Genomic DNA, 57,671 nt, shown 5'->3' with positions numbered 1-57,671 from the left:
GTACGTGTTGCCCTCGACCTCCGCCGGTGCCGCGCCTGCGGGCACGGCCGCCGGTGTGCCGGGTGCGGCCGACGCGGCGGCCGAAGGGGCGGATGCGGCGGATGCGGCGGCGGGTGTGGTCGAGGGCGGAGGTTGCTGCTCGGTCATCGAATGGTCTCCTGCGGGTTGTTACGTGGGAACGGTGTGACGTGGTGTCACTCGCGCTGTGTGGCGCGAGGCCGGCGACGCCGGGTGTCCCCGGGTCACCCGTGGTCAGGCGTCGTGCACTTCCGGAGTGCCGGGCGGAGGCGGGTCAGGAGCGGGCGGTACGGATGAAGGGGAAGGATCCGGACCTGCGCCTGTCCCCGCGCCTGTCCCTGCGCCTCGTGAGGACTGGTGTTCGAGGTCGTCGGCAAGCCGGTTGAGCAGGCGTTCGAGCGTATGGAGATCGCCTTCCGGCCAGTCGGCGAGGGCGGCGTCGAGGTTCGCCCGGCGGCGCGCGAACGCATCGTCGAGCACCTGGCGTCCGGCGTTCGTGACGGACAGATGGGCCGCACGGCGATCGTCGGGATCGACGGTGCGCTGGAGATAGCCCGAGGTCTCGAGCGCGCGGGCGTGCCGGCTCACCGTGGAGACGTCGAGCTGGACCTGTTCGGCGAGGTCGGAGAGCCGCAGCGGTCCGGCACAGTTGACGGTGTAGAGGACGTACTGGAGTGCGGGCTCGATCGCGGTGGGTTGCGTCCGCTTGATCAGGCGGATCATCCGCATCAGGGCGACGAGGAGCGCCTCCGGCGTGTCACGCGGAAGTTCGCGGGAGAGCCCGGGCCGGTCGGCGGCCGACGAGTGAACTGCTTGCACCGTGCAAGTGTAGGTCGGTAGTTGCGCCATGCAAGTATTACTTTCCGAAGTGACCCTCGTGCGCCTCGTATCCAGCCGCGCCGGCCCTCGGCGTTCCCCGTGATCATGATCATGATCACGGGACAGAGGGTCAACGCTGGTGGAGGCTCATCCGGATGCCGTTCCTTGGTCGCAGGGTGACCGCCGGGCGTACGGCGACGACCTGATCGGGCAGGGTCTGCGCGGCCCACCGGCGGGCCAGCGTGGCGAGGACGAGGACGCCCTCCATCCACGCGAACGCCAAGCCGACGCAGATTCGCGACCCGATCCCGAACGGAAGGTACGCAGCGCGCGGCTGACCCGGCGCGGCTTCGTCCCACCGACCTTCGCGGGTGATCCATCGCTGGGGCCGGAACTCGAGAGGCGCGTTCCAGAACCGCGGATCCCGGTGCAGGACCCACTGGCTGGCCACGCACAGCGACCCCGCCGGTAGCGTCCAGCCGTCGAGCTCCAGATCGACGAGCGTACGCCGGCCGAGAATCCACGATGGTGGATAGAGCCGCAGCGCTTCGGCGAACACCGCCCTGGTCCGGGGCAACCGCTCCAGGTCGGCGGACGACAGGTCGTCCCGGTCGTACCCGTCCACCTCCTCATGAAGCCACGTGGCGACCTCGGGGTGTTCCGAGAGCAGCCACCACGTCCAGGTCAGCGCGGTCGCCGTGGTCTCGTGTCCGGCGAGCAGCAGCGTCATCACCTCGTCGCGGACGAGAGAGTTGTCGTCGATGCTCGTGAGGAGCGCCGACAGGAGGTCCGGTCCCGGAGGGGCCGCCCGGCGCTGGTCGATCAGCTGCCGGACCAGGAGGTCGAGCCGGTCGACGGCGGCGAAGAGGCCAGCCCGTCGGCGGGTGGGGAGCCGGAGCAGCAGGTCGCTTCCCGGCAGGACGTGCCGTTGGAACCCGCGCAGAAGTACGCCGAGCGACTCGGCGACAGGCTTCGCGAGTTCGCGCAGGTCGGAGCCGAACAGGGCCCGCCCGACAATGGTGAGCGTAAGCCCCGACATCTCCTCCGCCATGTCAACGGTTGCGGGAGCGGGTGCGTTGGCGGTCGCTCCGACCGGCCCGCCGACCGGCGTGTCCACCGCCCCGCCGACCGGCGTGTCGGCGGTCCCCTCGGCTGCCGGCCCGGCCCCGGAGAGGATCCGCCAACGGGCATCGTGCTCCAGCGCGGCTGCGACCATCGTCTCCGCATACGCTGCCACCCGTCCGCCGTGCATGGCCGGCTGGATGCGCCCTCGCTGCGTACGATGCAGTTCGCCCTCACTGGTCAAGAGGCCGTCGCCGAGGAGTATCCGGATCCGTTCGAGTGCGCGACCCTTCCGCGTGGAGCGGCCGTGGACGACGAACAGTTCGTGGACCAGGTCGGGGTGGCCGAGGACGTAGACGTGCTCGCGCCCCAGCCGGAGGTGGGCGACCCGCGGATGCCGCGCGGCGACGCGGGTGAGGTAGTCGGTCGGGGAGCCGCTGGCGAGCAGGCCTGCATAGAGCAAAACGCCGTGTGGTCCTGGTGGCCGGGCGATCCGCATGACTCGTTTGTACGCCCGTACCGCGCGCCTCTTCCACACCGCCACTCCGGTCCGACGCGGTTCGGGTCATACGCCCCCAGGTACGGCGAGGGAGGGCGGCTCGCCCGACTGCCGCAGAACCAACGCCGCGGAGTGCGAGACTGCCGGACATGACTCCGGGACCGCCCGAGCTGGCGGCAATCTATGACGAGATCACCCGTGCGGCGCACACGCTGGACGGAGTCGCCCGGACAACGCCGATGGAAGGATCGCGTTGGCTGTCGGACCGGGTGGGTGGGCCGGTCCAGCTGAAGTGCGAGAACCTCCAGCGGGCGGGTTCGTTCAAGATCCGTGGTGCGTACGTCCGCATCGCCCGGCTGGCGCCTGCCGAACGCGCACGGGGTGTGGTTGCTGCGAGTGCCGGCAACCACGGCCAGGGTGTCGCGCTGGCGGCGAGCCTGCTCGACACGGCGGCAACGGTGTTCATGCCGTTGGGCGCGCCGATCCCGAAGGAGGAGGCGACCCGCTCCTACGGTGCCGAGGTCCGGTTCGTCGGGCACACGGTGGACGAGGCGTTGCGGGCGGCGCGGGCGTTCGCGGATGAGACGGGTGCTGTGCTCATTCATCCGTTCGACCATCCGGATGTCGTTGCCGGTCAGGGAACGCTCGGCCTGGAGATCGTCGAGCAGTGCCCGGATGTCGCGACGGTCCTCGTCCCGGTCGGTGGCGGTGGGCTCGTGGCCGGGGTCGCGGCAGCGCTGGCGGGAAGCGGGTCGGCGGCGCGGGTGGTGGGGGTGCAGGCGGCGGGCGCGGCGGCGTACCCGATCTCGCTCGCGGCAGGCCATCCGGTCGCGGTTCCGCACATGGCGACGATGGCGGACGGAATCGCGGTGGGGTGTCCGGGTGTGATGCCGTTCGACCTGGTACGCCGCTACGTCTCCGACATCGTGACCGTCTCGGAGGAGTCGCTGTCGCGCTCCCTGCTCCTGCTGCTCGAACGCGCCAAGCTGCTGGTCGAGCCGGCGGGAGCCGCCGGAGTCGCGGCCCTACTGGATTCGCCGGCTGCGTACGAGCCGCCCGTCGTGGCGGTCCTGTCCGGCGGAAACGTCGATCCGCTGCTGCTCATGCGGGTCGTACGCCATGGCATGGCGGCGGCGGGGCGCTATCTGTCGATCCGGGTCCGCGTGCCCGACCAACCGGGTGGCCTCGCGGCGCTGCTGAACGAACTCGCGGCCGCGGAGGCGAACGTGCTCGACGTCATCCACGAGCGGACGTCGGCGAGCCTGCATCTCGGCGAGGTGGAGGTGGCGCTTCAGGTGGAGACGCGTGGGAATCACCATCGTGAGGAGATCCTCGACCGTCTGCGCAAAGCAGGGTACCCGGTCACGTTTTAGTAAGTGATCTTGATGATCTATAAAATCGCCCTTGACAGTTGCTGTAGTGGCGGGTGAGATCAAGGTATGTCTGAGCACACACCCCACGAACCAGAGGGCACATCCGCCGACCCGTGGGCGGAGGCGACCGATGAGGTACGCCCCGGCCAGGGCGCGGCCACTCCGGCCGAGGCGGACGCGGACCAGCGCAGTGAGAAGGCCGCGCGGTCCGGTGAGAAGGCGGCGCGGTCCGGTGAGAAGGCGGCGCGGTCTGGCGAGAAGGCCGCCCGGGTAGCCGACGAGGCAGCGCGTACGGCCGACCAGATGGGCCGCAAGGCTGACGAGGCGGCACGCTCAGCAGGTGAAGCGCGTTCGGGTGGCGACGCGGCCCGAGCAGCCGCGGGCGGCGGGACGAGTGTGACACCCGAAGGTTCGGTGCGCGCCATCCTCGCCGAGGTGGCCGCCGGAAAGCTGACCCCCGAGCAGGCCGCCCCGTTGATCGATGCCGCCCGGGAGCCCGGCGACGCCGCTACACCCGCGGGCGACGCGGGCGCGACAGAGGCAACCGACGCCGGCCGTGAGGACGCAGGTGAGACGGCGGTTCCGGTCGCCGCGACGATCACCCGGCTCCGGGTGCGCGCAGTCGGGCGGCGGGTGCGCATCATCGGCGAACCGTTCGTCTCGACCGTGGCCGTCGACGGCCCCCATGTCGTACGTCAGGAAGGCGACACGCTGGTCGTCACGAGCGAGGGAGAGTTCGGCGCGTCCATCGACGGATTCACCCTGATGCGGAGCCGTAACCTGCGCGACGTGCAGGAGCGGGTCTTCGACATCGGTCGCGAGCTGTCCGTCCGTGTCAACCCGAGCATGACAGTGGAGGTCGAGGTCACCGCCGGAAGCGTCAACGCCGAACGCCTCCCCGGTCTCGAACAGGTGCGCGTCACCGCCGGGTCCGCACGGGTCCGCGACGTCGACGGCCCGATCGACCTGTTGGTCCAGGCAGGATCGGCGCAGGTCGAGGGCAAGATCACCAAGGGCCGGTCGCGGCTGCGGGCCGAGTCGGGTTCGTTGCAGCTGCGGTTGCTGCCTGGGTCGAGTGTGCGGGTGCGTCCGGACGTCCAGCTCGGGCGGGTGCAGTGGGAGCCGCCGGGCAAGGACCGCGAGGAGCACATCGTCGGTCTCGGTGACGCGGTACTCAACCTCGAGGTCGTAATGGGCACGGCGACCGTGAAAGAGGCGCCGTGACGGGATCCCATGCGTACGGGCATGGCGGGTCTGGGGTCCCGGAGTACCGGCCACCACGTGACTGTCCGGTCTGTGGCGCGGGCCTGCAGGTCACCCGGCTGGGTTGCGGGTCGTGTGGAAGCGAGCTCTCCGGCGTCTTCGAATCGTGCGGTTTCTGCGGTCTCACCGACGCCGAGCGTTTCGTGTTGCAGGTGTTCCTGGTCTCCCGCGGCAACATGCGAGAGGTCGAACGGCACCTTGGGGTGAGCTATCCGACGGCCCGCCAGCGGTACGCCGACCTGCTCACGAAGCTGGGTCTGGAGCCGGCACCGGCCGCTGCCAGTGGTGCCGCCGAGGCTGCTCAGGCCGGGCACAGCCGCGAAGAGGTCCTCGCCAGTCTGGCGAGAGGCGACATCGACGTCGACACCGCAGCGCTGCAGCTCCGCGACGCTGGCTGATCAACCACGGCCGGCCGGTCGGCGCCGGCGTCGTCCCGGTCAGCGCGGCGGCACCCGGTGAATGACCACGTTGGGCATGTCATTTGTCGTTGAATGACCACGTTGAGCGTGTCATTTGTCGTTGGACAGGTGCCGACGCCTGTTCCGGGGTCGACAGGCATGCTCAACGTGGTCATTTGCCGAAGCTCGGGCGCAGTGGACCGGAGCGCGGCGAGAGTCGGGCGCAGTGGACCGGAGCGCGAGGCTCCGGCGTGGCCGGCTCAGGCGCAGCGGGCCAGGGCGGCGTGGCGAGGCGTGTCTTACGACGTCAAAGGACGCGATCAGGCGCCGAACGGTACGGCGTCGACGATCTCGACCGCGAGCTTGCGGCCGCTGGGGGCTTTGTACGTCGCCTTGTCGCCCTTGCGCTTGCCGCTGATCGCGGAGCCGAGCGGTGACTGTGGCGAGTAGACCTCGAGGTCGACGGAGTCGTCGAGGGCGAGGAGCTCACGCGAGCCGAGGATGAACGTCTCGGTGTCGTCGTCCCCTTCGAACCGGATCGTCACCTTCATCCCGGGCTCGACGATCCCGTCGTCGGGCGGGGTGTTGCCGACCCGCGCACGGCGCAGCATGTCCTGGAGCTTGCGGATCTGGGCCTCGGTCTTGCCCTGTTCCTCCTTGGCGGCGTGGTATCCACCGTTTTCGCGCAGGTCGCCCTCGTCGCGGGCCTCGCCGATCTTGCGGGAGAGTTCCGCTCGCACAGTGCCCGTGAGATGGTCGAGCTCCGCCCTGAGACGGTCGTAGGCCTCTTGGGTGAGCCAGATGACGTTCTCGTCGGTCGACTGCGTCACGGTCTGTCGCTCCTCGATCGTGGGGACATATCGGCATCCCGGAATGCCGGGATATCCCGCGGATGTTGTCAGTGCGTGTCCGGAAGAGTGCGGACTGACCTATGAGGCTAACAACGCCGAACCCATCCGGCCATTCTGGGCGCGCCGTTGACCAAGGGCGGTGTCCGTGTCGTCGGTGGCGTCGGCGACCATGGTGCCGGCGCGTCCGCTGCCAGACCCAGTGTGACTCGCGGGTCCACCAGGTGATCCGCGGCCCCACCCGTGGGCCCCAACCCGCGGCCCACCCGTGGGCCTCGCCCACCGGTTCGCCACCGCTGGCCCGCACGTGGCCACCAGACGGAGGAGAAGACCACGGTGCCATCGACAGCACCCGACGAGTTGCGGCTCATGCATGTCCACGCCCATCCCGACGACGAGTCGAGCAAGGGTGCCGCCAGCACCGCACGGTACGTCGCGGAAGGCGTCGAGGTCCTCGTGGTGACCTGCACTGGCGGCGAACGCGGCTCGATCCTCAATCCTGCGATGGACCGCCCGGAGGTCCTCGCCAACCTCGCCGACATCCGCCGCCAGGAGATGGACCGGGCGCGCGAGATCCTCGGGATCGACCAGGCGTGGCTGGGTTTCGTCGACTCGGGTTTTCCCGACCGCGACAATCCGGAGCCGTTGCCGGACGATTGCTTCGCGGCGACGCCTCTGGAGGACGCGGCCGCCCCGCTGGTGAAGGCGATGCGCGAGTTCAAGCCGCACGTCGTGACGACGTACGACGAGAACGGCGGATACCCGCACCCGGACCACATCATGTGTCACAAGGTCACCATCGCGGCCTGGGAGGCGGCCGGGGACCCGGACGCCTATCCCGAGGCAGGCGACCCCTGGCAGCCGCTGAAGCTGTACTACCACCACTCGTTCCACCGCGAGCGTACGAAGGCGCTGCACGACGAGATGGTGCGGCGCGGCCTGGAATCCCCTTATGCCGACCGGCTCAAGGACTGGAAGCCCGACCCCGCACACGCCGCCCGGGTCACGACGCGAGTGCCGTGCGGTGACTACTTCGCCGTACGCGACAAGGCGTTGCTCGCCCATGCCACGCAGATCGACCCGAACGGGGCATGGTTCGCCTGCCCGCACGAGGCGCACGTCGCCGCCTGGCCCACCGAGGACTTCGAGCTGGCCCGCAGCCTCGTCGAGTCGCCGGTGCCAGAGGACGACCTCTTCGCGGGAATACGGACGCCGGTGGCCTCGACCGGCGGCGCCGACGGTCGGGGTGCGGCCGAGCCGTGCGGTGCATCTGACTAGGGCCTAGGGGGTGTCTGATCGATCGTGATCCATCAGACACCCCCTAGGGCGGAGACACGCCCTGGGCGCAGGAGACCGGGACCTGCGTCGGCGGCTGCTGGTGAGGGCTCCGGCAGCGAGGTACACGATGGTGTCAGGGATGTTCCTGTTCCACGACCGGGAAGGATCAACACAACCCATGCTGTCCGTTCAGCCGCTCGGAGTCCTGGCCGCTGCGCCACGTGATCCGAGCCAGTGGGTCGGGCCGGGCCTGCTCGGCTTCGTCGTGATCGTGTCGATTGGTGTGGCGACCTTCCTGCTCTGGCGCAACATGAACAAGCAGCTTCGCAGGGTCAAGTTCGAGGAACGCCCAGGTCGGAGCGGTCGAGGTGCGCCGACGTCTTCGGCGCTCCCGGACGGGTCTCCCGCGTCCGGCGCCGACACGTCCGACCAGGGAGGCGGCGGCCACGGCGCAGAGCCCACGGCCGCAGAGGGCACGGCCGAGGATTCGCAGGAGTCCACGGGTACCGCCGATCGCTGACGCCGTCCGAGGGACCTCGCGACGCCACATGACCTTGACGTGACCCCGCTATGACGTCACTATGACGTCATGACGACGCAACGGCGACAGCAATGGTGGGCAGCATCGTTTCGGCCCCTACGGAGGAAGAGCTTCCTGCTGGTCTGGTGCGCCGGACTCATCTCGATGTCTGGTGACTGGGCACTCAAGATCGCGTTGCCGATGCTGGTGCTCGAGAGCACCGGATCGGTGGCGGCGACCAGTGGCGTCGCCATCGCGGGCGTCCTTCCGACACTCTTCTTCGGCGGGGTGGCAGGGGTCTTCGTCGACCGATGGGACCGCCGCAGGGTGATGCTCGTGGCATCGCTCGGGCAGGCCCTCGCGGTGCTTCCGCTGGCGGTGATCGACGGTCCAGGCACGGTCTGGGTCTGCTACGCCGTCACGTTCGCCGTCGGGACTTTGGCCCAGTTCGTCCAGCCCGCGGAGTCGGCACTTCTCCCGTTGCTCGTCGACGCCAAGGACCTGATCGCGGCCAACTCGCTCAACGCCGTCAACAACAACCTCGCCCGGCTGGTGGGGCCCGCCCTCGGTGGGCTGGTCGCCGCATGGGCTGGACTCACCGCCGTGGCGTACGTCGATGCCGCGACATTCGTGGTGGCGGCCCTCCTGCTGGCCTGCGTCCGCGGCACGTACGCGGCCGCCGGGATGGACCGGCTCGCGGGGGACGTCGCGACGGAGACGCCGAGCGATCGGCGGTTCCTTCGGTCGTACGCCAGGATCGGAACGGAGCTGGTCGATGGCGTGGCGTTCATCGCGCGTTCGCGGGTGCTGGTCGTGCTCATCGCGACGTTCACGGTGACGTCGGTCGGCGAAGGTCTCATGGGTGCCCTCTTCGCTGTGTACGTCAAGGAAGGGTTGCACGGCGGCGTCACCGAGGTGGGCTGGCTGATGTCGGCACAGGCGGTCGGCGGCATCGTCGGGGGAGTGGTGGCCGGCTGGTTCACGCGCTTCTCGCCGATCCGGTTGCTCACCGTCGGCGCGGCCGTGTTCGGTGTCATCGACGTGGTGCTCTTCGCCTATCCACTCGCCTGGTCGGCGTTCTGGCCGGCGATGGTGCTGCTGATCCTGGTCGGCGTTCCAGCGGTCCTGGTCAGCTCGACCGTCACCGCGCAGATCCAGGGAGCGGCACCGGACGAGTTCCGCGGACGCGTGTTCGCGGTCATGGGTACCTCGATGGGTCTCGCGATGATGCTCGGTGCCGCGCTCGGTGGCGCGTTCGGTGACGACCTCGGGGCCATGGCGATGCTGATCTGGCAGGGCGCGGGATACCTCGTCGCCGGTCCGGTGGTCGGCCTGTTGCTCGGCGGTCGCGCGTTGGCGAAGGCACGCCGCACAGCTGCGGCGGTGCCTGCCGCGGTAGGCGCTAGCATGGCGGGCCCGATCACCGAGCGTTCGATCACTGAGACCTCGATCGGCGAGCCATCGAACGCCGGTCCATCGATCAACGGGGACTCGATCCGGAGGTAGGCGTGACCAACCGGGCACCATCAGCGACGGCGACGACTTCCACGGACACCGCCTCGGCAACGCCGGCAGCTTCCGCGACGTCGGCGGGCACTGGGTCACCGGCGGGCGTGGCGCGTCCCTCGTTGGAGGAGGTGGTCGAAGCCGGCTGGGCCGCTGCCCTCCAGCCGGTCGCGAAGCGGATCAGCGCGATGGGTGACTTCCTACGGGAGGAGATCGCTGCCGGTCGGGCGTACCTTCCCGCGGGCGCCAATGTTCTGCGCGCCTTCCATCAGCCGTTCGCCGACGTTCGCGTCCTCATCGTCGGCCAGGACCCCTATCCGACGCCCGGCCATCCTGTCGGGCTGAGCTTCTCGGTGGCGCCCGACGTCCGGCCGATCCCGCGCAGCCTGCAGAACATCTACCGGGAGTACGCCGCTGACCTCGGCCACGCGTTGCCCGCCAACGGCGACCTCACGCCCTGGTCCGAACGCGGCATCCTGCTGCTCAACCGCTCCCTGACCGTGGAGCCCGGCCGGCCGGCGTCCCATCGTGGCAAGGGCTGGGAAGAGGTCACCGACCAGGCCATCCGCGCGTTGGTCGCGCGCGGTACCCCGCTGGTGGCGATCCTGTGGGGGCGTGACGCCCAGGGCCTTCGGCCGCTGCTCGGGTCGGTGCCACGCATCGAGACCGCCCATCCCAGCCCGATGTCGGCGGACCGGGGGTTCTTCGGGTCGCGCCCGTTCAGCCGGGCCAACACCCTGCTGGCCGACCAGGGCGGGGAGCCGGTCGACTGGTCCCTGTAGGCCCTGGGTTCGGAACGGTTGACCGGCTCCGGCCGGCATTTTGCCCTTTCGTGTGCTGTACTCCTTTGCGGGATCTCGAGTGAGCTCGATCCAGGCAAGTGGGGGGAACCATGCACGTCAAGCGCGTCCCGTACCGGAGCCGTGGCCGCTGGCCGGCAGTCGCTGCCGCCGGCGTCGTGCTCGTTCCCGTCGTCCTGCTCGGTTGCGGCGGTCCCGACATACCGCCGCGCGAGGCACGCGACGCGGTCAGCGGGTTCGCCACCGAGTGGTCGCGCGGGAAGGCGGCGCAGGCGGTCGACCCGCACACCGCGCGCACCGCCGCCACCACGGTCCGCGACCTGAACGAGTCGCTCACCATCACGACGACGGCCGTGACACCCAAGGGGAAGTTGGCCTGCCTCGACGACGACCAGGCGGAGTCGATCAACGCCGGCCGTGGCGTCTGCCGGCAGAACCTCGCCGTGACCCACGAACTCGCCGGCCTGGGCCGGTGGCGCTACACGACCACGGCGGAGGTACGCGAGAACACCGAGGGCGGCTGGGCCGTGTGGTGGACACCAGAGACGTTCCACCCGAAGCTCACCGGTACGACGAGGCTGGAGCGGCATCGGGCTCTGCCACCCCGCGCGTCGATCCTCGACCGCAACGGTGAACCACTGACCGAGGAACGACCGGTCGTCCGGGTCGGCGTGCTTCCCGGCAAGGCGAAGCCGGACATGACCTACTACGAACTCGGCCGGAACCTCGGCATCGACGCGGCCGACCTGCGCAAGCGCGCCGATGCCGCGTCACCGAAGCAGTTCGTCGACGTCCTCGCCCTCCGTGAGCAGGCCTACGACGAACTCTCCTACGTGCTCGACGAGATCCCCGGCGTCACGACGAGGAAGGCCACGATGTCGCTGGCGCCCACGTCGTCCTACGCGCGCGGCGTCCTTGGCGTGATGTCACCCGCGACCGACAAGATGCTGAAGGACGCGGGACCACTGGCGGTGATCGGTGACCCGGTGGGGGTCAGCGGGCTGCAGCGCGCGTTCGAGGAGCAGCTCGCCGGACGGCCCGGTGGTTCGATCGACGTGGTGGACGTACGCAACGGCAAGAAGTTGCACGAGGTCTACACGCTGGAGCCGCGGCCCGGCAAGGCGCTGCTTACCACTCTCGACCCGTTCGCGCAGGAGGCCGCCGAGCACGTCGTCGAGGCGCAGGAGAAGCCGACCTCCATCGTGGCCGTCCGGGCGAGTACCGGTGAGATCCTCGCCGCCGCCAACGGTCCTGGCGTGACGTCGTACAACCGCGCGTTCGTCGGGGAGTATCCGCCGGGCTCGACGTTCAAGGTCGTCTCGGTCGCGGCTCTCCTCGAGAACGGCCTCAGCATGGTCGAGTCGGTGGAGTGCCCGGCGGAGACCAACGTGGGCGGGAAGCGGTTCAAGAACGCGCACAACATGAGCTTGCCGAACGGACCGACGTGGAACGCGTTCGCGTTCTCATGCAACACCACGGTCGTCAACCGGGCGGAGAACCTCGCCGACGGCGACCTCGTAGCGATGGCGCAGCGGTTCGGGATCGGCGCGGAATGGGATCTCGGCCTGCCGGCGTACTCCGGTTCGGTGCCGGCGCCGAAGGACCTGGTTGACCGGGCGGCCACCATGATCGGGCAGGGGCGGGTCCTGATGAGCCCGTTGGGCATGGCGCTCGTGGCGGCGGCGGTCGACTCCGGCCAGCCGCGTGCGCCAGTGCTGGTGCCGAAAGTGAAGCCCGGTGGGCCGGTGGGTGAGAAGCTGCCGACTGGGTTGCGGACGAACCTCCGCGAACTGATGCGGAGAGTGGTCGAGTCCGGGTCGGCTCGGAGTCTGGACCTGATCGGCGAGCCCGTGCATGCGAAGACCGGGACGGCCGAGTACGGCAACGAGAGCCCGCCGCGTACGCACGCGTGGATGATCGGCTTCCGCGGCGACATCGCGTTCGCGGTCGTCGTCGAGGACGGCGGCGGGGGCGGTCGCGATGCGGGGCCGGTGGCGCAGTCGTTCCTTCAGGAGTCCCGCTTCGTCCAGTGAGGCGGGCCTCATGTCCCTGATCATGAAGACTCCTGGGGGAGGACTCCGGGAGGCTTCATGATCAACGCCTCGCCTGTGGTCGTTCATGCGGGAGGCACCGCGCGGTACGCCGCTCAGCTGATCGGTCCGGCGTCGCCAGACAGGCCATAGACTCGAAGGTACTGGCCGGTCGGGGCGTGTGCGCGGACGTTACGCGGTACCTGTGCCGTCACGCCGGACGACGTGATCAACGCGTGGCCGCCGCGACTGTTGTCTGCGTTCCTCCGCCGGATGGGCAGGAGGGACCTACGAACATGGCGATCACGGTGGCTCTCGCCGGTGACACGATGCTCGGTCGAGGCGTGGCCGAACGCCTGCGGGAGTTCGGTCCGGCCTCGGTGTTCGCTCCGGAGATCCGTGAGGTTGTCCGGACCGCCGACGTGTGCGTCGCGAACCTCGAGTGCTGCGTCTCGGACCGTGGTGAGCCGTGGCCCGCCCCAGGCAAGCCGTTCTTCTTCCGGGCGCCACCGGTGGCGGCGGAAACGCTTGCCTGGTTGGGTGTCGACTGCGCGACCCTGGCCAACAACCATGCACTGGACTTCGGGAAGCAAGCCCTTCTTGACACCCGGTCGTTGCTGGCTGCGGCTGGCATCGCAAGCGTCGGTGCGGGCGCGACGGAGGACGAGGCGCGTGAACCTGTGGTCCTCGATGCTGCTGGAGCACGCCTCGCGGTGGTCGGCGTCACCGATCATCCCGCTGACTACGCCGCGGGTTCTGGCCGCGCCGGGGTGGCGTTCGCCGACCTGCGCGAGGGTGTTCCCGCGTGGCTGGCGAGGAACGTCGGCGCGCAGCATCGTGCTGCCGGTGTCGACGCGGTACTGGTCTCTCCGCACTGGGGACCGAACATGGCGTCGGAGCCGTTGAGCTATGTGCGCGAGGCGGCCGGGGCGTTGCTGGCGGCCGGTGCCACGTTCGTGGCCGGCCATTCGGCGCATGTCTTCCACGGTGTCGCGGGGCCGGTCGCCTACGACCTGGGCGACTTCGTCGACGACTACCGGGTCGATCCGTACCTCCGAAACGACCTTGGGATCCTGGTACTGCTGACGCTCGACGGGGACGGTCCGCAGCGGATGCGGATCGTGCCGCTCGGGCTGGACTTCTGCTTCACGCGGCTGGCGTCTGAGGAGGAGTACGCCTGGATCACGCGGCGTTTCGTGGCGGCCTGTGCGGCCCTCGGGAGTGAGTGGGAGATCCGCGACGAGAAGGACCAACTCGTGCTCGACCGCCCTCGGCCTTGAGGCCGGGCCGCTCGGGACCCTGGTCGTGTGCCAGTCAGGCTGGCCGGCCAACAACGGCGCCCGTTGCAGGTCTTCCGCACTCGTGGGCGCGCGGCGGGTCTGGGAGGACGCCTCGATGCCCCTCGTCCACGACGTCGACCTCCACCCCGGTGTCGCGCCGCCGGTGCGGATGAGGGAGGTCCCGCTCGCTGAGATACCGCAGCTGCAGCCTGGAAAGCGATTGACGTGGGCGAGAGGATCGGACGCGTGACCGACGAAGTCCTGGAAGCGTTCCGTGACGAGGCGGAGGCGCTCGACAGCGTGGTCGAGAAGCTGAGCGCCGACGACTTCCGCCGTCCGACCAACTGCCCGCCGTGGGACGTCAAGGAGCTGATCGTCCACATCGCAGTGGTCCTCCCGCCGTATCCGCTCCGGGTGGCGGACTCGTCCACGCCGGACATCACCGAACCCGCCGACTACTACCGGCGTCCCGACCGCACGCGCCCGGACTACCACGGCGGGATCGCCGCCCGGGCCGTCGAGACCGCCGCCGAGATCGCCGACGGTGCCGCCGCCGGCAGGCTGCTGGCCGAGCGCTGGCGTACGGCCTGGCGCGACTGGTCGGAGCGGGACCTGTCCGGCCTGGTTACCTTGTCGGTCGGCACCTCACGGCTGGACGACTACATCGTCACGCGGGTGATCTCGCACGCCGCCCACGGTCTCGATCTCGCGCTCAGCCTCGGAGTCGAGCCGTGGACGACCGGTCGCGCGCTCGCGGTCATGCGGCCGGTATTCGTGTCTCTGCTGGGTGCCGAACCGCCGACCCACTGGAGCGACCAGGCCCTGTTCGAACGCGCGACCGGCCGCCGGGGGCTCGACCGCGAGGACCGCGCCGCCCTCGGCGCGTGCGCTGATCGGTGGCCGCTGCTCTCATGACGCTCATGACCCAGACGATCCAGGTCCCAGGCCTCGTCCAGCCGGCGGAGATCCTCATCGACGAATGGGGGATCCCGCACCTGTATGCCGAATCCGCCGACGACGCGTTCTTCGTCCAGGGGTTCAACGCCGCCCGCGACCGGCTGTTCCAGATCGACCTGTGGCGGCGGCGCGGCCTCGGCCTGCTGGCGGAGGCGTTCGGGCCGGACTATGTCGAACGCGACCGGGCGGCGCGGCTCTTCCTCTACCGCGGCGACATGGCCCGCGAGTGGGCGGCGTACGGTCCCGACGCCGAACGCATTGCGAGACGGTTCACCGCGGGCATCAACGCCTACATCGGCTACGTGGAAGAAAATCCTGACGCGATGCCGCCGGAGTTCGCGATGCTGGGACATCGGCCCGATCGCTGGCGGCCCGAGGACGTCGTCCGTATCCGCAGCCATGGGATCGCGCACAACCTGCTGCAGGAGGTGGCACGCTCCGACACCGGCAGCAGCCTGGGAATCGCCGCCGATGTCGTGCGCCAGCACCTGAAACCGAGGTGTCAACCGCACCTTGCTGAGGGCCTCGACCTGCACCTCCCCGATGACCTGCTGCGGGTCTTCGAGCTCGCGACCCAGCCCCTGGTGTTCGCCGACGACCCGCGCGACCCGCTGGGCGAGGGCACGCTCGGGGAGTACGCGCCGGACAGTCGTTCCGCAGGGCGCGGGCACCACGCCTCCGGCGAGGGGAGCAACAACTGGGTCGTGGCGGGCACGCGCACGACGACAGGTCGGCCGATCCTGGCGAGTGACCCGCACCGGTCCTACGCGACGCCGTCGCTGCGCTACATCGCCCACGTGTCGGCACCAGGACTGGACGTCATCGGTGCCGGTGAGCCAGCGCTTCCGGGCGTGACGCTCGGCCACAACGGCAAGGTGGCGTTCGGGTTCACGATCTTTCCCATCGACACGCAGGACCTCTACGTCTATGAGCTGGACCCGGCCGACCCGACGCGCTACCGGTATGCCGGCGACTGGGAACGGCTGCGGATCGTGCGGGAAACCCTCGCTGTCAAGGGAGAATCGCCCCGTCAAGCCGACCTTGCGTTCACCCGGCACGGCCCGGTGATCTACGTCGATGCCGAGCAGCACAAGGCCTATGCCGTTCGTTCGACCTGGTTCGAACCGGGAACGGCGGCCTACGTCGGCAGTCTCGCCTGTCTCCGCGCCGCCGACGCCGAGGAGTTCCGCGCGGCGCTGGCGGGGTGGGGGAGTCCGGGCGAGAACCACGTGTACGCCGACGTCGCGGGCAGCATCGGGTGGACGGCCGCAGGGCTGGTGCCGCGAAGGCGGGGATGGGACGGGCTGTTGCCGGTGCCAGGCGACGGACGGTACGAATGGGACGGTTTCCTTCCCGCCGAAGATCTTCCGCAGATCGTCGATCCGCCAGAAGGGTTCGTGGCGACGGCGAACCAGTTCAACCTGTCTGACGACCAGCCGGCCGATCGCGTACCCAGCTACGAGTGGCCCGACCCGGCCCGGCACCAGCGGATTGTCGAAGTTCTCGCGTCCCAGCCCGCGCACGCGCTCAGCGACTCCATGCAGCTGCAGGTCGACCAGCTTTCGATTGCCGCGCGTGAGGTGACGGATCTGCTCGACAAGATCCGGGTCGACGACGACCCACAGGTCACGGCCGCGGTCCGACTCCTCCGCGACTGGGACGCCGTCGAGTCGGCCGACTCGGCAGCCGCCGCGTTGTACGAGGTGTGGGTCTCCCGGCACCTCATGCCGGGCTTCGTCCGCGCCGTCCTCCCTCCTGGTGCGCAGGACGTGGTGGACGACGTCGATCCGCACGGGCTGCGCGAGGCCCTCCGCGATCCGGCGCGATGGTGGGGAGCTTGGGGAGCCGAGGCGACGGAACGACGCGACCTCCTGTTGACGTCGACGTTGCGCGACGCCTACGCCGAACTCGTGCAGCTGCTGGGACCTGACCCGTCGCGCTGGGCCTGGGGTGATCTGCACGTCAACCGGCAGCGCCACCCGCTCGGTCACCTCGATCCCAGCCTGGACGTCGGTCCGATGCCCGTCGGTGGGTCGGGCACCACCGTCAACGCGGGCCCGTACTACTCGCCCGACCTCGTACAAACGATCGGTGCGTCGTTCCGGATGGTGCTCGACGTCGGCGCCTGGGACAACTCGATGGCCATCAACACACCCGGACAGTCCGGCGATCCACGCAGTCCGCACTACCGCGACCTCGCGGAGACCTGGCGACGCGGCGACTACGTACCCCTCCTCTACAGCCGTGCCGCCATCGAAGCCCGCACGTCCGTACGCCTCCACCTGCAGCCTGCGGCCGACCCCCCGTGATCATGAGAGGGCGGCGCGCCCTTGCCGCATCGGCGGCGCCCCCTTGCTGCATCACGAGAGAGCGGCGGGCCTCCTACTGCAGGTTCACCAGCATCCCGCCGTCGACGAGGATCTCCGCGCCGTTCATGTACGCCGACTCCGGCTGGGACAGCAGCCAGATCATTCCCGCGATATCGGCCGGCTCGCCGATCCGGCCGACCGGAATGCGGGACCCCAGGTAGTCGACCTTCGCGGTGTTCGTCCAGTCGGCACGGTTGATGTCGGTCGCGATCGCGCCCGGCAATATCGCGTTGCAGGTGATCCCATGCGGCCCGAGCACGATCGCGAGACTCTTCATCAACGAACTGATCCCCGCCTTCGTCGCGCAGTAGTGCACCTGCCGTGAACCGCCCACCCAGGCAGAGATCGAGGACACCGAGATCACCCGACCGCCGCGTCCGGCCTCGACCATCGCCTTGGTGAAGGCCTGGGTCACCAGGAAAACGCCGCGCAGGTTGACGTGCTGGACCCGGTCCCACAACTCCAGGTCGATGTCGAAGAAGTCCGCGAACGGGCAGATTCCCGCGTTGTTGACCAGGACGTCGAGTGGTCCCCATTCCGCGTGCACCGTCTCGGCCATCGCCCGCACCGCGTCCGGGTCGGCGACGTCAGCTTCCACGAGCAGCGCAGCGCCACCGGCGTTCTCGACGAGTTGGCCCGTTTCCTGCGCGTAGGAAAGCTCTCCGGGGGGATAGTTGACCGCCACCCTGGCACCCTCGGCGCCGAACCGGGCGGCCGTCGCGCGCCCGATCCCGCGCGCGGATCCGGTGACGAGAACCTGGCGCGGACGGGTCGCTTCGCCTGCCGCCACCGTCGCCGCGTCCGGAGTGCTCATGCCACCCTCCCGCCCGGGAAGCGTTCGAGATTTCCGAGATCGTAAAGCGGTACGACGAGATCGGCGTTCTCGCGGACCCTGGAATAGGTCGAGATCGCCTCGTACATGTTCTCGTTGATTCCGATTGGAATGTTCTTCTCGACATTCTCGCGGACGAAATAGCTGTCGGAGATCGCGGCGACCCCGGCCGGTGTGTCGACCTCGACGACCACAGATGCGCGGTGGTGGACGCCTGACCACCAGGTACGCAGGCCGGGAGCGAGTTCGTCCTCGTCGGCGAGCAGGCGTACCCGCGGCCACGCCTCGGTCACCAGGTGCACAAGGATGTCTTCCGGCAGGGACGTGGCCCGATTGTCGTGTGGATGCGCGTGTGTGGTGTGGAAATGCACCCAGCCACGTTCGGCGATGCAGATCTGCGCCCTGCTGAACAATGCCACGTTGCTGACCGTGTAGAGCTGCAGCGGCGTCAGTACGACGTGCGTGACGTCCTCGGGAGTGACGCCATGCTTGGCGAGCTGGTCGACGATGAACTCGTCGGGCTCCCGGCGCATCATCGCCCGCTCGCCCAGCACCGTGGCCCAGTGCGCGTTCATCGGACCGAGGTCCCGGGCGGGGCCGGTGTTGACGAGAGCGGTCACACCGTCACCGCGGATGAGGACCGCCTGGAACAGCAGGGTGTGCCACTGGTCCCAGTCGCTCATCCAGAACAGCTCTGGGCCCGGGATGTCGCCTCGACCCACGGGGAGCACCTGGACGCTGTACGTACTCATCGGACGCTCACCACTCCTCGTTGCGTTCGCCTGCGACCACCGGCTGCTTCTGCGTTCATGATCACGTTCGTGATCACCGTCAGGATCACGATTCCCGTCACGACCATGGTCCCGGCCACCGTCATGATCACGAACCCGATCGCCGTCATGATCACGATCAGGGCGGTCCTCATGATCAGCGACATGATCAGCGACATGATCACGTTCATGATCATGATCGCGGTCACTGCGCGCCGCGAACGTCCACGGCGCGAGCCGGCTGGTAGCCGAGCGCCTCGGACATCCGTTGGGCCGCACCGCTCAGCAGCATGTGGGCGCGCTCGCGATGCGCGGGGGTGAACCGGATCGCCGGCACCGACACGCTCATTGCGGCCACGACCCGCCTGCTGTAGTCGAAGATCGGCACGGCGACGCACCGGATGCCCATCGTGTACTCCTCGTTGTCGATGCAGAACCCCCGCCGCCGCACGTGCTGCAGGTGCTCACGCAGCAGCGCCTTGTCGGTGATGGTGTGGGAGGTGATGGGTTGGAGCGGCGTGCCGGCCAGCCTCGCGTCGAGCTCCTCCTGGCCGAGTCCGGCCAGCAACACCTTGCCGACGCCCGTGGCGTAGGCGGGCAGCCGCCGGCCGACCTCCGACGCGAGCGTCAGGGTTTGCCGCCCGTCGACCTTGGCGACGTAGACGTTGTGAAGCCCGTCGAGCACCGCCAACTGCACCGTCTCGTCGATGCCGTCACGGATCTTCTCCATCAGCGGCACGGCCCGCTCGACCAGGCCGAGCGCGCGGGTGTAGGCGTTGCCGGCCTCGAGCGTACGGATGCCGAGCGTGTACGCCCGCTGGTCCGCATCGAAGTCCGCCCACCCGCGTTCGACGAGGGTCCGGAGCAGGCCGTGGAGGCTCGACCGCGGATACCGCAGCGCCTGGGCGATCTCGGTGAAGGTCAGCGGCTGTTCGTGCCGGGTCATCAGTTCGAGGATCGCAAGCGTTCGTTCGGCCGACTTCACCGCGCCCTTGGTCATGTCGTTCACGGCGGTGCTCCCTGGTCGAGCTCCGGGGCTCCGTCGTGGCCGCCCTGGCAGCTCCTGCGATGGCGATTCGGGTATGTGAACACCTGTTCAGCAAGCTGAAACTGCGCATAACCTACGCCGACAAAGGGCGTGAGGGCCAGTGTGTTTCGTCGAGGAGACAGATTGATCGAGGTGAAGTCGTGCCGCATCGATCAGGTCACCGCGAACTCTTCGAAGGCTTCGCTGCTCCCCAGGCCGCGTTCTCGCCGGCACCGATCTGGTGGTGGAGTGGCGAACGCGTCGAGCTCGACCGGCTCCGCTGGCAGCTCGACCAGTTGGTCGAGGCGGGCGTCCACAACATGGTGGTCCTCAACCTCGCACCCACCGGCCCGACGTACGGCTCGCTCGCCGACGACCCACCCCTGCTGAGCGAGGAGTGGTGGGCGCTGTGGGAGGGCCTGTGTGAGTACGCGGGGAAGCGCGGCGTCCTGCTGTGGTTCTACGACCAGATCGGCTTCTCCGGCGCCAACCTGCAGGGTCGGCTCGTCACCGCGCACCCGGAGTACGCCGGTGCGTCGCTCGAACGGGTGGTGCAGGACGTCGACGGCCCGGTCGAGCTGGTCTGCCCGGCTGCCGGTTCGCCGATCTCGGCCTGCGCACTTCCCCTCTCCGCTGACGGCCCCGAGGCCGCGGGCACCGTTTCGGGACCGCCGATCCCGCTGGAAGTGGTCGACGGCCGCGTCCGCTGGGACGGCGCCGAACCCGGTCGGCACCGCGTCATGCTGGCGTACGCCCTGCGCCAGGGGTTCGACTACACCTCCGCCGACGCCTGCGCGGCGCTGCTCGACATCGTGCACGGGGCGTTCGAACGCCGGCTCGGCCCTTACCTCGGGACCGTCATCGTGGGGTCCTTCCAGGACGAGCTCCCGACCCTGCCGAGTTGGGGTCCGGCGTACGCCGACGAGTTCGGCAGGCGTCGCGGCTACCGCATCGAGGACACGATCGCCGCCCTTTGGGAGGCCGTTCCTTCCCTTCCTGGGGGCCTCGACCCGGCCCGGGTGAGGGCCGACTACCAGCGGGTCCGGGCGACCCTCGCCGAGGAGGCGTTCTTCCAACCTCTGCACGCCTGGCACGAACGCCACGGCCTGACCGTCGGCGTCGACCAGCAGAGCCCGGCGCGGGCGGGGGAGCCGCTCGGCAGCACCCGGCAGTACGCCGACTACATGCGTACGCACCGGTGGTTCAGTGCGCCCGGCAGTGACCACCACGGCGAGGCGAAGATCCACAGCTCGCTGGCCCAGCACTACGGCCGGCCGCGCACGTGGATCGAGTCGTTCCACTCCAGCGGCTGGGGCGGGACGCTGGAGGAGACGTTCGACTGGCTGGTGCCGTGGCTGCTCGCCGGCGCGAACCTCTACAACCCGCACGCCGTCTACTACTCCACGCGCGGCGGGTGGTGGGAGTGGGCGCCGCCGAGCACCTGCTGGCGTCAGCCGTACTGGCGGCACTACAAGCACTTCGCCGACACGGTGAGCCGGCTGTGCTGGCTGCTGACCCGGGGTGAGCACGTCTGTGACGTCGGGGTGCTGTACCCGTCCGCGACCGTGCAGTCCGCGACGCTGGTGGCTGGTGTGCTGCCGGACGCCACGAGGGCGCAGGAGACCTACAACGCGATCGTGGGACGGATGGTGTGGCACGACCCGGCGCGTGGGGTTCTGCACCGCGACGACCGGGACTTCGTCGTGCTCGACGACGACACCGTTGCGGGGGCGCGGGTCGCGGACCGTGCACTCCACACGCGGGCTGCGTCGTACCGCGCCGTCGTCCTGCCGTCGTGCCGGTTCCTGGAGAGCGCGACCGCGAAGGTGCTCGCCGACTTCTGCGCGGACGGTGGACTGCTGGTGGTCGTCGGCGATCCGCCTGAGCACGCCGACACCGACGACGGTGAAGAGGCGGTACGCCGGCTGCGGATCATGTTGGCCACGGGTCTGGCCACGGGCGCCGTGGTCCAGGTGGCATCGCCGGAGGCTCTGCCGGCGGCCCTCAACCGGCTCGAGCGACCAGTCGCGCTCGACGGGCCGACGCTGCGCCGCCGGGTGGGCGAGCTCGAGATCCTGCTCGTCCCGGCGGAGCCGACCGGGTGGGCGACCCGGTTCTCGGGCGGCCGCGACTGGATCCGCGGACTGTGGAGGAAGGGCTACGACTTCGACTCTGACCGGCGACGCGACGCGGTGGTCCTACGCCTGGACCCGGCGGCGGACGACATCGAGCAGTGGGATCCGGTGTCGGGCACGAGCCGGCCCGCCGACGCGCGGCGCCTCGGCGACGGCGCGGTCGAGGTCACGGTGCGGTTCGACGAGGCGCCGGCCGCGGTCCTGGTGTGGCGGCGCGTACCAGAGGACACAGTGGTGGCCGGCGACGCGTGCGCGGGCGGAAGGTCGGCGGCAGGCGGCGCCGCTTCCGAGCTGGCGGAGGTACCGCTGGGTGGTGCGTGGTCGGCGTCGCTCGTCCGCACGCTCGACAACCGCTACGGCGACCTGGCGCTGCCGGCGAGCAGCGATCCGTTCCCCCTTCAGCAGTGGCGTCTGCGCCACCAGCCGGAACCACCGGCCGCGGGCACGCCTCCGCTCGCGGCCGCCGCTGCATCCCCCTCCACGCTCGCATCCGCCTCCACCCTTGCCGCTGATGACTGGGCGCGGCCCGACCTCGATGACAGCGGATGGTCCGACGTGCTCGTCGGGCAGGGTACGTTCGCCTGGCGGACCGCGCCGCTCGCCACCGACGCCGTGCCGCCGCCACTGCCGGCGGGTCATGACGGCCCGCTCGACGCGCCGTTCGACGGTTCGGGTTGGACACCTGTCCGCTACTCCCTCTCCCGCGGCATCGAGAAGGATCCCTTCCAGGCCATGATGCTGGGCCCGAAGGCACGGGTGCCTGACGACTTCTGGCATGTCGCCGGGGTGAAGGCGGGTCAGGTGGTGGCCTTCCGGACCAGCCTGCCGGTGGAGCGGTCCGGCACGGTGACGCTCGCGGTGGAAGCCAATGGCGCCAAGGACGTCTGGTGGAACGGCGAACCGCTCGGGCCTGACCCCGGTGGCTTCCTCCGCCTCGACCAGGTACGCGCACGGGCCGGCAACAACCTGCTGGAGGTCCGTGTCACGGCCGACGTCAAGTGCGACCTGCGCGGCTACTGGGCACTCACGACGGATCCGGATGCCTTCGCCCGCCCGGCCTGGCTGGTGCCGGAGGACGGAACCGTCCGCGGGACCGAGCTCGTGGCGCGCGGAGTCCTCACCCTCCCGGCGACTCGCCTTCAGCGGGCCGTGTTGCAGCTGGGCACCGAGGGTCCGGCACGACTTGTCCTTGCGGGTAAGGAGATCGCGACGCAGGGGGCGTTCGAGCCGTACGGCGGGCAGGACCGCGTGCTGCCGTACGACGTGACGGAGCATCTGGTGCCCGGCGACAACCCGATCGAGGTCCACTTCACCGACATCGGCCGGCCGCTGGCGGTCTTCGCCGACGCGGTGATCGAGTTCGCCGACGCTACGACATCGACGTTCGTCACCGATGCCTCGTCGTGGACCTTCACGCGGGACGGCCTGCCGGTCGGAACGGCCTTGCGACGCTTGCAGCCCTACGATCCGCGGTTCGCGTGGCTGCGCCCCAGGCCACATCCGCTGCCGCGCGCGAGCTGGCTCGAACCCGCGGTCGCGGACGGCAGCGTGCTCGACCTCGTGCCCGAGGCGCGTCCGGGGGCACCCAAGCCGGCCGAGTGGTTCCGGCTCGTCGTACCGCCCGGTGCGACGTCGGCGACCATGCCGGTCGCGTCTGCGCGGGTGCAAGCCTGGCTTGACGGGGTGGAGATCCCTGTGACACAAGGCCGGGTGGCGTTGCCGGGGCCTGACGTGGAGGGCCGGGCTCTCGCCGTACGCATCGAGCCGATCGACGGACGCTCCGGCGGGGCGCTGTGGGACGGTCCGGTGGAGTTCGAGTGCGGGGATGGGCCACTGTCGGCCGGGCCATGGGCCGACGCCGGGCTGGGTTCGTACTCCGGCGGCGTCCGCTACCGACGTCAAGTCCACCTTGACGGTGTTCCGGGATCGGCGGTGCTCGACCTCGGAGCCGTGCGTGGCACCGCCGAGGTGGTCGTCAACGGCCAACCCGCCGGTGTGCGTATCTGGTCGCCGTACCGGTTCGACCTCTCCGGACTCCTGCGCAACGGCGCTAACGAGGTCGAGGTGACGGTCTACAACACCCTCGCGCCGTACCTCGACGACTGCTCGCCGACGATGGGAGTCTTTCCCGGGCAGCGGTTGTCGGGCCTGCTCGGTCCGGTAACACTGCGCGCCGCACAGCCTACGGCGATGCAGCCGGCCGCCAGACCGAGGACGGCCACACCAGGGACAGCCGCACAGCCAGAGGGGAGCTGAGACGTCCATGGCACTGCCGAGGATCCGGGAAGTCCGGGCGTACGTCGTGCGGGGCGGCGGCGCCGACTACCACGACCAGACCACCAAGCACTGGATCGACGACCACGTGGCGACGCCGATGTCCCGATATCCGGAGTACCGCGAGAGCCGGCAGGCGTTCGGTCTCAACGTCCTCGGCACGCTGGTCGTCGAGGTCGAGGCGGATGACGGCACCGTGGGGTTCGCCACCACGACGGCGGGGGAGCCGGGTGCGTACATCGTCGAGAAACACCTCGCGCGCTTCGTCGAGGGCGGGCCCGCGACGTCGATCGAGAAGATCTGGGACCAGATGTATGCCTCGACGCTCTTCTATGGCCGCAAGGGAATCGTGGTCAACTGCATCAGCGCGGTCGACCTCGCGCTCTACGACCTGCTCGGCAAGCTCCGTGGCGAACCGGTGTATGCACTGCTGGGCGGGCCGGTGCGCGACGAGTTGGTGTTCTACGCGACTGGCGCGCGGCCCGACCTCGCGGAGAAGCTGGGCTTCATCGGCGGCAAGCTGCCCCTTCAGCACGGACCGGCCGAAGGTCCGGCCGGCATGCAAGCCAACCTTGACAGGCTGCGGTCGATGCGTGAACGGGTGAGCGATGATTTCTTCCTCGCCTGGGACTGCTGGATGTCGCTCGACCTCGACTACGCCACCCGGCTGGCCCACGGGTGCGCCGACCTCGGGCTGAAATGGATCGAAGAGGCGCTGCCGCCCGACGACTACTGGGGCTACGCCGAGCTGCGCCGCCGCATGCCGACCGGCATGTGGGTGACGACCGGTGAGCACGAGTGGACGAGGTACGGATTCCGGCTGCTGCTGGAGATGGGTTGTGCCGACGTCATCCAGCCGGACGTCAACTGGTGCGGGGGAATCACCGAGCTGATCAAGATCGCGGCACTTGCCGACGCCCGCGCCGTACCTGTGATCCCGCATGGCTCGAGCGTGTATTCGTACCACTTCGTGATCACGCGGCAGAACAGTCCGTTCTCGGAGTTCCTGATGATGCATCCCGAGGCGGCGGAGGTTGTGCCGATGTTCCACCCGCTGCTGCTCGACGAGCCGGTGCCGGCGGGTGGCCGGTTGCGGCTGCCGGAGACCCCTGGCTTCGGGGTACGCCTGAACCCCGATGCCCACCTCCACCGCCCCTACACGCACGAGCCGAGCGCCCTTTGACAGCAGGGAAATTCTAAGGTCACCTCACCGGGACCTGAAGCCGCCCACCCCGGGCGGATGGGACGTACAGGGAAGCCGATCAGCGCTTGCGTGCACTGGAACCTGGGTGATCTTGACGTGCTGTCGTCCCCTCTTCACGGTGAAGGCGTCAGTGGATCTTCTGAGCTGTGTCCCGACGACTCCGGACCAGAAGTCGAAGGGACGTGAGGAGGAGCACCGAGAATGCGACTGCGTAAGGCATGTGTCGCACTGTTGTGTGTGATTGCGTCTCTGTTCGTCGCCCAGGTTGCGAGCGCGCCGGCAAGTCTCGCCGACAGCGGTCGCCACTGCTGCTGATCCAGCCAACCGCACCGATGAAGGTGGATTCCCACGCCTGGACGGGTGGGAATCCACCTGTGTGACAGGCCACGGACGAAGGCCGTCGCCGACAGCTCGGTTGATCGAAACTCCTCGCCACGCAACCTTGCCATCGTCAACGGGGGCGGAGAAGGCGGAGCATCACGAAGGCCGGGCGCAGGGCGAGCTTCGCATGAACCTCGGGAAAGCGGCGGCGAAGCTCCTCCGATGGCTGGGGTTCCACGAGGCGTTCGATGAGGAAGCCGGCGTCCGTCGCTTCAGCACAGGTGGCAGTGAGCGGTTGCCGCCAGTACCGCATGTCCCAGTCGTCCTTCCAGACCTCTTCCACCAGTTCGACGTCGAAGTAGCTGCCGCCGTGATTCAGCCAGTCCTCCATCGGGTGGGCAGTGGAGAGCACCAGTCGCCCGCCCGGGCGCAGGACTCGGAACAGCTCCCGCAGCACCGCCCGCCGGTCGTCCAGGTGGTGGATGACGAGTGCGAGGACCACGGCGTCGAACGTCTGGTCCGCCAGCCAGTCGAGCGGCTGGGAGAGGTCATGGACACGAAGCAGTTCCGCCCGGTCACCGAGCCGGCTCTGGGCGAGTTCGACCATGCCCGCACTCTGGTCGAAGCCGACGACGGACGCGCCGCGGGCGAGAAGCTCGTCTGCGTAGAGGCCGGGACCACAGCCGGCGTCGAGAACCCGCTGGCCGGCGACGTCGCCCAGCAGCGCCAACACCGCCGGCCGGTCGAGCAGGGCGTTGTAGGCGCCGTTCGCGGCATGACGTTCGAAGTCGTCAGGACGCCGTTCGTAGATCGTGCTCACGGCAAGTTCCTCTCTCCCGCGTGTCGGGTCCGGCCAGCGGTCCAGGGCACCCCCTGGCGGGTTGTCCGCGCAACTGCATTGTCCGAACGTAGGAATGAATCCGCGCCGCCAGGTCAGGCGCCGGGGCGCACCGGGTCGAGTCCCTCCGCCTTCGCTGCATCGAACAGTCTCCGGTCATAGGTGACGAACCCGGTCAGCTCCTCGCGGATTGCCAGCGCACTGGCCAGGTGGATGGCGTCGAGGCTTCGCAGCCAAGGGTCTCCCATCTCGGCGGCGTCCTCGATGATGTCGGCGGTGAGTGCCACCACATCCAGACTTCCAAGGTGCGCGCGCGTATGGGGGAGGGCATCTGCGAAGTGGCGTCGGCATGCTCGGATCACTTCGAGGCGGGCCAGCTCCGAGGTGACGTGGCGAGGTCCGTGGTGCGCGACGATCCACTCCTCAAGGGCTGGACTCTCCGCCTCACCATGCACGAGTTTGATGAGTGCCGAGGAGTCGAGGTAGATCACGGCAGCCGTTCCTCGCGCATGTCGTCGAGCATCTCCTCGGCTGTGGGCTCCCCCGCACGTGCCGGGCGTCGGCTGGGCAGGTGGAATGGCCGGGAGGCGGGGATCAACCGCCCCTCGGCGATCAGGCGTTCGCGCGCGGTGATCTCGGCGGGCGGGGGCACGAGAAGCGCGACTAGTTGGCCGCGCTCGGTGACCTCCACGGTCTCTCCGGCCTTCACCTTGTCGAGGTAGCGACTGGCGTGCTGGCGCAGCTCCCGGACTCCGATGCGTTCCATGCGAACCACTGTAGCACCTCTGGTGCTACAGTGGTCGTCCGTTCGGGGGATCGGGGAAGGTAGGGGTGTCGTCGTGCAGGACGACGGTGAGGACTGCGGCGTGACGGCGGCCGAGGTGGCGGTGATGGCACCGGCGCTCGGGCGTACGACCGACGGGTGCGGCGAAGTCCAGGTCGAGCTCCTTGCTCGGCCGACGATCGCCGATCTCGCGACGGTCGGCATCTGGTGCGTCCACGGTCCAGAGCGTGACTGGTCCCTCGTGTGCAAGGTCATCCGGCATGCCGGCGGCGCCGGCACGACGTGGCGCTCGCACTCAGATCCGGACCACCCGTTCTACTGGCGGCGGGAGGCGGAGGCGTTCGGGAGCGACCTGCTCGCGGGCCTCCGTGACGGGCTCCGGGCGCCCGCCTGTCACGGCATCGTGGACCGGGCCGATGGCACCACGGCGATCTGGATGGAGGACGTCGCCGGCCTGCCCGCCTCCCACTGGTCACTCGACCGCTATCGCCGTGCGGCAAGGGATCTCGGCCGGATGCAGGGCCGCCTTGCCGACGCCCCGGCACTCGTCGAGCGGTGGCTCAGCCGCGACTGGCTACGGGTCTACGTCGAACGCCGGTCCGCCCACTGCGAGATCCTGGATGACCCGCGCGCCTGGTCCCACCCAGGCGTCGAGGCGGTCGTGCCCGCCGGTCGGGCCGGGGCCTTCCGGCAGCTCTGGGCCGACCGGCACCGCTTCCGGTCGGTCCTCGACAACTACCCCAGAACCCTGTGTCAGTTGGACTTTCACCCAGGCAACCTCTTCGACGTCGACGGCGACACCGTCGTCATCGACTGGGCGTTCGCCGGCGTCGGCGCCCTCGGTGAGGATGCCGGAACCCTGCTCGTCGACACGGTCGCCGACTTCCGGCTGGAGCCAACACTGCTACCGGAGCTGTTCGAGAACCTGGTCGACGGCTACGCGGCCGGGCTCGCCGACGGTGGCTGCGTACGTCCGGTTGATGACGTACGCAGGGCGATAGCGGCCGGGGCGACGGCGAAGTACGGCTGGCTCGTTCCGGCCGTTCTGTCGGCGTTCCAGCAGGGGCGTACGACACTGAACGGGCGGCCGATCGAGGAGGGCGCGCGGGCCTGGGTGGCCGTGGCGGAGTTCCTGGTCACGGAGGCGCCTGACGGGCTTGACCGCAATGTCCAGCCGTCCCTCCAGCCGTCCGGCCCGCTACCCCTGCAGCCGTTGCCGGTAGGTGTGTGGAGCTGCCAAGCTGCCCGACAGGCGCCTCGACGCGGCCTGCGCGAATGCGAGGACCGCCGGCAGCATCCGCTGCGGCACGCCCAGTAGGGAGCACACGGATGTCAACCGATCACCGGGACACAGACCCGATGCGCAACGCCCTGGCCGGGCTGGTGCGCGAGGGCACGTTGTCGGAGGATCAGGCGCGGCGGGTCGGTGACGTTCTGCGCCGTTCGGGCGTCGCCCCCGCGCAGCCTCGCGACGTCGCGCCGGAACGCCGGGAGCGCGTGGTCGAGGTGCTGTCCTACCTCGGCGGCGCGCTGGTCATCGGTGCCCTGATTCTCATCGTCGGGTTGGCCTGGAGCGACCTGAACCGCGGCGGCAAGCTGGCGATCTGCGGCGGCGCCACCGTCCTCCTCCTCGTGGCGGCCATGGCGGTCGGCGGGCTGGTGCGTACGACGATGTGGCCTACCGGGCGAGGCGAACCCGGATCGGCCGACTCCGGCAACCGACAGCGCGACACGCTCGCCGCCACGCTCGGTGCGCTGGGCTCCGGCGGTGCGGCGTTCACCGTCGGTGTCGCCATCGACGTGGACGGGTTCAGAGCGTTGGTCCTTCCCGGTGTCGCCATGGTCATCGTGGCGGCCGCCAGCTACGTCATGTGGGGCAGGGCGCCGCTCGTCTGCGCGGCGTTCGGTGGTGGCCTGCTGATCGCCATCGCGCTGATCGACATGCGTCCGCAGTCGTGGTCGGCGCTCGTGCTGACCGGCATCGTGTTGATGGTGTACGGCGCCTTGTGGATCGGCCTCGGCCGGATCCTCGCCGAACGCGACGTCGCCGGAGTCCTCGGCGGCGCCATCGGCCTGATCGGTGCCGAGCTCGCCAGCATCGAGAACGACTACGCCTGGGTGGGCCTGCTGCTGGGTCTGGTGGGCATCGCGGCGATGTTCGCGATGTTCTGGACCAGCCGCCGCTGGTGGTACGCGGTGTTCGGGGCGGCCGGTGCACTCGTCATCCCGCCGACCGCGCTGGGCGTGATGTTCGACAACGCCCTGCTCGTGGGTGTCGTCCTGCTGCTCATCGGCGTGGCGTTGATCGTGGGCGCCGTCGCGACGCTACGCAGGCGGGGACGGCTGTCGTCGCGGCCGCCGGCCGATCCTGGCGAGTCCTCGTGACCGCCGCCTCAGCTCGGGCCGAGGAGGTTGCCGAGCTGGCGGGCCGCGGCGAGGGCGCGAGCGGCGTCGTCGGCGGACCGGCTGCTGACGTTTCGCCGTAGCTCCCGCTCCAGTTGCACCGACACGGCGTCCGGATCGGCCTGGTCGCTGTGCAGGCGCAGGAATCGGTACCAGTCGAGGATCCGGATGCCCAGCACCTCCAGCTCGTGCGAGGCCTGGATGAACTCGTCCATCAGACCGCGCACCCGCGCGACCCGGCCGAAGTTCTTTCCTCCGTCGTACGCCGGCTGGTCGGCGATCTGCTCATCCTTGCCGGGGTAGGGGCGGGCGTCGGCCGGTGCGCGGATGCTGCGGTCAGCGCCCTTGGCGGCATCTCGGGCGTACTGCCAGTAGTGGTTGCGGTACTCGGCCGCCCACCGGGCCGACACGACATAGGGTTCGGCGGCCACCGGCGACCCCGACAGGACGTTGTCGAGGTACCACGGCACGACCACCAGTAGGTCGTGGTCGGCGCAGGCGGCCGGCGTCGTGGTGAACCGGAAACTCGGCTCGCCCTCCTTGGCCAGCAGGAACCAGCCCTTGAGCTCGATGCCGAGCGCGATGTCCGGGCCGCCCGCCGATCCTTTGCGCAGCAGGCGTACGTCGGGAAACCGTTGTGACTGGCGTTCGAACGTGTAACCCAGCCACGCGTCGTCGGGATCCCACAGTGCTCGCTGCTGGTTGAGTGCGGCGACCACCTGGCCCTCGATCGACGTACCCAGCAAGGTGTTGAGACTGTGCAGGTCGGTCGCGTTGACGCCGGCGATGTGATTGTGGAACTCGAAGTACGCCGCAAGGCCGGCCAGCACGACGCGCAGCCGCTGCTGGAGTGTGGTGCGCGGGTCGTCGGGGTCGAGGGCGGGCTCCGCTGGTGTGGGCGGTCCGAAGGGCGCGGCCGGCGACGCGTCGAAGAGTCCGTCAGTGCTGGCGGTCACGTCGCCTCCGCCTCGCCACCCGTGCCGCGTGGTCCCGCGTCCGTGCTACGGGCCGGGTTTCCGCCCTGCCCCCCGGCATTCCCGCCGGCATTCTCGCCCGCCGCCCCGCGGCCGCCTGCTGCCACGTTCACGAGGTCCGATGTCGCCGGCGCGCCCGTCGCGCTTTCTCCCGCCACGGCAAGGTCGGGACGGTCGGAGGGGACGGCAGCCTCCTCCGCCGCCGGATTGGCCGCCGCTCGCGCCGACCGCAGGCGTTCGCGGGCGAGCTTGGTGAACTCCTTGTCGAGTTCGGCGACGTAGGCACGCCGGCCCAACGCGACCGCCGCGACCGAGCCCGACGCCAACCCGCCGAACGGTTCCCACACCACGTCACCGGGCACCGTCACGGCTTTGACCAAACGTTCCATGAACTCCAGCGGCTTCTGGTTCAGGTGCGCCGAACTGCCGGCGGTCGGCCGGTAGACCCGCGGTGCAGCGCGGCGAAGGGTGCCCTTGAGTCGTTCGTCGTCGTGCAACGGTCCCCGGTGCCAGACATTGGTGATCCCGTGCTGGTGGTTCCACCGGTGGCGCAGGCCGTCCCACTCCTTGGCTGTGACGACGCCCCGACCGTCGAGGCTGAAGTAGGGCCAACCAGTCTGTTGGCCCCGCTCGTTCGCGTACGTCGCGAGTTTCTCCAGCATCTCCCCGGGCGGCCAATACCACAGCCAGTCCTGCGTGAGGTACTTCCTGGTCGCCGCATTGCGGACGCCGCACGCCTCGTTGGCGCGATAGAGCGGCAGGCCGCTGCGCACCCACTCGTGACGCAGCCACTGCTGCACCGGGAGCGGGCCGTCGGGCGTGTCGATCGTGAATCGGCGTTGGTAGAGGACGCAGACCTCCGACACCACCGGAAACCGGCGGATCGTCTTGCCGTTGACGTTGCCCGCGACGTGCGCGATGCCCTTGTCCCAGGTGATGGTCTGCACGTAGTCCCACCCGTGCTCCACCAGCAGTGGATGCACGGTCGCCCAGCCCACCTCGGTGTTCCAGAACCACAGTGTCGTGGCCGGGTGCGCGGCTGCGGACCAGGCCTCGACGTGCGGGCGGTACCACTCCACCAGGTCGGCGGTGCCGGTCGTGTCGCCGTGAAATCCGCGGACGCCATAGGCGCCGTCGCTGATGATCGTCACCGGCGTCGGCCAGCGGCGGTAAGCCTTGCTGACGTCGCCGTGACACAGCTCGTACGCCGGAGCGCCCGGCCGTCGCCCGCGCGCCTTCCCCTCACCACCCACGCACCGCAGGCTAGCCCCGCCCGCCGACAGAGCCGCACCGGCTCGCCGCCCCGTCGCCTGCCTCCCCGTCGCCTGCCGCCTCGCCGCCTGCCGCCTCGCCGCCGAGACAACCTGCCGAGACAACCTGCCGAGACAACCCGGGCGAGACAACCTGGGCGAGACCGGACCCGGGGAGACCAGACCGGCGGTTCAGGGCGCAAATGACCACGCTGAGCATGCATGTGGTCCCCCACCAGGTGCCGACACCCGTTACGGATGCTGCAGCCATGCTCAGCGTGGTCATTTCCGCCCTGAACCGCCCCGCAAGGTCAGCCGTGCGCGGGAGGCGAGGCGTCGCGCGGTCGCTGTTGGACTGGCCGCGGTGCAGTCACGCTGGACTACGGTGGAAGTGATGAACCGACTTACTGCAGCGACCAGCCCCTACCTCCGGCAGCACGCCGACAACCCGGTCGACTGGTGGCCGTGGTCCGACGAGGCGTTCGCCGAGGCCCGCCGCCGCGAGGTCCCGGTCCTGCTGTCCGTCGGCTACGCGGCCTGCCACTGGTGCCACGTCATGGCCCACGAGTCGTTCGAGGACGAAGGCACCGCCGCCTACATGAACGACAACTTCGTCAACATCAAGGTCGACCGCGAGGAACGCCCTGACGTCGACTCCGTCTACATGGAGGCGACGCAGGCGATGACCGGCCAGGGCGGCTGGCCGATGACCTGCTTCCTCACGCCGGCGGCCGAACCTTTCTACTGCGGTACGTACTTTCCCCCGCAGCCACGGCACGGCATGCCGGCGTTCGCCCAGGTGCTGGAGGCCGTGGCCCGGACCTGGGACCAACGCCGCGACGAGGTGACCCAGGCTGCCGGCGAGATCGTCGCCCATCTCGACAGTCCACAGATCCCCGCCGGTGACGCACCCGACCACGCTGCCCTGGACGCCGCGGTCGAGTCGCTCGCGAAGGATTTCGACCCGGTGCACGCCGGTTTCGGTGGTGCGCCGAAGTTCCCGCCGTCGATGGTGCTGGAGTTCCTGCTCCGCCACGCGGCCCGCACGGGATCCGCGCAGGCACTCGCCATGGTCGAGCAGACCGGCGACCACATGGCCCGGGGCGGCATGTACGACCAACTCGGCGGCGGCTTCGCCCGCTACAGCGTCGACCAGGCGTGGGTGGTCCCGCACTTCGAGAAGATGTTGTACGACAACGCCCTGTTGCTCCGCGTCTACCTGCACTGGTGGCGGCAGACGGGCGCTCCGCTCGCCGAGCGGGTGGTACGGGAGACCGCCGACTTCCTGCTCCGCGACCTGCGTACTCCCGAAGGCGGGTTCGCCTCCGCCCTCGACGCCGACAGCGAGGGCGTGGAGGGCAAGTTCTACGCATGGACGCCGGCAGAGCTGCGAGCCGTCCTCGGCGACGCCGACGGTGCCGCCGCGGCGGAGCTGTTCGGCGTGACGGAAGAGGGGACGTTCGAACACGGCGCCTCGACCCTGCAGCTACCCGTCGATCCGCCCGATCCGGCGGCCTTCGCCGACAGCAGGGCGCGCCTCTTCGCGGCGCGCGCGCATCGGGTCCCGCCCGGCCGTGACGACAAGGTGGTCGCCGCCTGGAACGGTCTCGCCATCGCCGCGCTGGCCGAGGCGGGTGCGCTGCTCGAGGAGTCGTCCTATGTCGAGGCCGCACTGGCCGCAGCGGACCTTCTCGTACACCTGCACACCGACGCTGCCGCCCGCCTGGTGCGTACCTCCCGCGACGGCGTGGCGGGCACGAGTCCCGGCGTGCTCGAGGACTATGCCGATGTCGCAGAGGGCTATCTGGCCCTCTTCACGGTGACGGGTCATCAGGTCTGGCTGAAACGCGCGGGGGAGTTGCTCCACGTCGTACTCACCCGGTTCTCCGACGGCGAGGGTGGCTTCTTCGACACCGCCGACGATGCCGAACGCCTGGTCCGCCGTCCCCGCGACCCCACCGACGGCGCTACGCCGTCCGGTCGTTCAGCGGCGGCGGGTGCGCTGCTCACGTACGCCGCCCTGACCGGTTCGTCACGCCACCGCGAAGCCGTGGAGCCGGCACTCGGCATCGCCGGTGCATTGGCGGATCGCGCCCCCCGCGCCGCGGGTTGGGGCCTTGCGGTCGCCGAGGCGCTGGCGGCCGGACCGGTGGAGGTCGCGGTCGTCGGACCCGACGACCCCGACCGGTCGGCCCTCCGCCGGACGGCGCTGTTCTCGCCCAGCCCTGGCGCCGTCGTCGCGGTGGGTACGCCGTCGACGGCAGGCGCATCGTCCTCCGGCGGCGATGGGCGGGTTCCCCTGCTTGCCGGCCGTGGCCTGGTCGACGGTCGATCCGCTGCGTACATCTGCCGGAACTTCGTCTGCGAGCGCCCGGTGACAGACCCCCGCGAGCTTGGTGCGAGGATCGGCGTACGTAACATTCAGTGAGTCCTTGTACGCGGAACGGAGTGATGCAGCATGGCGAGGCAGAAGAAGGGTCGCTTCAGCCGGCTCGACGCACTGCTCATGGGCGCGGTCGGCGCTCTCGTCGCGACGTCGGTGGTCAGGGAGCTTCGCCGTCCGGCGCCCGAACGCACGTGGCGCGGGAAGGTCGCCGGAGTTCCTTACGACTACCGGCCGCCGACCATCGACCGGTTGCGTTCGACCTGGTGGGCGCCGGAGGACGACCGGCTCGTGCAGCCGACGGCGTACGGTCTCGGCTGGGACCTCAACATCGGCCGCGTCGTGAAGCTCGCCTCGTCCGCGGTGGCGCAGGAAGAGTCCGCGTCGAACGGCAGGACGCCCGCACACCACTGACGTACGCCCGCATCGCGCTGACGTACGCCGCACACCCTGACGGGCTCGCCGGGGTCGATGGGCAACACCGGACGCGTCATTGGCGTCCAGCCCGCTGACTCGTTCACTGACACCACCCTTCGCCCAGCTGCCGGGCGATGGGTGGTGTCTTCGCGTGCTGCCACCGGGCGGTCGCGGTGGCGGTGATCTGCTCGTCCGTGCGTAGGTGGCCGGTACGAAACGTGGCCCCGATCTGCTCTCGGCCGGCGACGAGCGCCTGTACGCCGGCATCTTCGGGCCCGGACCGTGACACCGCTGGCCTCTGCCAGCCTGGCAATACTCCACCTGCGCTGGACGTCGTCGTTCACGCACCAGGTGGTAGAACCTCCCGCTACGGGCGGTTCAAGCCCGTGCCGGCTGGAACGTGGAGAGCTGAGACGTTGACACGGTGCGCTGTAACGATGTAATCGTAGTTACATGACACGTCAGGAACGTGAGGAACGCATCCGTGGTTGGCTCGTCGGCCGGCTGCCCGAAGAGTGGTTCACCACGCCAGTCGATCTGACCACCGACCGGGACGAGATCACCGTCATCGGGACCCTTGCGGCGCCGAAGGTGGCGCAGGAGGCGTCCGCGGTCGAGCGCTCGGCGGCCGAGTCCGGGCGGATCAAGGAGTTCCGGGAACGTACGCGCGAACATCGGATCCGGATCGCCCGTGAACTCGAACACGCCACCGGCCAGAAAGTGGCGTGGGGAGCGGCCTGTGGGGAGAGTCGGGAGACGTTCACCACCCAGTCGGTGCCGGTCATGACGAGGCTCCGCCAGTCCGAACGCCAGGTGCTCGACACGTTGGTCGAGTCGGGTGTCGCGCGGACTCGCTCGGAGGCGCTGGCCTGGTGCGTGAAGCTCGTCGGCCGGAACGTCGAACCGTGGCTGGCCGACCTTCGCGCCGCCATGGCACACGTCGAGCAGGTCCGTTCCCAGGGCCCGGACGCGGCCGACCGCACCGACGGCCTCGACGACCCCGCCCCAGGGACCGACCCCGCGAGAACCCAGAGCGACCCGCCGCCCGAGAAATAGCCCAAGCGTTCCGGGCGGAGCGCGCAGGTCGAGGACGACGCGACCGTTTCGGGGCCGCGCGCGGGCCGAGGGCGAGGTGAACTCTTCGGAGTGGCCCGCAAGTCGAGGACGAGGCGAAGCCTGGACGCGACTCCCGACCTTCCGTGATCATGATCGTGATCATGAAAGTTTGTCGGCACATATGCCGCTTTCCACTTCATGATCATGGAAGCACCGCGGCACGCACAGCGCCACCGCAGCACAGCGCCACCGAGCATTGTCATTGGGCACCCCGACGACGAGGTGGGGGTCAGGGCTTCTGTGCGACCAGGATGTCCCGGATGATCGCCTGGTCGACCCGGTGCTGGAATCCTTCGTACGCAGCGCCCTCGCAGACGTCGAGCCCCGCGTCCCTAAGCACCTGGGCGGCGTCGTCTCGGCTGGCGCCGTGAATGTTCCACGAGATCCCAACCGCGCCTCCGGGCCTCAACAACTCCACCCACGCCGGTACGGCAGCCCTCAGCAGGTCGAGCGGCCGTCGCGACAGGCTCCCTCCACCGCCGTCACCACCACGGCCGCCGCGTCTCCCGTCACTGCCGCGCGCACCCTCAGACCCGCGCCCGCTGTCCCCGCCGCCGCGCCCGCTGTCCCCGCCGCCGCGCCCGCTGTCCCCGCCGCCGCGCGTGCGGCTTCCGTGCTGCACGCCATACGGCGCGTCCGCCACGACCACGTCGAACGACCGTGGCCGGAAGAAGTCGCGCGCCCGCGTCGTATCCCCGTTGACCACCGTGAGCGACAACGCGTCCCCTGCCTTGTACGCCTCCTTGTCCGCCGCCAGCGTGACGTGCAGCCGCCGCCCGATCACCTTGCGGTCCCTGCGTACCGGCGTGAACTCCGCCTGGTGCTTCAGCCGCTTGCGCTTGAGCCAGGTACGAATGAAGGCGGAGTACGCCTCGACGTCCTTGCTGTCGTGCTCGAGTCCGGTCGCGTCGTATCCGTACATCAGCGCCTGGTTCAGCGTCGTGCCACGCCCGCAGAGCGGATCGAAGACGTGCAACCGCCGGTCGAGCATCGCGTCCGCGAAGTCCGACGACAACACGGTGACGTTGAGCAGCAGCTTGGTGAAGTACTCGTTGGTCTTCCCGGCGTACTTCTGGATCGTCAGCAGGTCGTCGTCGAACACCGCGAGCGGCGTCAGCTCGACGGGCCGCAGCAGCAGGTCGGTCCCATCACCCGCGCCGCGACTTGGGTCTCCATCCGCGCCTGAGACCTCGAAGAGTGCGTAGAGCGACGACAGCTGGGAGAGGTACGCGATGTCGCGGCCGCTCAGCTCCTCGGCCGTGAAGAGGAGGTACGGCACACCGCCCAGCCTTGCCTCCTCCACCTCACCCAGCCGCCCGGCGAGCGCCCGCTCGGCGAACACCGCCAGTTCGGCACGCAGGAGATCGACCGACGCTTCCGCGTAGACACGGTTCGTGGCTGGAAGGATCAGCAGGGCGTAGCGCGGCATGAGGACAACGATTCCAGGCCTGTCGAGAGCCCACGCGAGCGGGCGCCGAACGGGCGCCGAACGGGCGGCTGAACCGCGACCGGGCGGGTACGCCGGCGGGCGCCGGATCAGACGTCGAGCGCCTCGCCGACGGCGAGCCGGCGGAATCGAGATCCGGACTTCTCGGCCATCGATCCGACCAGTCCGTCGACGACCTGCAGGCCGATGTCGTTGAGCATTCCGTCGTGCGCCGACAACGCCAGAGTCGGCTTGACCGCACGGATGTAGTCGATCGAGTCCGCACCACGCAGCCAGGGCGCGCTGGTCGGCACCATCAACGTACGCACGGGAGCCTCAGGCACGGTGAACGCGTCACCGGGGTGGAAGAACGACGCATCCACGAAGAACCCGACGTTCGGCACCTGCGGCAGGTCGGGATGGATGACCTCGTGCAGTTCGCCGTGCACGCCGATCTCGAATCCCGCCGCCGTGAAGGAGTCCCCGCCGGCCACCACGTGCACCCGCGCCGGATCAACATCGTCCAGCAGTGCGGCCGTGGCGGCGTTGGTCCAGATCTGGACGTCGGGATGGCGGCGGAGCTTGCCGGCATCGAGGTGGTCGACATGCTCGTGGGTGATGAGCACCGCCTCCGCGCCGTCCAGCGGCTCCTCCTCGCTGAACGACCCCGGATCGATGACGAGCGCGTGGTCACCCTTCTCCAGGCGTACGCACGAATGGGTGTACTTGATGATGCGCATGGACGCTCCTCCCTTGTCCCTTCGACCCTCGCGGCCTCTCGACCCGGCCTCTCGACCCGGCCTCTCGACCGGGCATTTCGACCGCCCTCTCCACCCGGCCTTCGACCCAGCCCTGGGGCCGGGTGCGGCAGCACCACCCCTGGGCGGGTGGCTCCCGCTCTCCCTAGCGACGCCTCGCCGCGAGCCGTCACCCTGGCGTACGTACGCACGTAACGCCGCATGAGAGGCGCCCCATCCAATAGGTTCGCAACAGGGTGCCCCTCATCCAAGGGCACGTCGGGCCGCCGGGCGGTTCCCATCGGTTCGTCCGTACGACGTCACCAGGACGGCACCTCACGAGTCTATGAAGGTGAGAGGGGCGCCCGTGACACGTCGTACCGGCTTGCCGACTCGGCGCGCGTGCGCCGTGCCCGCGGCGGTAGCCTCGGGCAGCAGGACACCCTGAGGAGGTGACGGGTTCCATGGGCCGTCCGGGCCTGCTGTACCGCATCTACCAGCGACGCCTGATGGCGTCGATTGCCGCCGACCGGGTGCCGAGGCACATCGCGGTGATGATCGACGGCAACCGCCGGTGGGCCCGCGCGTCCGGCAGCCATGTCTCGAGCGGTCACCAGGCCGGTGCCGACAAGATCCCGGAGTTCCTCGGCTGGTGTGAGGAACTCGGCGTCGACGTCGTGACGATCTACATGCTCTCGACCGACAACCTGTCCCGGCCGCCGGAGGAGCTCGAACCCCTCCTCACGATCATCGAACGCATCGTCGAGGAACTGGCCGCAACCGGCCGGTGGCGGCTGCACCCGGTGGGAGCGTCCGACCTGTTGCCGACTTCGGTCGCGAGCCGGCTCAAACGCGCCGTTGAACGCACGGCAAATGTTTCGGGAATGCTCGTCAACGTCGCCGTCGGTTACGGCGGCCGGCAGGAACTCGCCGATGCCGTGCGTTCGTTGTTGCACGAGCAGGCGAGCCGGGGCACGACACTGGAGGAGTTGGCGGAGCTGCTCGATGTCGAGCACATCTCCGAACACCTTTACACCAAAGGGCAACCGGATCCCGACCTGATTATTCGTACGTCCGGCGAACAACGCCTGTCCGGCTTTTTGTTGTGGCAGAGTGCGCACAGCGAGTTCTATTTCTGTGAAGCACTCTGGCCGGATTTCCGCAAGGTCGACTTTCTCCGGGCGATTCGTGCCTACGCAGCGCGTAACCGTCGTTACGGGCTCTGAACTCCCAGTTAACCTGCCTGTTTGCGTGTCCCTCTGTTCGCGGGGGCCAACCCCACGTATTTTCGATCCTGACGGTCGGAGAGACCCCGGCTGTTCGGGAGGCCCATCGATGCGTGCGCAGTCGTCCTCCTCCCGCCGCGAGGCGGGGAAGGGTACGCATGGTGAACGTGGCCACGGGTTGGGTTCTGCCAACTCTCGGCCGCGTCGCGAGAGGGCCGGCACCCGGCCCTGCGGCTTGGTCCCGGTCCACCATCTCGACAGGCGAGGGCCGGGCGCTGGTGCGCGCCGCTGGCCCGAAGGGGACGCACGTGGCTGCATCGAAGCCGAACGCGACCGTGGGTGCGAGCAAGTCGAGCGCCCGCTCAGCTGCCGGACACAAGCCCGCGACCGCGACCGCAGGGGCGACCCGGGACGGCGGTGTCGGAAAGGGTCCGACCGGCGCGCGTACCTACGTCGTCGACACCAGCGTTCTCCTCGCCGATCCCCATGCGCTCAAGCGGTTCGACGAACACGATGTGGTCATACCGGTCGTCGTCGTCAGCGAACTGGAGGGCAAACGGCATCACCCTGAGCTCGGCTACTTCGCTCGCACCGCGCTGCGCCTGCTGGACGAGCTGCGCGTCCTGCACGGCCGGCTCGACGAGCCGGTGCCGGTCGGCGCGGCGGGGGGCACGCTGCGGGTCGAGCTGAACCACACCGATCCGGAGTTGCTGCCGCCCGACCTGCGGGGTGGAGGCGTGCCCGGTGGTAGGTACGGCCGCGTCCCTGACAACGACACCCGGATCCTGGCCGTGGCGCGCAACCTTGCCGCTGAGGGATGCGATGTCGTCCTCGTCTCCAAGGACCTTCCGCTGCGGGTCAAGGCGTCCGCGCTGGGCCTGACGGCCGAGGAGTACCGCGCCGAGATTCCGGCCGTCACCGGCTGGACCGGGATGATGGAGGCGGATCTCACCGCCGCCGACGTCGACCGGCTGTACGCAGACGGCACGATCGACCTCGAGGTCGCGCGTGACCTGCCATGTCACACCGGCCTTGTCCTGCTCTCCGAACGTGGCAGCGCCCTGGGCAGGGTGACGCCCGACAAGCAGGTACGCCTGGTCCGCGGTGACCGCGAGGCGTTCGGCCTGCATGGTCGTTCGGCCGAACAACGCGTCGCGCTGGAGCTGTTACTCGACACCGACATCGGCATCGTGAGCCTCGGCGGCCGGGCCGGAACCGGCAAGTCCGCGCTCGCTCTGTGCGCAGGGCTCGAGGCCGTGATGGAACGCCGGCAACACCGCAAGGTCGTCGTCTTCCGGCCGTTGTACGCCGTCGGAGGACAGGACCTCGGGTACCTCCCCGGCAGCGAGGCGGAGAAGATGCAGCCGTGGGCGCAGGCGGTGTTCGACACCCTCGGCGCTGTGGCCAGCGCGGATGTGGTCGAGGAGGTCATCGACCGGGGAATGCTCGAGGTGCTCCCGTTGACCCACATCCGGGGACGGTCGCTGCACGACTCGTTCGTCGTGGTTGATGAGGCGCAGTCACTGGAACGCAACGTGCTCCTCACGGTATTGTCGCGCATTGGTTCCGGCTCGCGGGTCGTCCTTACCCACGACGTGGGTCAGCGCGACAACCTGCGGGTCGGTCGCCATGACGGTGTCGTTGCAGTTGTCGAGAAGCTCAAGGGGCACCCGTTGTTCGCGCACGTGACGTTGAACCGTTCGGAGCGGTCGCCGATCGCCGCACTTGTCACCGAGATGCTCGAGGACATCTCGCTGTGACCGCGGCCAGGTGTGTCACGATGACGCGCCGGGCATCCCCAACAAGTAACACAAAGTTGCAGCACTGCTACGTTGTGCGTGCAGCAGGGGCAAGTCGGGCTCACGTCGCGCGACCGAACGGTCCGCGAATGGCGTCTGGAGGCAGCTGTGGCTAGCTATTCGGCTAGGCATAAGGCACCGCCCAAACACAAGGCACGAGGGCGACTGTTCGCTTCGGCGTCCCGTGGCTCGTCAGCCACGCCGACGCCACCACCCAGCCGGGGCGGCAAGCGCATCGCCTCCCCGTCGCCGGGTCCCTCCTCCTCGCCGTCGTCCCTGGTGTCCCAGCCGTCCTCGCCGGTGCCGCGGTCGGCCTCCCCGGTGCCGCGGTCGGCCTCCCCGGTGTCCCGGTCGTCCTCCTCGGTGTCTCGGTCGTCCTCCTCGGTCTCGCGGTCGTCTTCGCCGGCGTCCCGGTCGCCTTCCCCGGTCTCGCCGCCGCCCTCCCGGGTCTCCGGCTTCGCGGTCACCCGACCCGGCACCACCGCGCAGGCTCGTCCAGGTGGTCCCCGCACGGTGCCGTCGGTCGCCTGGCCAGGGGGGCTTCCCGGTTCGCGTACACCACGTGCGGGCGCTCCGACGCCCTCTCCTGCCGCACCCTCTGCTGTCGCGCCAGCAACCGGCGCACCCGCACCTGTCGCGCCACCCGCGGCCGCGCCATCTCCCGCCGTGGCCGTACCGCGGTGGCAGGTGGCCGCCCGATCGCCGGTGGCTCGCCCTATGGCCGCCCCCGTGCCCGCCCGGGCCGGGGCGCAGGTGGCGACCAAATCGGCGACCAGGTCGGGCGGGATCAAGGCAGGCCTGGCCAAGGCGGCCTCCGGACCGGCGGCCCGGGCCGTGTCCCGTTCGGCGGCGAAGCCCAAGGCCAGGTCGGCGAGCAAGCTCGCCACCAGAGCTGCGAGCAGGCGCCCGTCGCGCCTGAGCCCGACCTTCGCGGCGATGACGGCGGCCAGCATCGGAGTGACCGGCGCGGTCGGTGGCGGCGTACTCATCAGCAGCGACCAGTTCGGGCCCCGCAACACGCTGGTCCTGTCCGACGTCGGCAACTCGGGCATCCTCGGGGCCAAGAAGGCTCCGAAGCGGACCGCCTCACCCACGGCGACCCCGCGCGCCTCCAGGACGGTCACACCGACACCCACGGCCACCGAGGCGGCGACACCGGCCACCGGGCAGGCTGTCCTCGACCGCACCGCGATCGAGCGCATCCGGGCCGAGGAACGTGCCTCCCGCGCCCGTGAACGCCTGGCACTCAGCGACCCGAAGGCGATCGCCTCGGGGATGATGGGCGACTTCGGCTGGGACTCGTCGCAGTTCTCCTGTCTCGAGACGCTGTGGGAGCACGAGAGCGGGTGGAACCCCAGCGCCACCAATCCGAGCTCTGGCGCCTACGGCATCCCGCAGGCGTTGCCAGGCGAGAAGATGGCCGCCTATGGCGACGACTGGCGGACGAATCCGGCCACCCAGATCAAATGGGGCATGAACTACATCGCCGACCGCTACTCGACTCCGTGTGGTGCGTGGTCGTTCTGGCAGGCCAACAACTGGTACTGACCAGGCTTCGACAGCACGAGTTCTGACGGAGTACACCGACAGGGTGCCCATGGTGTTCGCCGCCTGGGCATTCTCTTTTTCCTCCTCGACGCCGCCGCAAGATCTCTCGCGAGACGCCACCAGACGTGGTTTACTTGCGGCTCCGAAAGATCGACCACCCAGCCGAGGTGGCGCAGCGTGTGGTTCCGCGGTCCCTCTGGGCCGTCCGCACGGGCCGGAAGAGACGAGGCAAACGGGGAGGCGTAGTGCACGACGCAGCCGACCGTGGACGACGGCAAGCGGGTCCGAGCGCGAGGCGTTCCACCAGGCGTCGTGCCGGCGCGGTTCTCGCCTCGGCGGCGCTGATCGCCAGTGCGGCGTTGGCCGGGTGTGGCAGCGAGTCCGATGTGCCGGCGCTGACGTGGTACATCAACCCGGACAACGGTACGCAGCAGAAGCTCGCCGCCGAGTGCACACAGGCCGCCGATGGACGTTACGAGGTCAGGACGGCCCTGCTGCCGCGGGAGTCCACCGGACAGCGTGAGCAACTCGTCCGCCGGCTCGCCGCGAGCGACTCGGGCATCGACCTGATGAGCCTTGACGTTCCCTACCTCGCGGAGTTCGCCAACGCGGGATTCGTCCGCAAGTTCACGGGCGAGGAGCGCGAGCGGCTGACCCGAGGGATGTTGCAGGGGCCGTTGGAGTCCGCGCAGTGGCAGGGCGATCTCTTCGCCGTTCCGTTCAACACCAACACCCAGCTGCTCTGGTACCACAAATCCGTTGCCCGCAAGGCCGGGCTCGACGTTGGCCCGAATTCCGCCGTCACCTGGGATCAGGTGATCAGTGCCGCCGAGGACACCGACACGACCGTCCAGGTGCAGGCGTCGCGGTACGAGGGCTACACCGTGCTGATCAACTCGCTGGTGGCCTCGGCAGGTGGCGAGATCCTGAAGAATCCCGAAGCGGGCAAGGACGTCACGCCGGCGTTGAACTCCGCCGCGGGTCGGGAGGCGGCCCAGGTCGTCCGGACTCTCGCGAGGTCGAAGGCCGCACCGGCCGACATCAGCAACTCCAACGAGGGGACCGCGCAGGCGGGTTTCCTTGCCGCGAACGGTGGCTTCATGACCAACTGGCCGTTCGTCTACACCGCTGAGACCAGCATGCTCACCGACCTCGAAGGTCAGCTCGAGTCGGCGAAGTCCGAAGCGGACAAGGAAAAACTTCGTCAGGCGGTCGAGGACCAGGAAGCCCGGATCGACGACCTCGGGTGGGCCCGGTGGCCGGCGGTCGTCGAGGGTGAGCCCAGCGCACCGCCGTTGGGTGGCATCGATCTCGCCGTGGGTGCGTTCTCCGAGCACCCGGAGCTCGCGGTCGACGCGGTGGAGTGCCTGACCTCGCCCGAGAGCCAGCAGACCTACATGCTGGGCGAGGGACTGCTCGCCACAGTCGAGTCGGTGTACACCGATCCCGCGATCAGGAAGGCGTTCCCGATGGCCGAACTCCTGCGTGAGTCGGTGGACGAGGCGGCGCCCCGGCCCGTCACTCCGTACTACCCGGACATCACCGCCACCATCCAGCGCACGTGGCATCCGCCGGCGGGATTGAACGCACAGACGCCCGCCCGGTCGGCAGACCTGATCGTCGCCGTCCTCCAAGACAACGAGTTGAGCTAGGGGGTCCGAGGTCTGATGACAACGGTCGAGTCCACGGCCGCTCCGACCGTCCAGCGGCCCAAGGTGACCGAGCGAGCTCGCCACGAGCAGCGGTTGGGTTGGTACCTCTGCCTGCCGGCGTTCGTCGTGATGCTCGCGGTGACCGCCTATCCGATGCTGCAGGCGGTCTGGTTGTCCTTGCAGAGTTACCGGATCACCGACCCGCAGTCGCGGCGGTTCGTGTGGTTCGACAACTACGCGGTGATCCTGACCGACGGTCTGTGGTGGCGCGATGTCGGTGTCACGGTGTTGATCACCGTGATCACGGTCGCGGTCGAGTTGGTGATCGGGTTCGCGTTTGCGATGGTGATGCACCGGATCATCTTCGGACGCGGCATCGTGCGTACGTCGATTCTCGTTCCGTACGGCATCATCACCGTGGTGTCGGCCTTCGCGTGGAAGTTCGCGTTCGCGCCGGACTCGGGATTCATCAACGGCTGGTTCGGCCTGGAGAACTACGACTTCTTCGCGCAGTTCTGGTCCTCGATCGCGGCCATCTCGCTGTCGGAGATCTGGAAGACCACACCGTTCATGTCGCTTCTACTGCTGGCCGGTCTGGCGCAGGTGCCGGAGGAGTTGCAGGAGGCCGCGAAGGTCGACGGCGCCACCTGGTGGCAGCGGCTGTGGAAGGTGACGATCCCGAACATGAAGGCGGCCATCATGGTCGCACTGCTGTTCCGGACCCTTGATGCGTACCGGATCTTCGACAACGTGTTCGTGATGACCAATGGCGCACAGGGCACCGAAACGGTGTCCTTCCTGGCCTATCGGGAGATGATCACCCGTACCGCTGTGGGCCTCGGCTCGGCGGTGTCGGTGTTGCTGTTCCTGTCCGTGGTCCTGATCGCCGTTGTCTTCATCAAGGTGTTCCGGACCGACCTGTCCCAGGTGAGGGGTGATCGGTGATGAAGGGGCGGCTCACCGCCGGATGGGTTGTCGCCGGGCTGGGTGTCATCGTCTACACCCTCTTTCCGGTGGGCTGGATCCTCTCCCTGTCGATGAAGAAGGGGGAGGATGTCCAGAACCAGCAGTTCTTCCCGAGCGCCTGGTCGCTGGACAACTACCGGACCGTCTTCGAGTCAGGACTGTTCACTTCTGCCCTGCGTAACTCGATCGGGATCTCGTTGATCTCCACGGTGTTGTCGGTGACATTCGCGACGCTGGCGGCCTACGCGATCGCGCGGCTGGACTTTTCTGGCAAGAAGCTCATCCTGTCGATGGCGCTGGCGATCGCGATGTTCCCCACGATCTCGCTGGTGCCGCCGCTGTTCGACATGTGGCGCAGCATCGGTCTCTACGACACGTGGATCGGGTTGATCATCCCGTACATGTCGTTCACGTTGCCGTTGTCGATCTGGGTGCTGACGGCGTTCTTCCGGGAGATTCCCTGGGAGCTCGAGCAGGCCGCCCAGGTCGACGGCGCGACCCAGTGGCAGGCGTTCCGCAAGGTGATCGTGCCGCTGGCCGCGCCGGGTGTGTTCACGGCGGCGATCCTGACCTTCTTCTTCGCGTGGAACGACTTCGTCTTCGGCATCTCGCTCACGGCGTCCGACGCGGCGAGACCGGTGCCGGCGGCGCTGGCCTTCTTCACCGGTGAGTCGTTCTTCGAACAACCCACGGCCGCCATCGCCGCGGCGGCCGTTGTCGTCACGATCCCGGTGATCGTGCTCGTCCTTCTCTTCCAGCGCAAGATCGTTGCCGGGTTGACCTCCGGCGCGGTGAAGGGCTGATAAGTTCCATCCCCCGGAGGGTCTCACACCATGGCAGCCATCGAGTTGAAGAACCTCGTCAAGCGCTACGGCGACGGCTTCCCCGCCGTCAATGACGTCAGCCTTGACATCGCCGACGGCGAGTTCATGATCCTCGTCGGCCCGTCCGGCTGCGGGAAGTCCACCCTGCTCCGGATGATCGTCGGCCTCGAGGACATCACCTCCGGTGACCTCACCATCGGCGGTCAGCGAGTGAACGAGAAGGCACCCCGCGACCGCAATCTCGCGATGGTGTTCCAGAACTACGCGCTCTACCCGCACCTCACCGTCTTCGAGAACATCGCGTTCCCCCTGCGGCTGGCGAAGCTGCCCGAGACCGAGATCACGGCGAAGGTCGAACACGCCGCGGAACTGCTGGAGCTGAAGGAACACCTGCAGCGCAAGCCGAGCCAGCTCTCCGGTGGCCAGCGGCAGCGGGTGGCGATGGGCCGGGCGATCGTGCGTGAGGCCGAGGCGTTCCTGTTCGACGAGCCGCTGTCCAACCTCGACGCGAAACTGCGTGGCCAGATGCGTACGGAGATCTCCCGCCTGCAACGCCGGCTCGGCATCACGACGGTCTACGTCACCCATGACCAGACCGAGGCGATGACCCTCGGCGACCGGGTTTCGGTGCTGCGCAAGGGGATCCTGCAGCAGTGTGCGACTCCGCGCGAGCTCTATGAGCACCCGGTCAACCTTTTCGTCGCCGGCTTCATCGGCGCGCCGCCGATGAACCTCCTGCCCGCCACCGTCGAGAACGGCCAGGTGTCGCTGCCGTTCTGCACGGTCCCCGTGCCGGCGGGGGTCAGCGCCGCCGACATCGACGGCAAGCTTCTGGTCGCCGGCGTCCGGCCCGAGTTCTTCGAGGACGCGGCCTACGTCGATGCGGCCAAGCGCGACCGTGGCCAGACCTTCTCCGCGACCGTCGACGTCACCGAGTGGCTCGGCAACGAGCAGTACGCCTATGTGCCGTACGAATCGCCGGCCGAGATCCGTTCCCAGATCGACGCGCTCGCCGAAGAGCTCGACATGGAAGCGATGCGGCCCCAACTCATCGTCTCGCTCGACCCGGCCAGCCAGGTCGCGGAAGGTGAGGAGGCCGAGTTCTGGGTCGACGTGTCGCGCATGCACCTCTTCGACCCCCACACCGGCGCCAACCTTTCCACCACGTCGACGACCGCCCCCAGCGCGTCCTAGGCGCGTTCGATGCGGCCGGGGTGGGACCGTTCCCGGCCGCATCTCGGGCTCAGATGACCTCGAAGTTGGCCATCATCGCCATGTCCTCGTGTTCGAGGTTGTGGCAGTGGAAGGCGTACCGGCCGCGGTAACCTCCGAAGCGCACCGCGATCTCCGCCGTCTGGACGGCGCCCAGATCGAGGGTGTCCTTCCACGCCACCGGGTCCTCGGCTCGCTCACCGTCGATCGAGAGCACCTGGAAATGCGCGAGGTGCAGGTGGATCGGGTGGGCGGCGTCGGTGGTGAGACGCCAGATCTCGGTGGCACCGAGCCGGGGCCTCGCGTCCATCCGTGCCGGGTCGAACGGCTTGCCGTTGATGCGCCACCCGGTGTGCCCGTGGACCTCGCCCGATTCGAACCTGAAGTCGCGGGTGACGCGCGCCCGCGCCGGATCCAGGCGTTCGACCTGGGACAGCCGCGAAGGGACAGCGGTGTCGTCCGCCTCCTCGCCGGTGACCCGGAACCGCATCACCTGGCCGGCAGGGCCGTCGCCGGCGACGTTGGCCAGGACGACCGTCGCGCCGACCGGGTACGCCGAGAAGTCGATGATGACGTCGGCGCGTTCACCTGAGGCGAGGGCGATCTCGGTGCGCGGCCATGGGCGCTCCAGAAGCCCGCCGTCGGTGCCGATCTGGACGATCCGTGCTTCGCCGCGTAACTCGTCGCTGCTCAGCTCCGCACCGTCGCGCGAGCGAGGAACGAGGCGCAGCACGTAGCGCCGGGCGTTCGACGCGTTGAGGGCCCGGAATCGGTACCGGCTGCGGGAGACCTCGAGTTCGGGCCACGGTGCACCATTGACGAGGACGACGTCGCCGAGGACACCTCCGCCGTAGGCCTTCATGACGCCGGGCTGTTCACGGAACTCAGCGTCCAGTGCCGGATACAGCAACGTCCCGTCCTCCGCGAACGATCGGTCACTGATCAACAGCGGCACGTCCTTGTCGCCGCGCGGCAGGGGCAGTGCGTCCTCCTCGTCATCGCGGACCACGCAGAAGCCCGCGAGACCTCGCCACACAGCAGGGCCGGTGAAGTCCATCCGATGGTCGTGGTACCACAACGTGGCGGCTCGCTGGTCGAGCGGATACTCATACGTACGTACGCCACGAACGACGTCGGCACGCTCGTCGGTCATGTGCGAGGCGGATGATGCGAAGCCACCCCGTGCCGGCAGGAGGAGGTCGGTGGGATAACCGTCACTGGCCGGCGGGGTCCGTCCGCCGTGCAGGTGGGTGACAGCGGGGACGGACAGGTCGTTGCGCTGTCGTACGACGATCCTCCGGCCACTGCGGGCCTCGATCGTCGGCCCGGGAAACTGCCCGGCGTACCCCCAGATCGGCGTTCGCAGCCCGGGAATGATCTCCTGCTCCGCGACCCGCAGCGGCAGGTCGTAGTAGTCGGTCGTCGCGTCCGTGCGGACCGGCTTGAGTGTCGCCACCCTCGGGAGCGGGGTGGCGAAGGGCCGCGGCAGTGGCGCGGCGCTGGGGAGTAACCGGGGGTCAGGCGTGTTCGTCGGCAGCGCGGAGCAGCCAGCGGCCGCGGTGAGCCCGGCCGTGGCGCCGGCCGCCGCGAGCGCGCCACCGCCGAGCAGTCGGAGCGCCTGCCGTCTACTCAGTCCGGGCGCGGTCACGGCTGCCCACCGCTCGCCGGAGTTGAAGTCTTCGCGGGGCCGGACTGCTGGTTGGATGCTGCATCCGGTGCTTGGCCAGGCGCCGCATCCGGTGCCCGATCTGGCGCTCGACCCTGTGCTTGGTCGGGCGCTCGACCCACCGGCGCGGACCACAGCTGGCGGGTGAGCATGAGGAGACCGCCGAACATCAGGACGCCGAACGGCACATGCAGGGCCTTGTTGTGCGTCTCACCCAGCATGGCCTGGACGAGTACGCCGACGAGAATGCCGATGCTCGGCCCGAGGAGTCGGGCGGTCCCGCGGCCGGGGCGCCAGTGGAGGATCGCGACGACCACCTGCACCAGGCCGATCAGTACGAGAAGAATCGCGCCCAGGCCGTGCACTCCGCGAACGTTCGGCGTACCCGACAGAAGCAGCCCTGCGGTGATGGCCTGCGCCAGGATGATCGCGGCCTGGACGGTGACGAGGATCCGGAGGGTCCGGAAGGTCGTGAGCCGCCAGGCGGCTGCCCGACCTGTGGACGCCGGAGTCGTGGTGGGAGGACCGGCAGTTGGTACCGGTTGCGCTGGTTCCATGCCGCTCAGCCTTCCGGCTCCTGGGCAGGGGTCGCGTCGGTCGGCAGACGGCTTTCTGCGTACGTCCTGGGACGTAGGTCAGAGCGCGGCGAGGTCGTCCGGGAGCGTAGCCGCGTGGGCGTCGAGCCACCGGCCGATGTGGACGCCGGTAGCGAGCCGGAGTCGCACCTCGTCGAGGTGGGACTGCCCCAGCCGCCAGCGCCCGGCTCGCCAGACGATGGTTCCGAGCACCCGCAGGCGCACCAGGTCGGGAAAGGCCGCGCGTTCTCCCGAGGTGAGGGGAATGTGGCGGACGAATCCACGGTAGAAGGCGCTCGCCCGCTGCCCTTCGTCGGCGCTCCACCATCCGCCTGCAGCCTGGGCGACACCCGTGACGACCTCGTTGACGGCGACGTCGAGTCCGGCGATCTCGAAGTCGAGGATGGCGGCCGGTCGACCGTCGTCATCGACCACCAGGTTGGACATCGCGAAGTCGCCGTGGACGATCCGGACGGGAAGCGTACGACACAACTCCGCATACCTGCCGGCGGTCGGGCCGGCATGCCTGCGAAGCCACTCGACGCCGTCGGTCTCCGGCACCGCGCGGGCGAGTTCGTCGGCCAGGTCGTCCAGGTCGGTGACCGCGGGATGCATCCGGTCGAGTGGATGCATCCGCCAGTCGATGGGTGCGAGCGCCGCCGGCAACTCGGCGAGGGCAAGGCCCAGGAGCGCGAGTGCCTCGCCGGCGTACTCGAGTTCGGCCAGACTGTCGCCGTCTGCGGTGCGTCCGGGGAGGTAGCGAAACAGGGCCGCGAAGCCGTCCGGCGTCTCGACGTAGGTCCGTCCCTCGGGCGTCGGGATCGGTTGCGGAACGGCGAACGGCAGTCCGGCGCCGGCGAGAGCGTCGAGCAGTCGGTGCTCGGCGGCGATCCGCTTCTGGCTGAGGTTCTGGTAGATCCGCAGGACGTACGACGAAGCGCCGACATCGACGATCAGGACGACGTTGTTGGTGCCGCCGTCGGCTCGTCGTACTTCCGTGGGGGACGGGAGGCGCCAGGCGTCGAGGAGACGAGCGCCAGTGAGGAGGCGACCGTCAGTGAGGAGACGCCCGTCCGTGAGGAGACGCCTGGCGATTGCCGCCGTGCCCAGGTCGGCGGGATCAGGACCCGTCGTGGCGGGGGGCCGGTCACGTGGTTCCATGATCATGAAGGCTTCCGGGCGGATATGACGACAGATCCTTCATGATCACGATCATGATCACGGGAGGTCGGAGGTGAGGGTGGGCGGGTGGTCGGTTGATCACGGGAGGTGGGGGGTGAAGGTTGGCGGGAGGCTGGGGAGCGGCCAGTCCGGATCAGGGCGCCAGCGTTCCCAGCCGTCGCAGAAGGGCGGCTCCCATGCGGCGACACTGCGCTCGACCTCGTCCGCGGCCTCCTCGATCTGAGCGGCGACCTCGGCGTCGAACCGCCCGACTTCGACAGCGGCGGCGAACTCGTCCTCGTCCTTGCGTACGACCCGGCGGTCCGGGTGGACGACGAGATCGAGGACGTGATCGCGGGTGTAGACGTTCTCCTTGTCGCGGACGTGGATCTGCTCGAGGTTGACGTACCACTCGCGGTGCCCGCCCTCGTCGTCCCAGAACACCCAGACCGACCACGGGACGCCGGTAGGCGCGATCTTGAGGATGCCGGTGCCGTGCCAGACGTCGCGCTTGCTCGCGCGTGGGGTGGTGAACCGGGCGGGACCGATCGGCACGGAGCGGATGTCATTCCCGTTGGCCAGGACGGACTTGAGGACGGGCGTCCGCGGGGCCAGCCAGGCGACCAGCCCGACGGCGTCATCGCGCACCACCCGCATCGGTCGAACCGCCCGCCCGTATCGCCAGCAGATGACCGTGCCCGGCTCCCAGTACGGCGGTTCACCCGACGGCCGGAGGTCGGCGGGAGGGATGGGTACGTCGGACGGATGCCTGTGCGTGCTCATCGTCGGACAACTTACCGGTCCGCCCGGCCCGCTCGACTTCAGCGGCTCACCAGGTCGAGCGGGCTCACCGTGATGGCGTACGGCACGGCCGTGGTGAAGGTCTCCTGCCCCGCGACGACGGCGAGGTCGTGGTAGGTCCCGCCGCGCAGTTCCATGGCAGTGAGGGAGGGCTCGTCCGGGTCGATCACCCAGTACGCCGGGCAGCCGGCACGTTGGAGGCGTTCCCGCTTGAGGAGCAGGTCGATGCCCCGCGTGCTGTCGGAGAGCACCTCCACGGCGAGAGCAGGAACTGCCGGCAGGTTCCTGTCCGTGAGGTCCGCCGTCCGGGCGACGAGGACGTCGGGCTGCACATCTTTGTCCACAGGGCCGGGGCCGGTGCGGCCGCCTGCACCCTCAGGGGTGGGTCATGGACAGCACGTCGAGTGCCGCGTCGAGTTGGTCTTCGGTGAGGTCGCCCCGCTCCACATAACCCTGCTCCAGCACGACCTGCCTGATGGTCTTGCGTTCCGTCAAGGCGGTCTTGACAACGCGCGCGGCGTTCTCGTAACCGATGTAGCGGTTGAGCGGCGTCACGATGGACGGCGAGGACTCGGCGTACTCACGGCAGCGGTCGAGGTTCGCCGTGATGCCGGCAACGAGGCGATCGGCGAAGAGCACGCTGATGTTGGAGAGCAGCCGGATCGACTCCAGCAGGTTGCGGGCGATCACCGGCAGCATGACGTTGAGCTCGAAGTCACCCTGCGAGCCACCGAACGCCACCGCCGCGTCGTTGCCGATCACCTGCGCGACGACCTGGCGCGCGGCCTCGCAGATCACCGGGTTCACCTTGCCAGGCATGATGCTCGACCCCGGCTGAAGGTCCGGCAGCGCGATCTCGCCGAGGCCGGCGCGGGGCCCGGACCCCATCCACCGGATGTCGTTGGCGGCCTTGTAGAGCCCGAGCGCGACGGTACGCAGCTGGCCGGACAGCTCGACGAGCGAGTCCTGCGCGCCCTGCGCCTCGAAGTGGTTGCGGGCTTCGGTGAGGGGCAGCCCGGTCGCGGCGACGAGTTCCTCGATCACCTTGGCGGCAAAGCCAGGCGGGGTGTTGATGCCGGTGCCGACCGCGGTGCCGCCGAGCGCCAGCTCCCCCACCCGGGGCAGGGTCGCCTGCACGCGCTCGATGCCGTAACGGATCTGCGCGGCGTAGCCGCCGAACTCCTGGCCGAGGGTGACCGGCGTCGCGTCCATCAGATGCGTACGCCCGGACTTCACCACGGAAGAGAACTCCGCCGCCTTCGCCTCGAACGCCTCCGCCAGATGAGCGAGGGCGGGCAGCAGGTCCTCGACGACGGCGTACGTCGCGGCGATGTGGATGGACGACGGGAAGACGTCGTTGCTCGACTGCGAGGCGTTGACATGGTCGTTCGGGTGCACCGGCTGGCCGAGCGCCTCGGTGGCGAGCGAGGCGAGAACCTCGTTGGTGTTCATGTTGCTCGACGTGCCCGAGCCGGTCTGGAACACGTCGATCGGGAAGTGGTCGTCGTGGACGCCGGAGGCGACCAGCGCGGCGGCCCCCTGGATCGCCTTCGCGATGTCGGGGTCGAGCACCCCCAGCTCGGCGTTGACCTTGGCCGCGGAACCCTTGATGAGCGCGAGCGCGCGGATGTGGTGGCTTTCCAGCGTGGCGCCGGAGATGGGAAAGTTCTCGACCGCACGCTGGGTCTGCGCGCGCCACTTGGCGTGGACGGGCACGCGGACCTCGCCCATCGTGTCGTGTTCGATGCGGTAATCCTGCTGCTCGACCATGGACCCGACTCTATTCCGCGTCCGACCGTCGGGATGTGGTGAGGTTACCGGTGTGACGAAAGCCTCGCGGTGGCTCACGACCCGGCAGGCGGCCGACCTGCTCGGCGTGAAGCCGGAGACGGTGTACGCCTACGTGAGCCGGGGCGCGCTGACCCGGCAGCGCGGCGAGGACCGGCGTTCGTCCCGGTTCGACCGGATCGAGGTCGAACGCCTGGCGGCCCGCCACCGCCGCGGTGGCCGGGCGGGAGCGCTCGAGGTGGTGATCGACACCGAGCTGACGATGCTCGACCCCGTGGGCGCGCTGTACTACCGGGGCCACGACGCGATCGAGTTGGCGCGTACGACGCACTTCGAGGACGTCGCCGAGCTGCTCTGGGATGTCGCACCGGCAAAGGTTGGGCGGCGGCGCGAGGGCGACTGGCAGGCGCGGGCGGCGGCGGTCCGGGTGGCCCGGCAGGCACAGAACGCCCTTCCGGCGTCGGCCCGTCCCATCGACCGGATGCGGGTCATCGTCGCGGCGCTCGCGGCGTGTGATCCACTGCGGGACGACCGCAGACCCGAGGCCGTGGTGGCGGCGACGCGGGGGCTGATCGCCGCGACGGTCGACGCGCTGCCGGAGCGCACGCCGGCGCAGGGGTCGTCGATCGCCTCCCGGCTGTGGTCGCGGCTGTCCGACCGCCCGGCGAGGCGCGGCGAGATCAGGGCGCTCGACGCCGCGCTGGTCCTGCTGGCCGACCACGAACTCCCCGCCTCGACGCTCGCCGCCCGGGTCGCGGCCTCCGTGTGGGCCGATCCGTACCTCGTCGTGCTGACCGGACTTGCGACGGGGGGAGGGGTTCTGCATGCGGCGAGCGTGACCACGGTGGAGACGCTGGTGCGCGAGGCCGCCGAGGGCGGTCCGTCGGGCGTCGCCCAGCTCGTCGGTGACCGGCTCCGGGGTGGCGAGCGACTGCCGGGGTTCGGCCACGCCGTCTACACCGGACGCGATCCGCGCGCCGACGCGCTGCTCGACCTGGTGCGACGTGCGGGCCCGAAGGGCGCGGTCGACGCATCCGTCGCGGAGCTCCTGGCCCTCGCCGGCCGGTACGACGGACCGGCGCCGAACGTCGACTTCGGCCTGGGCACGTACGTTGTCAAGGCTGGGTTGACACCGGGTTCCGGTGAGGCGATCTTCCTGTTGGCGCGCGTCGCGGGGATGATCGCCCATGCGCTGGAGGAGTACCCGCACCGCCTGCGATTCCGGCCGCGTGCGCTGTATACCGGGCCAGCACCGAAGTGATCGGGCTTGCGTGATCATGCCGCAGGCCCGCGAACTCGCGGGCCAGGCCGGCTCCGCCGCCCGCCCCGACTGCCGCGAACCATGGCAGGGACAACGCCGTACTTGGGGTGCGGCCAACCAGCCGCCATGTCATTCGCACAGCCACGACGAAAGGACCTCCGATGCTTCGGCGTACGACGTTGGTCATGGCGCTCGCTGTTGGCGCGCTCGCGACCGGGCTCGCCGTCACCGTTCCTGACAAGGGCACCCCCCTCAACCTGGTCGCCGCACGGGACGGTCAGCTGACGCCCGTCAAGCCCACCACGTTCACTGTTGTCACACCCGGTAAGGCGATATCCCCCAGGACGAGCCCGGTGGCTCCGGTCAAGGTTGGCAGGTTCGTCACCACCCCGCCACGGCCCGCGACGCCTGTCAAGGTCGGTCAGTTCAAGACGATCCAGCTGAGGGAGATCACTCCGACGCAGGCGAGAAGGGCCCGAGTCGTCCCGAACCTGCTCGGTCAGCTCAAGCAGATCCCCATCACCCATCAGGTTCCCACGGGCACCTGTGCCATCAGCGGTGGTGGCGGACTCTTCAACAATCCTTATGACTTCGACGTCTCTGGCACCGCGTGGTACCGGACCGTGCCCGGGTCACCCGGCTTCTACGAGTGGTTCCAGTTCGCGTACAAACTCGACGGACTGGGGGTCGGCACCGGCGACCACAGCAATGCGAGCATCCGTATGCACGAAGCGGGAACGCCGAAGTTCGAGAACGTCTCGCCCAATGACCGGCGACTGGGAATGTGGTACTACGTCACACCCACCTCTCCGGTCTACACCAGGACGACCAGTTCGGTGAACCTCGAGTTCACCGGCACGTTCGACCGGTCCAGGCGGGACGACCCCAGCTGCACCGCACGCACCGGCAGGCTGTGAGCGACACCAGAAGAAACCAGTAGACCGAACCGGAGGCGGCCAGCGGTCGCCTCCGGTTCGCGTGCGTGGGAAGGGACAATCGTCGGCGGCCGCATCCACTGGAGCGGCCCAGCTGGCAGCCGGCCAGGGAACCAAGGCCGGATGCATCCTGCTCAGGCGGAGGCGGGGACGGGCTGTGGGGGCGGCGGGCCCACGTAACGCGCGCCAGGGCGGATGATCTTGCGCTCCCGGGCCTGTTCGAGGATGTGGGCGCACCAGCCGATCACCCGGCTGGACGCGAACGTCGGAGTGAACATCTCCCGCGGAAGCCCACAGTCTTCCATCACGACGCCTGCGTAGAACTCGACATTGGTGTACAGCCCGCGTTCGGGCTTGAGCTCTGCCAGGAGATCGAGCACGCGCGCTTCGACCTCGACCGCGAAATCCACGCGCTGCCCGCCCAGCTGGTGTGCGGTCTCACGCAGCAGCCGTGACCGCGGATCCTCCGTGCGATAGACCGCGTGTCCGAATCCCATGATGCGTTCGCCACTTGTGATCTGCTCGCGGAGGTAGGAGTCGATGCGTTCCGGCGTACCGATCGCGTCGAGCAGGTCCAGCGCGCGGCTCGGCGCACCTCCATGCAGCGGACCGGACAGCGCGCCGACGGCACCGACCACACACGCCGCGACGTCGGCGCCGGTGGAGGCGATCACCCGGGCAGTGAACGTCGATGCGTTGAACCCGTGGTCGATGGTCGAGATGAGGTAGCGCTCGATCGCCCAGGCGTGCTGTTCGGAGGGCTCCTCGCCGGTGAGCATGAACAGGTAGTTCGCGGCGTACGACAGATCATCGCGTGGTGGGACCGGTTCCAGGTCCTTGCCGAGGCGGTGCTGGGCGGCGAGGAGGGTCGGCACCTGGGCGCAGATGCGCAACGCGTCGGCACGACGGGCGGGTTCGTCCAGGTCCCACAGCGGGCGGAGCCCGTCCGCGGCACCGGACAGCGACAGTGCGGTGCGCAACCCGTCGAGTGGTGCCGGGCGGGTGCGTGCGATGGCCGGCAATGCCGTACGCACGCCGCGAGAGAGGTGCCGCATCGGACGGACCTGGCGGACGAACTCCGCGCGTTGCTGGGCGTCCGGCAACTCTCCCTCGAACAACAGGTGCCACACATCTTCGACGGTGCGCTGCTCGGCCAACTCGACGGCGGAGTACTGCCGGTAGTGGTAGAAGCCCTCCTGTCCGCGGACGTCGCCGATCGTCGTGTCGGTGACCGCAACCCCGGAAAGGCCAGGTGGTACGACGATCGGTTCGCCGGGCTGGCGCGGCGGACTTCCCGTGGACGGCATCGCGGACCTCCCTCGTGGATACGACAGAGCGTCCGCCCGCGCTCAATACCTTGTCAATGTTGATCGCATCAACGTAATGACGGTCGTGCGCCTGGAGAGCCGGGTCCACGTGACGAGGCTCACGGCCAGGCGTCCGTCGCGTGAGTGTCGCTGGCGACGTAGAGGAAGTAGTCGAACCCGCGGCCTTCCCGGATGACCGGCCGGCGGATCTCCTCGCAGTAGCCGAAGGTCTGCTCCAGCCGGTTGCGGAGCACGGGCGAGCGCGTCGCCGACCAGGTGGCGAGCACTCCGCCCGGTCGCAAGGTGCGCTTGACGGTGGCGAGGAACCCGGACTCGTACACCTCTTCGTTGTCCAGGTGGACGAGGATGTCCGGCCCGTTGTCGATGTCGAGGGCGAGGATGTCGATGCTCGCCTCAGCGCGTTGCGGCAGCCAGCGCCGGATGTCCTCGACGTGCGTACGAACCCGAGGGTCGGCGAGGACGCCGTCCGTTGGTGGTATGAGGCCCGTGCGGATCCAGGAGACGACGGCCGGCTCGATCTCGACGACGTCGACGCGACCGACCTGGTCATGGGAGAGCAGTTCACGCACCGTGAAGCCGAGCCCGAGCCCCGCGGCGACGACGCTCAGGGAGTCTCTCGCGGGGTGCCGACCGGGCGCTGTGGGGGTTGCCACAGCGCGGAGAGCCGCGCTGGCGAGGAGACGTTCGGTCGTGGTCTCCAGGCTGTCCATGATGAAGATGCCGTTGGTGATCAGCTCCCACACCTCGCCGGCGTGGTCATCATGGCGCCGGCGCAGCACCACCGACCCGCGCGAGCTCTCCTCCCGCGCGATCGTCACCGGCCGGTCGTCGGCACTGTCTGGCAGGGGTCCACTGCCGTGCGTTGTTGCTGCCACGAACGCCACCCTAGGACTTCCGGATCACGGGTTGGGGTGACACCTGGCTCGGCCAGCCTGCGTGCGGGTGTGGGCCACGGGAGGCAGTCTCTGGATTGCTGAGATCTAGAGAGGGAGCCGTCCCGTGGCCCACGAGAACATTG

The 57,671-nt window shown here is 69.3% G+C and carries 52 protein-coding genes (1 of these 52 running past the window's edge); 27 read left to right on the top strand and 25 right to left on the bottom strand.

The features are described 5' to 3' along the window. The 3 genes from ABN028_RS09840 to ABN028_RS09830 form a co-directional block, all read right to left on the bottom strand. A protein-coding gene (locus ABN028_RS09840) for an MDR family MFS transporter (RefSeq protein WP_349696377.1) crosses the window boundary here: on the bottom strand, positions 1-147 show its start. 1,542 nt of this gene lie to the left of the window's left edge; the window shows 147 of its 1,689 coding nt (coding positions 1-147); its start codon is at positions 145-147; its stop codon lies off the left edge, out of view. A 105-nt stretch (positions 148-252) separates the two neighbouring features. Further along, positions 253-837, bottom strand: a complete 585-nt coding sequence (locus ABN028_RS09835; RefSeq protein ID WP_349696376.1) for a MarR family winged helix-turn-helix transcriptional regulator — start codon at positions 835-837, stop codon at positions 253-255. A gap of 130 nt (positions 838-967) precedes the next feature. After that, the gene (locus ABN028_RS09830; protein WP_349696375.1) at positions 968-2,398 is read right to left on the bottom strand and encodes a cytochrome P450; all 1,431 of its coding nucleotides are present in this window, start codon (positions 2,396-2,398) and stop codon (positions 968-970) included. Between the two features lie 149 nt (positions 2,399-2,547). Between ABN028_RS09830 and ilvA the strand changes: the two genes are divergently transcribed. From ilvA to ABN028_RS09815, 3 genes are all read left to right on the top strand, one after another. Then, a complete protein-coding gene (gene ilvA / locus ABN028_RS09825; protein WP_349325364.1) occupies positions 2,548-3,771 on the top strand; it encodes a threonine ammonia-lyase in 1,224 nt (407 codons plus the stop codon). A gap of 66 nt (positions 3,772-3,837) precedes the next feature. Beyond that, complete coding sequence (locus ABN028_RS09820; RefSeq protein ID WP_349325363.1) at positions 3,838-4,995, top strand: prolipoprotein diacylglyceryl transferase; 1,158 nt, start codon at positions 3,838-3,840, stop codon at positions 4,993-4,995. Then, complete coding sequence (locus tag ABN028_RS09815; protein WP_349696374.1) at positions 4,992-5,432, top strand: DUF2089 domain-containing protein; 441 nt, start codon at positions 4,992-4,994, stop codon at positions 5,430-5,432. Before ABN028_RS09820 ends, ABN028_RS09815 begins: the two co-directional genes overlap by 4 nt. Positions 5,433-5,752: 320 nt before the next feature. Here ABN028_RS09815 and greA read toward each other — a convergent pair whose 3' ends face one another. Further along, a complete protein-coding gene (greA, locus tag ABN028_RS09810; RefSeq protein ID WP_349325361.1) occupies positions 5,753-6,262 on the bottom strand; it encodes a transcription elongation factor GreA in 510 nt (169 codons plus the stop codon). 354 nt (positions 6,263-6,616) lie between these two features. On the opposite strand from greA, the gene mca reads away from it, so the two are divergent. The 8 genes from mca to ABN028_RS09770 all read left to right on the top strand — a co-directional run bounded on the left by mca (position 6,617) and on the right by ABN028_RS09770 (position 16,960). Further along, positions 6,617-7,558, top strand: coding sequence for a mycothiol conjugate amidase Mca (mca, locus tag ABN028_RS09805; protein WP_502879175.1), 942 nt, complete (start codon positions 6,617-6,619; stop codon positions 7,556-7,558). Between the two features lie 178 nt (positions 7,559-7,736). Beyond that, positions 7,737-8,078 (top strand): hypothetical protein, encoded by a 342-nt coding sequence (locus tag ABN028_RS09800; protein WP_349331907.1) that lies wholly within the window; start codon positions 7,737-7,739, stop codon positions 8,076-8,078. A gap of 69 nt (positions 8,079-8,147) precedes the next feature. Continuing rightward, positions 8,148-9,584: an MFS transporter gene (locus tag ABN028_RS09795; protein WP_349696373.1), complete on the top strand. Its 1,437-nt coding sequence runs from the start codon at positions 8,148-8,150 to the stop codon at positions 9,582-9,584. 107 nt (positions 9,585-9,691) lie between these two features. Further along, positions 9,692-10,366: a uracil-DNA glycosylase gene (locus tag ABN028_RS09790; RefSeq protein ID WP_349696372.1), complete on the top strand. Its 675-nt coding sequence runs from the start codon at positions 9,692-9,694 to the stop codon at positions 10,364-10,366. A gap of 110 nt (positions 10,367-10,476) precedes the next feature. Next, positions 10,477-12,417: a penicillin-binding transpeptidase domain-containing protein gene (locus ABN028_RS09785; protein WP_349696371.1), complete on the top strand. Its 1,941-nt coding sequence runs from the start codon at positions 10,477-10,479 to the stop codon at positions 12,415-12,417. 293 nt (positions 12,418-12,710) lie between these two features. Continuing rightward, positions 12,711-13,694: a CapA family protein gene (locus ABN028_RS09780; RefSeq protein ID WP_349696370.1), complete on the top strand. Its 984-nt coding sequence runs from the start codon at positions 12,711-12,713 to the stop codon at positions 13,692-13,694. A 246-nt stretch (positions 13,695-13,940) separates the two neighbouring features. After that, positions 13,941-14,609: a maleylpyruvate isomerase N-terminal domain-containing protein gene (locus tag ABN028_RS09775; protein ID WP_349331912.1), complete on the top strand. Its 669-nt coding sequence runs from the start codon at positions 13,941-13,943 to the stop codon at positions 14,607-14,609. Positions 14,610-14,614: 5 nt separating this feature from the next. Further along, positions 14,615-16,960: a penicillin acylase family protein gene (locus ABN028_RS09770; RefSeq protein WP_349696369.1), complete on the top strand. Its 2,346-nt coding sequence runs from the start codon at positions 14,615-14,617 to the stop codon at positions 16,958-16,960. A gap of 73 nt (positions 16,961-17,033) precedes the next feature. Here the strand turns inward: ABN028_RS09770 and ABN028_RS09765 are convergent, their stop codons facing one another. From ABN028_RS09765 to ABN028_RS09750, 4 genes are read right to left on the bottom strand one after another with little or no spacing between them, the layout of a single operon-like run. Continuing rightward, positions 17,034-17,834: an SDR family NAD(P)-dependent oxidoreductase gene (locus ABN028_RS09765; RefSeq protein WP_349696368.1), complete on the bottom strand. Its 801-nt coding sequence runs from the start codon at positions 17,832-17,834 to the stop codon at positions 17,034-17,036. Next, a complete protein-coding gene (locus ABN028_RS09760; RefSeq protein WP_349696367.1) occupies positions 17,831-18,604 on the bottom strand; it encodes an MBL fold metallo-hydrolase in 774 nt (257 codons plus the stop codon). The genes ABN028_RS09765 and ABN028_RS09760 overlap by 4 nt, the downstream gene beginning before the upstream one ends. Further along, positions 18,601-18,813 (bottom strand): hypothetical protein, encoded by a 213-nt coding sequence (locus tag ABN028_RS09755; RefSeq protein WP_349331917.1) that lies wholly within the window; start codon positions 18,811-18,813, stop codon positions 18,601-18,603. Before ABN028_RS09755 ends, ABN028_RS09760 begins: the two co-directional genes overlap by 4 nt. A gap of 14 nt (positions 18,814-18,827) precedes the next feature. Then, positions 18,828-19,622, bottom strand: coding sequence for an IclR family transcriptional regulator (locus tag ABN028_RS09750; protein WP_349696479.1), 795 nt, complete (start codon positions 19,620-19,622; stop codon positions 18,828-18,830). A 188-nt stretch (positions 19,623-19,810) separates the two neighbouring features. On the opposite strand from ABN028_RS09750, the gene ABN028_RS09745 reads away from it, so the two are divergent. Together ABN028_RS09745 and rhmD are read left to right on the top strand one after the other, a co-directional pair. Continuing rightward, positions 19,811-24,040 carry a hypothetical protein gene (locus tag ABN028_RS09745; RefSeq protein ID WP_349696366.1) on the top strand — a complete coding sequence of 1,410 codons (4,230 nt, stop codon included), beginning with the start codon at positions 19,811-19,813 and terminating at the stop codon, positions 24,038-24,040. Positions 24,041-24,047: 7 nt separating this feature from the next. Beyond that, on the top strand, positions 24,048-25,241 hold the full coding sequence (gene rhmD / locus ABN028_RS09740; RefSeq protein WP_349696365.1) for an L-rhamnonate dehydratase: 1,194 nt from the start codon (positions 24,048-24,050) through the stop codon (positions 25,239-25,241). A 472-nt stretch (positions 25,242-25,713) separates the two neighbouring features. On the opposite strand, the gene ABN028_RS09735 is transcribed toward rhmD, so the two are convergent. The 3 genes from ABN028_RS09735 to ABN028_RS09725 all read right to left on the bottom strand — a co-directional run bounded on the left by ABN028_RS09735 (position 25,714) and on the right by ABN028_RS09725 (position 27,187). Continuing rightward, positions 25,714-26,403 (bottom strand): class I SAM-dependent methyltransferase, encoded by a 690-nt coding sequence (locus ABN028_RS09735; protein ID WP_349331920.1) that lies wholly within the window; start codon positions 26,401-26,403, stop codon positions 25,714-25,716. Between the two features lie 113 nt (positions 26,404-26,516). Further along, positions 26,517-26,912, bottom strand: coding sequence for a type II toxin-antitoxin system VapC family toxin (locus ABN028_RS09730; RefSeq protein ID WP_349331921.1), 396 nt, complete (start codon positions 26,910-26,912; stop codon positions 26,517-26,519). After that, a complete protein-coding gene (locus ABN028_RS09725; RefSeq protein WP_349331922.1) occupies positions 26,909-27,187 on the bottom strand; it encodes a type II toxin-antitoxin system Phd/YefM family antitoxin in 279 nt (92 codons plus the stop codon). The genes ABN028_RS09730 and ABN028_RS09725 overlap by 4 nt, the downstream gene beginning before the upstream one ends. A 73-nt stretch (positions 27,188-27,260) precedes the next feature. Here ABN028_RS09725 and ABN028_RS09720 point away from each other — a divergent pair, with 73 nt between their 5' ends. Both ABN028_RS09720 and ABN028_RS09715 read left to right on the top strand, forming a co-directional pair. After that, complete coding sequence (locus ABN028_RS09720; RefSeq protein ID WP_349696364.1) at positions 27,261-28,523, top strand: phosphotransferase; 1,263 nt, start codon at positions 27,261-27,263, stop codon at positions 28,521-28,523. Between the two features lie 11 nt (positions 28,524-28,534). Beyond that, positions 28,535-29,590: a DUF2157 domain-containing protein gene (locus ABN028_RS09715; RefSeq protein WP_349696363.1), complete on the top strand. Its 1,056-nt coding sequence runs from the start codon at positions 28,535-28,537 to the stop codon at positions 29,588-29,590. Between the two features lie 8 nt (positions 29,591-29,598). On the opposite strand, the gene ABN028_RS09710 is transcribed toward ABN028_RS09715, so the two are convergent. Then, a complete protein-coding gene (locus ABN028_RS09710; RefSeq protein ID WP_349331925.1) occupies positions 29,599-30,564 on the bottom strand; it encodes a hypothetical protein in 966 nt (321 codons plus the stop codon). After that, on the bottom strand, positions 30,561-31,835 hold the full coding sequence (locus ABN028_RS09705; RefSeq protein WP_349696362.1) for a DNA methyltransferase: 1,275 nt from the start codon (positions 31,833-31,835) through the stop codon (positions 30,561-30,563). Before ABN028_RS09705 ends, ABN028_RS09710 begins: the two co-directional genes overlap by 4 nt. Positions 31,836-32,226: 391 nt before the next feature. Between ABN028_RS09705 and ABN028_RS09700 the strand changes: the two genes are divergently transcribed. Beyond that, positions 32,227-34,260, top strand: coding sequence for a thioredoxin domain-containing protein (locus tag ABN028_RS09700; RefSeq protein WP_349696361.1), 2,034 nt, complete (start codon positions 32,227-32,229; stop codon positions 34,258-34,260). Between the two features lie 30 nt (positions 34,261-34,290). Beyond that, a complete protein-coding gene (locus tag ABN028_RS09695; RefSeq protein WP_349331928.1) occupies positions 34,291-34,629 on the top strand; it encodes a DUF5808 domain-containing protein in 339 nt (112 codons plus the stop codon). 103 nt (positions 34,630-34,732) lie between these two features. On the opposite strand, the gene ABN028_RS09690 is transcribed toward ABN028_RS09695, so the two are convergent. Then, the gene (locus tag ABN028_RS09690) at positions 34,733-34,921 is read right to left on the bottom strand and encodes a hypothetical protein (RefSeq protein WP_349696360.1); all 189 of its coding nucleotides are present in this window, start codon (positions 34,919-34,921) and stop codon (positions 34,733-34,735) included. 164 nt (positions 34,922-35,085) lie between these two features. Between ABN028_RS09690 and abmR the strand changes: the two genes are divergently transcribed. Then, a complete protein-coding gene (gene abmR, locus ABN028_RS09685) occupies positions 35,086-35,688 on the top strand; it encodes an ATP-binding transcription factor AbmR (RefSeq protein WP_349696359.1) in 603 nt (200 codons plus the stop codon). Positions 35,689-35,977: 289 nt separating this feature from the next. Here abmR and ABN028_RS09680 read toward each other — a convergent pair whose 3' ends face one another. Both ABN028_RS09680 and ABN028_RS09675 read right to left on the bottom strand, forming a co-directional pair. Next, positions 35,978-37,177, bottom strand: coding sequence for a TRM11 family SAM-dependent methyltransferase (locus ABN028_RS09680; RefSeq protein WP_349696358.1), 1,200 nt, complete (start codon positions 37,175-37,177; stop codon positions 35,978-35,980). Positions 37,178-37,284: 107 nt separating this feature from the next. Continuing rightward, a complete protein-coding gene (locus ABN028_RS09675) occupies positions 37,285-37,914 on the bottom strand; it encodes an MBL fold metallo-hydrolase (protein ID WP_349331932.1) in 630 nt (209 codons plus the stop codon). A gap of 461 nt (positions 37,915-38,375) precedes the next feature. Here ABN028_RS09675 and ABN028_RS09670 point away from each other — a divergent pair, with 461 nt between their 5' ends. Together ABN028_RS09670 and phoH2 are read left to right on the top strand one after the other, a co-directional pair. Beyond that, entirely contained in the window at positions 38,376-39,137 is a 762-nt protein-coding gene (locus ABN028_RS09670) for an isoprenyl transferase (protein ID WP_349331958.1), read from the top strand. Between the two features lie 308 nt (positions 39,138-39,445). Then, positions 39,446-40,897: an RNA 5'-3' helicase PhoH2 gene (gene phoH2, locus ABN028_RS09665; protein WP_349331933.1), complete on the top strand. Its 1,452-nt coding sequence runs from the start codon at positions 39,446-39,448 to the stop codon at positions 40,895-40,897. Positions 40,898-41,052: 155 nt separating this feature from the next. Here the strand turns inward: phoH2 and ABN028_RS09660 are convergent, their stop codons facing one another. Continuing rightward, positions 41,053-41,889, bottom strand: coding sequence for a hypothetical protein (locus ABN028_RS09660; RefSeq protein ID WP_349696357.1), 837 nt, complete (start codon positions 41,887-41,889; stop codon positions 41,053-41,055). On the opposite strand from ABN028_RS09660, the gene ABN028_RS09655 reads away from it, so the two are divergent. From ABN028_RS09655 to ABN028_RS09635, 5 genes are all read left to right on the top strand, one after another. After that, positions 41,873-42,484 carry an aggregation-promoting factor C-terminal-like domain-containing protein gene (locus ABN028_RS09655; protein ID WP_349696356.1) on the top strand — a complete coding sequence of 204 codons (612 nt, stop codon included), beginning with the start codon at positions 41,873-41,875 and terminating at the stop codon, positions 42,482-42,484. The two genes, ABN028_RS09660 and ABN028_RS09655, sit on opposite strands and share 17 nt — an antisense overlap. Before the next feature lie 245 nt (positions 42,485-42,729). After that, on the top strand, positions 42,730-44,136 hold the full coding sequence (locus ABN028_RS09650) for an extracellular solute-binding protein (protein WP_349696355.1): 1,407 nt from the start codon (positions 42,730-42,732) through the stop codon (positions 44,134-44,136). A 15-nt stretch (positions 44,137-44,151) separates the two neighbouring features. Beyond that, positions 44,152-45,081: a carbohydrate ABC transporter permease gene (locus ABN028_RS09645; RefSeq protein ID WP_349331937.1), complete on the top strand. Its 930-nt coding sequence runs from the start codon at positions 44,152-44,154 to the stop codon at positions 45,079-45,081. Then, on the top strand, positions 45,081-45,905 hold the full coding sequence (locus tag ABN028_RS09640; protein WP_349331938.1) for a carbohydrate ABC transporter permease: 825 nt from the start codon (positions 45,081-45,083) through the stop codon (positions 45,903-45,905). The genes ABN028_RS09645 and ABN028_RS09640 overlap by 1 nt, the downstream gene beginning before the upstream one ends. Before the next feature lie 30 nt (positions 45,906-45,935). Further along, a complete protein-coding gene (locus tag ABN028_RS09635) occupies positions 45,936-47,120 on the top strand; it encodes an ABC transporter ATP-binding protein (RefSeq protein WP_349696354.1) in 1,185 nt (394 codons plus the stop codon). Between the two features lie 49 nt (positions 47,121-47,169). Here ABN028_RS09635 and ABN028_RS09630 read toward each other — a convergent pair whose 3' ends face one another. From ABN028_RS09630 to ABN028_RS09605, 6 genes are all read right to left on the bottom strand, one after another. Then, complete coding sequence (locus ABN028_RS09630; RefSeq protein WP_349696353.1) at positions 47,170-48,786, bottom strand: multicopper oxidase family protein; 1,617 nt, start codon at positions 48,784-48,786, stop codon at positions 47,170-47,172. Then, the gene (locus ABN028_RS09625) at positions 48,783-49,361 is read right to left on the bottom strand and encodes a hypothetical protein (RefSeq protein ID WP_349696352.1); all 579 of its coding nucleotides are present in this window, start codon (positions 49,359-49,361) and stop codon (positions 48,783-48,785) included. Before ABN028_RS09625 ends, ABN028_RS09630 begins: the two co-directional genes overlap by 4 nt. A 78-nt stretch (positions 49,362-49,439) precedes the next feature. Then, entirely contained in the window at positions 49,440-50,540 is a 1,101-nt protein-coding gene (locus ABN028_RS09620) for a phosphotransferase enzyme family protein (RefSeq protein WP_349696351.1), read from the bottom strand. A gap of 99 nt (positions 50,541-50,639) precedes the next feature. Further along, entirely contained in the window at positions 50,640-51,323 is a 684-nt protein-coding gene (locus ABN028_RS09615) for a DUF402 domain-containing protein (RefSeq protein WP_349696350.1), read from the bottom strand. A gap of 38 nt (positions 51,324-51,361) precedes the next feature. Next, positions 51,362-51,673, bottom strand: a complete 312-nt coding sequence (locus ABN028_RS09610; RefSeq protein WP_349696349.1) for a Uma2 family endonuclease — start codon at positions 51,671-51,673, stop codon at positions 51,362-51,364. A 43-nt stretch (positions 51,674-51,716) separates the two neighbouring features. After that, positions 51,717-53,111: a class II fumarate hydratase gene (locus tag ABN028_RS09605; RefSeq protein ID WP_349696348.1), complete on the bottom strand. Its 1,395-nt coding sequence runs from the start codon at positions 53,109-53,111 to the stop codon at positions 51,717-51,719. A 52-nt stretch (positions 53,112-53,163) separates the two neighbouring features. On the opposite strand from ABN028_RS09605, the gene ABN028_RS09600 reads away from it, so the two are divergent. Continuing rightward, entirely contained in the window at positions 53,164-54,390 is a 1,227-nt protein-coding gene (locus ABN028_RS09600; protein WP_349696347.1) for a citrate synthase, read from the top strand. Between the two features lie 185 nt (positions 54,391-54,575). Further along, complete coding sequence (locus tag ABN028_RS09595) at positions 54,576-55,307, top strand: hypothetical protein (protein WP_349696346.1); 732 nt, start codon at positions 54,576-54,578, stop codon at positions 55,305-55,307. A gap of 152 nt (positions 55,308-55,459) precedes the next feature. Here ABN028_RS09595 and ABN028_RS09590 read toward each other — a convergent pair whose 3' ends face one another. Beyond that, complete coding sequence (locus tag ABN028_RS09590) at positions 55,460-56,632, bottom strand: citrate synthase (RefSeq protein WP_349696345.1); 1,173 nt, start codon at positions 56,630-56,632, stop codon at positions 55,460-55,462. 119 nt (positions 56,633-56,751) lie between these two features. Then, the gene (locus ABN028_RS09585) at positions 56,752-57,528 is read right to left on the bottom strand and encodes a spermidine synthase (RefSeq protein ID WP_349696344.1); all 777 of its coding nucleotides are present in this window, start codon (positions 57,526-57,528) and stop codon (positions 56,752-56,754) included. Positions 57,529-57,671: the final 143 nt, after the last annotated feature.

Origin of the sequence: Actinopolymorpha sp. B17G11 (assembly GCF_040196095.1) — a bacterium.
Taxonomy (GTDB): domain Bacteria; phylum Actinomycetota; class Actinomycetes; order Propionibacteriales; family Actinopolymorphaceae; genus Thermasporomyces.
The sequence above is the reverse complement of the archived record's forward strand: the minus strand, read 5'-3'. Positions and strand labels throughout refer to the sequence as shown.

What these genes read in the sequence shown, in the direction of transcription:
- ABN028_RS09830 (WP_349696375.1), bottom strand. Translation starts at nt 2,398, where the DNA reads ATGCGGATCGCCCGGCCACCAGGACCACACGGCGTTTTGCTCTATGCA.
- ilvA (WP_349325364.1), top strand. Translation starts at nt 2,548, where the DNA reads ATGACTCCGGGACCGCCCGAGCTGGCGGCAATCTATGACGAGATCACC.
- ABN028_RS09820 (WP_349325363.1), top strand. Translation starts at nt 3,838, where the DNA reads ATGTCTGAGCACACACCCCACGAACCAGAGGGCACATCCGCCGACCCG.
- ABN028_RS09800 (WP_349331907.1), top strand. Translation starts at nt 7,737, where the DNA reads ATGCTGTCCGTTCAGCCGCTCGGAGTCCTGGCCGCTGCGCCACGTGAT.
- ABN028_RS09795 (WP_349696373.1), top strand. Translation starts at nt 8,148, where the DNA reads ATGACGACGCAACGGCGACAGCAATGGTGGGCAGCATCGTTTCGGCCC.
- ABN028_RS09785 (WP_349696371.1), top strand. Translation starts at nt 10,477, where the DNA reads ATGCACGTCAAGCGCGTCCCGTACCGGAGCCGTGGCCGCTGGCCGGCA.
- ABN028_RS09780 (WP_349696370.1), top strand. Translation starts at nt 12,711, where the DNA reads ATGGCGATCACGGTGGCTCTCGCCGGTGACACGATGCTCGGTCGAGGC.
- ABN028_RS09770 (WP_349696369.1), top strand. Translation starts at nt 14,615, where the DNA reads ATGACCCAGACGATCCAGGTCCCAGGCCTCGTCCAGCCGGCGGAGATC.
- ABN028_RS09765 (WP_349696368.1), bottom strand. Translation starts at nt 17,834, where the DNA reads ATGAGCACTCCGGACGCGGCGACGGTGGCGGCAGGCGAAGCGACCCGT.
- ABN028_RS09760 (WP_349696367.1), bottom strand. Translation starts at nt 18,604, where the DNA reads ATGAGTACGTACAGCGTCCAGGTGCTCCCCGTGGGTCGAGGCGACATC.
- ABN028_RS09755 (WP_349331917.1), bottom strand. Translation starts at nt 18,813, where the DNA reads ATGAACGTGATCATGTCGCTGATCATGTCGCTGATCATGAGGACCGCC.
- ABN028_RS09750 (WP_349696479.1), bottom strand. Translation starts at nt 19,622, where the DNA reads ATGACCAAGGGCGCGGTGAAGTCGGCCGAACGAACGCTTGCGATCCTC.
- rhmD (WP_349696365.1), top strand. Translation starts at nt 24,048, where the DNA reads ATGGCACTGCCGAGGATCCGGGAAGTCCGGGCGTACGTCGTGCGGGGC.
- ABN028_RS09725 (WP_349331922.1), bottom strand. Translation starts at nt 27,187, where the DNA reads ATGGAACGCATCGGAGTCCGGGAGCTGCGCCAGCACGCCAGTCGCTAC.
- ABN028_RS09715 (WP_349696363.1), top strand. Translation starts at nt 28,535, where the DNA reads ATGTCAACCGATCACCGGGACACAGACCCGATGCGCAACGCCCTGGCC.
- ABN028_RS09700 (WP_349696361.1), top strand. Translation starts at nt 32,227, where the DNA reads ATGAACCGACTTACTGCAGCGACCAGCCCCTACCTCCGGCAGCACGCC.
- ABN028_RS09695 (WP_349331928.1), top strand. Translation starts at nt 34,291, where the DNA reads ATGGCGAGGCAGAAGAAGGGTCGCTTCAGCCGGCTCGACGCACTGCTC.
- abmR (WP_349696359.1), top strand. Translation starts at nt 35,086, where the DNA reads ATGACACGTCAGGAACGTGAGGAACGCATCCGTGGTTGGCTCGTCGGC.
- ABN028_RS09680 (WP_349696358.1), bottom strand. Translation starts at nt 37,177, where the DNA reads ATGCCGCGCTACGCCCTGCTGATCCTTCCAGCCACGAACCGTGTCTAC.
- ABN028_RS09675 (WP_349331932.1), bottom strand. Translation starts at nt 37,914, where the DNA reads ATGCGCATCATCAAGTACACCCATTCGTGCGTACGCCTGGAGAAGGGT.
- ABN028_RS09670 (WP_349331958.1), top strand. Translation starts at nt 38,376, where the DNA reads ATGGGCCGTCCGGGCCTGCTGTACCGCATCTACCAGCGACGCCTGATG.
- ABN028_RS09655 (WP_349696356.1), top strand. Translation starts at nt 41,873, where the DNA reads ATGACGGCGGCCAGCATCGGAGTGACCGGCGCGGTCGGTGGCGGCGTA.
- ABN028_RS09660 (WP_349696357.1), bottom strand. Translation starts at nt 41,889, where the DNA reads ATGCTGGCCGCCGTCATCGCCGCGAAGGTCGGGCTCAGGCGCGACGGG.
- ABN028_RS09645 (WP_349331937.1), top strand. Translation starts at nt 44,152, where the DNA reads ATGACAACGGTCGAGTCCACGGCCGCTCCGACCGTCCAGCGGCCCAAG.
- ABN028_RS09640 (WP_349331938.1), top strand. Translation starts at nt 45,081, where the DNA reads ATGAAGGGGCGGCTCACCGCCGGATGGGTTGTCGCCGGGCTGGGTGTC.
- ABN028_RS09635 (WP_349696354.1), top strand. Translation starts at nt 45,936, where the DNA reads ATGGCAGCCATCGAGTTGAAGAACCTCGTCAAGCGCTACGGCGACGGC.
- ABN028_RS09625 (WP_349696352.1), bottom strand. Translation starts at nt 49,361, where the DNA reads ATGGAACCAGCGCAACCGGTACCAACTGCCGGTCCTCCCACCACGACT.
- ABN028_RS09620 (WP_349696351.1), bottom strand. Translation starts at nt 50,540, where the DNA reads ATGGAACCACGTGACCGGCCCCCCGCCACGACGGGTCCTGATCCCGCC.
- ABN028_RS09615 (WP_349696350.1), bottom strand. Translation starts at nt 51,323, where the DNA reads ATGAGCACGCACAGGCATCCGTCCGACGTACCCATCCCTCCCGCCGAC.
- ABN028_RS09605 (WP_349696348.1), bottom strand. Translation starts at nt 53,111, where the DNA reads ATGGTCGAGCAGCAGGATTACCGCATCGAACACGACACGATGGGCGAG.
- ABN028_RS09595 (WP_349696346.1), top strand. Translation starts at nt 54,576, where the DNA reads ATGGCGCTCGCTGTTGGCGCGCTCGCGACCGGGCTCGCCGTCACCGTT.
- ABN028_RS09590 (WP_349696345.1), bottom strand. Translation starts at nt 56,632, where the DNA reads ATGCCGTCCACGGGAAGTCCGCCGCGCCAGCCCGGCGAACCGATCGTC.